Below are 49,799 nucleotides of genomic sequence, written 5' to 3' on the forward strand. Positions count from 1 at the left end.
GCCACAATAACAATTTCCCACGTCCGATGCCCACCCATAGGATCCATAGCGAGACCCCCACCATCGACCCCAGCCCAAAGTGTTCCAGCCTCCCCAGCCCCAGTTATTCCAGCCGCCACCATAAACATTTATAGTGATATCATCTGCGGTTTCACCCCAAGGAGAGTAGCTTTCTGAGTATCCAATTGCGTCAACATTTGTTTCTGTCTGTGGTTCAACATTACCTTGACTAGAATACGATTCTACGTCTGTAAAAACATCGCCATAACGATCATCAGCTTCGTATGATTTTTGCTCAAAATAATTTTGATATGCGTTGTTGGTACCATTATTGTTGTTAACAACTTCTACTGTTTCGCTTCTTTGTTCACCAGAACTATAAATTCCATCATCATACGTAGCTTGCTGGTATGTGCCACAAGATGTTAATGTCAAAAAAGTTATCGCTAAAATATGTATAGCCTTTATGTAGTTTAGTGAATAGTAAATTACTCGCATATCTCCTAAAATTAATTGTTGAACAATACAAAAATAGTTAGTTTTGTCGAAACTATTTTTTATTTAACATATTCACAATATTTGTGCCAAACTACTAAGAATGAGCAAGAAATTAACAAAGAGATCTGAGGATTATTCAAAATGGTATAACGAATTGGTTGTAAAGGCTGATTTAGCTGAAAACTCAGCTGTAAGAGGATGTATGGTAATTAAGCCATACGGGTATGCCATTTGGGAAAAAATGCAAGCTCAATTAGATAAAATGTTTAAAGAAACTGGACATGAAAATGCATATTTTCCACTATTTGTGCCTAAAAGTCTCTTTGAAGCCGAAGAAAAAAATGCAGAAGGCTTTGCAAAAGAGTGTGCAGTAGTTACTCATTACAGATTAAAAACTGACCCTGACAAAGACGGAAAACTCATTGTAGATCCTAATGCGAAATTAGAAGAAGAACTTATTGTACGTCCAACTAGTGAAGCAATTATTTGGAACACCTATAAAAATTGGATTCAATCGTACAGAGATTTGCCTATTTTGATAAATCAGTGGGCAAATGTAGTTCGTTGGGAAATGCGTACGCGCTTATTTTTGAGAACAGCTGAATTTTTATGGCAAGAAGGACATACTGCGCATGCAACAAAAGATGAAGCAGTTGCAGAATCGTTGCAAATGCAAAAAGTATATGCAGAATTTGCAGAAGATTTTATGGCAATGCCTGTTGTTAAAGGGGCAAAAACAGAAAGTGAACGCTTTGCAGGAGCATTAGATACGTACACAATTGAAGCCTTAATGCAAGATGGAAAAGCATTGCAAGCTGGGACTTCACACTTTTTAGGTCAAAACTTTGCGGAAGCATTTGATGTGAAATATGTAACAAAAGAAGGAAAACAAGAATTAGTTTGGGCTACTTCTTGGGGAGTTTCTACACGATTAATGGGAGGGTTGATTATGACACATAGCGATGATGCAGGATTAGTATTGCCTCCAAAATTAGCGCCAATTCAAGTGGTTTTTGTTCCTATATACAAGAATGAAGAACAATTTGAAGCAATTGCAGCGAAAGTCGTTGAAATTTCAGGTGAATTAAAAGCTAAAGGAGTCTCTATCAAATTTGATAAAAGAGATACCTTACGCCCAGGAGCTAAGTTTGCAGAGTGGGAATTAAAAGGAGTACCATTACGTATTGCTGTGGGAGCACGTGATTTAGAAAACGGAACCTTAGAAATTGCACGTAGAGATACTTTTGAAAAGCAATCTGTTGCTCAAGAAGATGCCGTAGCAACTGTTTTGAGTCTCTTAGATGCAATTCAAGAGGATTTATTTACAAAAGCTAAAAATTACAGGGAAGAAAACACAACAGAGGTTGATACTTTTGAAGAATTTAAAAATGTTATAAAAAATAAAGGAGGATTTGTTTCGGCGCATTGGGATGGTACTCAGGTAACTGAGAGCAAAATAAAAGAATTAACCAAAGCAACAATCAGATGTATTCCATTAGATGCTTTGGAAGAAGAAGGAAAATGTGTATATTCGGGTCAGAAATCGACTAAAAGAGTTCTATTTGCCAAAGCTTATTAAAAAAAATAAAAAAAACTTTTAAAAATAGTTGGAGCATATAAAAATAGTTGTATTTTTGCATCCGCTAACAGAAATAATGGCCCGTTCGTCTAGGGGTTAGGACGCCAGGTTTTCATCCTGGTAACAGGGGTTCGAATCCCCTACGGGCTACTAAACATAAAGTTTTAAAAAAAGATAATTAAGAAGAGAGATGGCAAATCATAAGTCAGCATTAAAAAGAATTAGAAGTAACGAGACGAAGCGTCTAAGAAATAGATATCAGCACAAAACGACTCGTAACGCTATTAAGAAATTAAGATCTGTTACTGATAAGAAAGAAGCTGAAGCTTTATTATCTAGCGTAACTTCTATGATTGATAAATTAGCTAAGCGCAATATTATTCACAATAATAAAGCGGCTAATTTAAAATCAAAATTAGCTAAACATGTAAGTGCACTTTAATAAAAAGTACATACTTAAGATATAACAATAGACTCCAATTTTTTAATTGGAGTTTTTTTATGTCTTATAGTTTGCTAAAACCTCTAGAAGTAAATTTCTTTAGAGATAAAATTATAAGGTGTTTTAAAGGCTCGTTTTTTAGTCTTGTAAAAATTGTATGGAATAAAAAAGAGCTGCTCAATGTCATCTATTGAGCAGCTTTTAGTTTATGTTTTGGTTTTTAATTATCCATTCATGGAAATTAAAAACTCTTCATTGTTTCGAGTTTGTTTTATGCGTTGGTTGATGAATTCCATAGCTTCTACAGGGTTCATGTCTGCTAAATATTTACGCATTACCCACATGCGTTGTATTGTGCTTTCATCAAGTAATAAGTCATCTCTACGTGTACTGGAAGAAGTAAGATCGATTGCAGGGAAAATTCTTCTATTAGAAATCTTACGATCTAATTGAAGCTCCATGTTTCCAGTACCTTTAAATTCTTCAAAGATTACTTCATCCATTTTAGATCCAGTTTCTGTCAATGCAGTTGCAATGATTGATAACGATCCGCCGCCTTCAATATTACGAGCAGCTCCAAAGAAACGTTTTGGTTTATGAAGTGCATTTGCATCTACACCACCACTTAATATTTTACCAGAAGCAGGTTGTACTGTATTGTAAGCTCTGGCCAATCTAGTAATAGAATCCAATAAGATAACTACATCGTGTCCGCATTCTACCAAGCGTTTTGCTTTTTCTAAAACAATATTGGCAACTTTTACATGGTCAGAAGCTTCTTTGTCAAATGTAGAAGCGATTACTTCACCTTTTACATTACGTTGCATATCGGTAACTTCTTCAGGACGTTCATCAATCAGTAAGATGATTTGGTATACTTCAGGGTGATTAGCAGCAATTGCATTTGCAACGTCTTTCAAGAGCATTGTCTTTCCTGTTTTTGGTTGAGAAACAATCATTCCTCTTTGTCCTTTACCAATAGGAGAGAATAAGTCAATAATTCTGGTTGAAATGGTACTTTGACGTTCTGCTACTTTAAACTTTTCATCTGGGAATAATGGAGTTAAATGTTCAAAAGCAACACGATCACGTACTACTTGTGGATCTAAACCGTTAATCTTACTCACTTTAATTAAAGGAAAATACTTTTCGCCTTCTTTTGGTGGGCGAACAATTCCTAAAACTGTATCTCCAGTTTTTAATCCGAATAAGCGAATTTGTGATTGAGATACATAAATATCGTCAGGAGATGATAAATAATTATAGTCAGATGAACGTAAGAAACCGTAACCATCTTGCATGATGTCTAAAACACCTTCACTTTCAATAATTCCATCGAATTCAAAGTCAGGCTCGCGATAGCGATTACGCTGATCTTTGTTTCCGTTATTTTTATGCGAATTATCTTTCTTATTGTTGTGTTTGTTTTGTTGTAAATGATCTTTCTTGTTGTTGTGTTTATTGTTATTATTTTGTTGCTTCTTATTATTGTTGTTGTTAGAAGTATCTGAATTATCGTTTTCAGATTTCTTTGAATCTTCTTTTTTTGCTTGAGGAGCAGTATTTTTTTGATTCTTATCTAATGGTTTATTCTTATCTACGGTCTTACGAGTAGGTTTGTTTTGTTTTGGTGTCTGTTGTGTATTAGATTTTTCAGAAGGATTTGGAGTCGATTTTTTTTGTGAAGAAGCTGCTTGTGGGGAAGAAGGTTTTTTATCAGCTCGTTGACTAGGCTCTCTTTTAATTCTTTTTCGCTTTGGAGCAGGTTCTTCTGACTTGGATTCTGTTTTAGTAATTGGTGCAACTGACTCAGGATTACTAGCCTGTAGGTCTAATATTTTATAAATTAAATCTAATTTCTTTAAGGTCCTATATTTTGGAACAGCTAAAGCTTTGGCTATTTCTTGTAATTCAGGGAGTTTTTTACTTTTTAATTCTGAAATTTCTAACATGTAATGGCTTGTAATGAATTGTTTTTTGAAAAATGAGTAGTAATGGTTACTCGTAAGAAGTATGTAAATCTATTAGTAACAATAGATTATGAATTATCTATGCAATAATACAAATTTATTTTAATAAACAAAATAGTATTTTATGAAAAGAACTATTATTTTTGTGATCCAATTTTAAGATATGATCCAAAGGATACAAAGTTTATATATGTTATTAGTCGCAGCAGTTGCGGGTGGTTTGTCATTTGTATTCAATCTATATACTTTAGAAAATGAAGTAGAAGTTTTTGCTAAAGACGATCTTTCCTATTTTGGATTGTTTATGGCGTCAGCAGCGCTTGCTTTGATCACGATCTTTTTATTTAAAAATAGAAAATTACAATTTGTGTTGAATCGTTTCAACATCTTATTTCACCTTATTTTATTAGGGATATTTGTATATCGAATGCTAAATTTATCTGGAGGGATTGATAAAATCTCTGAGAAAGGTATTGGGGTTGTTCTTCCTCTTATTTCTATCGTTTTATTAGTGCTCGCAAACCGAGCAATTAAAAAGGATGAAGACCTTGTAAAATCTGTAGATCGATTGCGATAAACCTAACATCTTAGTAATCTTAGTGCGTAAAAACTCCAAAGTGTCAAAACTTTGGAGTTTTTTTATGAAAAATGCTTAAATCATTTAATGATTTAATTACTACAAATATCAAGTAAAAATACGTACATCTAAAAATCAACAAAAACACGTTAAAATATCCATTGAATCAATTGTAAGTTTATGCAACTTTTTAACCTAACATAAAAAATATTAACTATGGGACTTACAGCATCAATTTACGGAGGTGGACCTTTTTATCCAGGATCAGATTCTGCCTTACCAACAATTAAAGAATCAGGATTTACAACAGTAGTTTGTTGGGCACTTCATGTGCGTCCAAATGGTGATTTAGCATATAATGATACACTTATTATATCAAATGGTCAATATGTAGGAGATCCATCTTGGGGAGAAGAATTGGAACAAGTAAAAGAAGGAGGAAGTGTCAATAGAATATTATTCTCAATAGGTGGATGGGAAACAAATGATTTTTACCACATTATGAGTTTGTTAAATACACAAGGTGATGGACCTTCTAGTATTTTATATAAAAACTTTGAAACATTGCGTCATGTGATTCCAGCAATTGATGGAATTGATTATGATGATGAAGGAAATTACAATATCAATACAATTACTAGATTTAGTCGTATGTTAGCAACTATTGGATTTGAAGAAATTACTTTTTGTCCATATACAAATAGTCCATTTTGGATAAATTGTTTAAAGTGTTTAGAACAAACGAACCCTGGACTAGTAACCAGATTCAATTTGCAATGTTATGCAGGAGGAGCTTATAATATTGGTAGAGTTAAAAAAGATTGGATCGATCCTTTACAGGTAGCTATGGGTAGAGGTTTTGATGCTGCAGGTTTCGTAGATCCAGGTTTATGGTGCAAGCATGGAGATGAGTGTATGCAAGGAATGGATCCAAAACAAATAAAAATTCAATTCACAAAGTGGAAAAAAGATAAAATCACAGGAGGATTCATCTGGCTGTATGATGATATCCAAAAATGTGGAAACGATCCACAAGTATATGCAGATGCTATTTTAAGTGGATTAAGTTAAAATACACTATATTTAATAATATATAAACCTCAGTAAAATACTGAGGTTTTTTGTTTTAATACCTATTCGCCAACTCAATAATCTCCAAATCTTTGATTTTGTCTTTATCAATCACAAAACGAAGCATGGTACGTACTTTATGAAAGCCATGTTTTCCGCATGCGCCTGGATTCATATGAAGTAAATTCAACTTTTTATGAAACATTACCTTTAAAATATGGGAATGCCCGCAAATAAAAAGCTGTGGTGGATTTTGACGAATTTCATCACGCACACGCAGGTTGTATTTATTTGGGTAACCGCCAATATGTGTTATCCATACATCAACATCTTCACACATAAAACGATTGTGTTCTGGAAATTCCATACGTGCTTTATCGTTGTCAATATTTCCGTATACACCACGCAAAGGTTTTAATTTTTGTATTGTATCTGTTACTGACAAATCACCAATATCGCCTGCATGCCACACTTCATCAGCATAGTCTACATGTTTTAAAATTTGATCGTCAATATGACTATGTGTGTCAGATAGGAGTAAAATTTTCTTCATAAAATCATTTTAATAAATTATCCACGAGCAACCGTAAGATATTTACAAGGAATTTTCTTTTAAAAAGGTAAAACCAAATACTGGCGTAATTAATCTCGATTACCGACTAAAAGTTTGCTAAATAATTCTTAATTAGCTTAACCTAATGAATTAAAACTTATCTTTGTCAGTCTGAAACAAAAGTAGCAAATATTACTTTGAGATACTTCATTGAACTTTCGTATAATGGCAAAAATTATCACGGTTGGCAAAATCAACCGAATGCCATTTCTGTGCAAGAGGTTATTGAAAAATCCTTGTCTACTTTGTTGCGATCAACCACAGCAATTGTTGGTGCAGGAAGAACAGATGCTGGCGTACATGCCAAACAAATGTATGCGCATTTTGATACCGACATATCATTTGATCCGTCAGAAATAACATATAAGTTGAATTCGTTTTTACCAAAAGATGTGGCAATTCAACACATTCATCCCGTTCATGCCGATGCACATGCACGATTTGATGCCACTGGAAGAACCTATGAATACTGGATAGTTTCAAAAAAAAATCCATTTCATAATCAATCAGCGCATACCGTTTTTAAACAACTGAATGTGGCTATAATGAATGAAGCGGCAAAAGAGTTGTTTAACTACGATGATTTTAAGTGCTTTTCCAAAACACATACAGATGTAAAAACCTACATCTGTAAAATTGAAAAAGCAGTTTGGGAACAAAAAAATGAATTGCTAGTATTTACCATTCGTGCTGATCGCTTTCTTAGAAACATGGTTCGCGCCATTGTTGGAACGCTATTGGAAGTCGGATTGGGAAAATTATCCATAGCTGAATTTAAACAAATAATAGAATCGAGAGATCGAAATAAAGCAGGAACATCGGTACCAGGAAAAGCTTTATATTTAACTGAGGTAACATACCCAACAGAAACCTTTACAACCAATGGCTAAAGTAACCGGAAAAGTATTTGATTTTGGTCTTTTTAAAAGATTATTGACCTATACAAATCCCTATAAAATCACCTTATATTTTGTAGCAGTTGCAGCAATATTATTGTCTGTGTTTGCGGTGGGACGTCCTTTTTTATTGAGAATTACTGTAGATGATTACATTTTGACCAAAGATAAAGAAGGTTTACTGATTTATATCTTGTTGATGTTAAGTGTATTGTTGATGGAAGTTATTTTTCAGTTTTTATTTGTGTTCTATGCCAATTGGTTAGGGCAAACCATTATTAAAGACATTCGTCAGAAGTTATTCCATCACATGCTTCAATTTAAAATGGCGTATTACGATACATCTTCGGTAGGACGCTTGGTAACAAGAGCGGTAAGTGATATTGAAACTATTGCCAGTATTTTTAGTCAAGGATTATTTGTCATTATTGCTGACTTATTGAAAATGTTGGTTGTAATGGGCGTTATGTTATGGATAAGTTGGAAATTGGCATTAACTGTATTTGCGATTCTTCCTTTGATTATTTATGCTACACGTGTATTTCAAAAAGCGATGAAATCTGCCTTTGAAGAAGTACGTGCACAAATATCAAATCTGAATTCTTTTGTGCAGGAACGAGTGACGGGAATGAAAATCGTTCAATTATTTTCAAGAGAAGAAACAGAATACAAGAACTTTAAAGCAATTAACGAAAAGCATAAAAAAGGCTGGTTAAAAACCATTTGGTATAACTCTATATTTTTCCCAATTCCGGATTTAGCAAATTCTATTGCTGTAGGTTTAGTAGTTTGGTATGGAGGTCTAATGACTGCCGAAATTGTTACGACAGAATTAGCAACAGATGGATCTGAACAATTAGGAAATGTATTTGCATTTATCATGATGATCGGAATGCTATTTAGACCATTACGACAAATTGCAGACAAATTCAATACCTTGCAAATGGGAATGGTAGCAGCAGGAAGAATTTTTGAAATTTTAGATACAGATAGTAAAATTGAAGACAATGGCAACATTACTTCTTTAGATATTAAAGGCGACTTGACTTTTAAAGATGTTCGTTTTTCATATATACAAGATGAAGAGGTATTGCATGGAATTTCATTTGATGTTCAACAAGGACAAACCGTGGCAATTGTTGGAGCTACTGGAGCTGGAAAATCCACGATTATCAATTTGTTGAATCGTTTTTACGAGATTGATTCTGGATCAATTTCGATTGATGGAACAAACATCAATGATGTAAAATTAGCAGCGCTACGCGCAAAAATTGCAGTTGTATTGCAAGATGTTTTCTTGTTTGCAGATACCATTCTAAATAATATCACGCTCAAAAATCCAGCAATTACAAGGGAAACAGTGGAAGCCGCTGCAAAACAAATAGGTGTTCACGATTTTATCATGAGCTTGCCAAATAACTACGAATACAATGTAAAAGAGCGTGGAAGCATGTTATCTTCTGGGCAGCGACAATTGATTTCATTTTTACGTGCGTATGTTACAAACCCTAGAATTTTAATCTTAGATGAAGCAACCTCATCAGTTGATTCGTATTCAGAACAGCTCATTCAAAACGCTACAGATACTATTACAAAAGGAAGAACTTCTATCGTCATTGCACACAGATTGGCAACCATCAAAAAGGCTGACAAAATCATTGTGATGGATGCTGGAGAAATTGTAGAACAAGGTTCTCACGAACAATTGCTACAAATCGATAACGGTTATTACAAAAACTTATACGAAGTGCAGTTTATTCAGCAGGAAGCGGTTTAATTTTGTATGTAAAAATCTTAATTTACAACAATCGAAAAATATTTTTAGTGGAGATACTTCATTTGAATTTTTACAACGTACACTGGACTTGTTTCATTAGAATTATATAAGAATGATTTACTATTTACTCCGTTCGAGTTTTTGATGGTTGTGATGTTTTATTTTTTTGTGAAAAGTTGTTTAGATGAAATAATGAGAAGAAAGTACTCATATGTACTTTTTATTCCTTTCTTTTTAGCAATATCATATCAGGTATTGACGGAATTATTTAAGATAGATTATGAATTTGTGATATATTAGAATTGGACTGCAGAATATTCTTCACTGCTTTTCTCTGTAATAATTATTATACTGGTGTATACAACCATAACTATTTATGATAAAAAAATAAAACCTAAAGATTTTAAAAGAATTCCAAAAACCACTTTATGGTTGAAAAAAATGCTAATATTTGGTTTATTGTTGTGTGTTTTGTGGTTTATATCAATTGTTTTCTTAAGACCCATCTTAGGAAAAGGATATTATAAATATTATCCGTTGTGGATTGATATTTCTATTTTAATTTATTAGATGTGTTGTACATCTATCATTCAAAATCTTTTGTATAGAGATAGGCAAAAAATAAGAGAAAAATCGAAAAGAGTAGGCACTAAAAAAGAATTTAGTAACACTGAACAAAGAAAGAATAAATTTGACAAAATTCATCAATTCGTGTTACAAAATGAACTGTATCTAGAGCCTGAAATGACTCTTTTTAGGTTATCTGAAAAATTAGAAATTAATGAAGGATATCTTTCTCAGATTATTAATAAGCAGCCCTAAGAATATAACTAGCTGTCAGCTAACTAGTATTGTAAACTATAGTATAAATTTTCCACCTACATACAATACAAATAATTATGCATGTGCAGATTTTGGAATAAATATTGGTAACTTAGGCGGAATGAATTTACCATCAACAACTGTAAGTTCTTTACTTTTTAATGGAAGAAGTCCTGCAATTTTAGGTCAAGAAGTTAGAGCTCGAGATTCAGATTCTACTACCACGATAACAAAAACGAGTAATAACTCGCCATTGCGTCAAGGTGGGTGTTTGAGTTCAAACTAAAAAATAAATATTAAGATGAAAATCAAAAAACAAAAAAAGTCAACATCTAAAAATGTAATGCATTTATTTTTGAATTTAATTTTCAAAAATTCCAAAAAGAAATTAATAATAACTTTCTTCTGTATGCTCTTTTTTTCTAGCTGCTATAGTCAAAAGAAATATAATAAACTTCCAAAAACAAACAATAGCAGTCTTATAGTTATTATTAATGATTCTATAATTTCAAGCGAGAGTTCTATCAGCAATCACAAAGAAACGATTGAGAAGATGTACGTCATGAAAGAAAAACCAAATCGCAAAGAGCATAAATTTTATAACCTAAGTGAAAATGGTATTGTATTAGTTGATATGAATAAAAAAGTAAAAACTATAAGTCAACAAGAATTAAATAGTTTTTTTAAGATCAATCCTTTGAATGAAATTTATGTTAATGGATATTTGATTGAGCACCGAGATTACGAAATTGCGACTGAAAGCATTGTAAAAATAGAATTCATACAACCCAATACGAAAAATGATCTAAAAAATAAAACAATCAATATATGGATGACATCTAACTAATAAAACATAACATGACTACAAAAAGTCACATGAATAACATATGACTTTTTTGCTTACAGCAAATCACAAAAGCAAAAAAAATCCTAACTCAAATCATTCTCTAACATTTCTTGAAGTACTTCGATGCCTTTATAAAATACAAACTCTCCATCACGGATATACGAAACTTGTCCAGTTTCTTCAGAAACCACCAATACTAAAGCATCCGTTTTTTCAGTGATTCCTACGGCTGCTCTATGGCGCAATCCAAAACGTTGTGGAATTATAGTAGATTTTGAAACTGGTAAAATAACGCGTGTTGCTGTCACACGATTTCCTTCAATAATAATGGCGCCATCGTGCAACGGACTATTTTTAAAGAAGATTGTTTCCAGCGTTGGGACATTTACATCCATGCCCATCGTATCGCCAGAATCTTTGACAAATTCTAACGAATTATTACGCTCAATGACAATAATAGCACCTGTTTTGGTTGCAGACATTTTGGTACAGGCTTCCAAAATAGCTTCAACATCTGTATCAGTATTAATTTCTTGTTTTAAAAACTTAAAATGCTTTACAAAACTACGTTTCGTAGCAAAATTAGTGGAGCCAATCATCAATAAAAACTTTCGAATTTCTTGTTGGAATACAATGAATAAAGCTAAAATTCCAACGTCTATAAAGGCACCAAAAATAGTGCTCAATACTTTCATGTCTAGTGCTTTGGTAATCTGCCAAATCACAAAAATGATAACAATTCCAATAAAAATATTAATAGCAGCAGTTCCTTTAACAAGCTTGTATACATAGTACAACAACACTGCAACGAGAATAATTTCGATGAAGTCTAACAGTCCAAAATTTAAAAAACCAAAGAAGTCCAAAGTGAGTTTTTGCTATACGAATAAGTAAAAATAACAAATATTATGCAATAGCAAATAAACTGTAGCATAAAACGAATTATTTGTGTAACGATCTTAAAAATATTAAAACAAACTTGCCAATTGAAAACACAATGATTTTAGTGTGAAAATTTTTGTTTTGAACCATCATTCAGTCAAAAAAACAAACTACATTATGTTACACAAAATTTTAAAAATTGACGGTGTTTTAGAGCTCGAGAAATCACAACAGCACAAAATTAACTGTATTCGTGTCTAATCCTTCAGCAATGGAGTTTATTTTGATTGCGGACATCATTGTGCTGAAATACAATGTTGTCTGTGCGATCCAGATCTTTAAAATGTAAGAAACACATGAAATCGACTACCTAGAAGTAATTTTAGGTAGTTTTTTTATAACATTCCAACCAACTTAATACATTCTACTGCTTCTTTTACATCATGGACACGCAAGATAGAAGCGCCATTTTGCAAAGCAATCGTATGCAAGACAGAAGTTCCGTTCAAAGCTTCTTGTGGAGAAACATCTAACACTTTATAAATCATAGACTTTCTAGAAACTCCGGCTAATATTGGACAATCTAATATTTCAAACAAACGTAACTCTTTTAAAATGGTATAATTATGAGCAATTGTTTTTCCAAAACCAAAACCTGGATCAACAATAATATCCTTGATTTTACATGAGCGTGCGAGCGCAATCTTCTCGGAAAGTTCATGGAAAATATCTTTCAAAACATCTTCATAGCTAGGATTTTGCTGCATCGTTTTTGGAGTTCCCTGCATGTGCATCATAATATAAGGAACACCAAGATCGCCCACAACGTTCATCATATTGTTATCTAAATTTCCAGCAGAAATATCATTCACAATAGCAGCACCTAAATCGATAGCGGCCTTAGCAACTTCGCTGCGAAAAGTATCAATGGAAAGAATTGTTTCAGGAAATTTATGTAAAATCAATTTCAAAATAGGCAATAAGCGTTGTTTTTCCTCTTCTAAAGAAACATGAGGTGCATTTGGACGCGAACTATATGCGCCAACATCAATAAAAGTAGCGCCATCAGTTAGCATTTTTTCTACTTGTGTTAATATAGTAGAAGCATCTTTGTACATTCCGCCATCATAAAAAGAATCGGGAGTTACATTCAAAATCCCCATGACTTTTGGCGTTTCCAGAGACACTAATTTTCCATTACAGTTTATACTTTGCATACATAAATACCTTTAAAACTAACTTATGTCCTTTTCTTTTTTTAAATTGGTAATTTTGGACGAAATTTACATAAAATCTTGCGTATCGCATAACAAATAGATGGTTTGCTCAAGAACTATCATAAAAAAATTACAATGGAAAATACAGGAGAAGTGAAAAACTCAAAAGCAAAGCAACTTTGGCTACAAATTGTTAAATATAAAGTAGCTTTTTTTAATACAGTTTACGGAAAAATACTCACGATCATTTGTCAAATTTTTGTAGGTGGATTATTTATTTTTTCAGGTTTTATAAAGCTCAATGATCCTGTAGGATTTTCGTTTAAATTGACAGATTACTTTGCAGAAGATGTATTAAATATGGAGTTTCTCTCACCGTATGCCTTGTGGATGGCAGTCTTTTTAGTGATTCTGGAAGTCATTCTTGGAGTCATGATTTTACTGAGTTTGTTAAAAAAACCTGTATTGTGGAGTTTGCTAGGATTAATCGTTTTCTTTACCTTCCTGACATTCTATTCAGCATATTTCAATAAAGTAACGGATTGTGGGTGTTTTGGTGATTTTTGGAAATTAACTCCTTGGGAAAGTTTCTGGAAAGATATCATTTTACTAGTGGCAATTTTGATTCTTTTTATGGGAATTAAAAACATCAAACCAATTTTACCTCAAAAAGCAAATATTGCAATTACTACAGTAAGTTTATTGGTATGTATTTTCTTTGGAAGACACGTACTAAACCACTTACCAGTATTTGATTTTAGAGCGTATAAAATCGGTACAAATATTATGGACGGAATGACAATTCCACCAGATGCACCACGACCAGTTTTTGAATATGTATGGATTTTTGATGTCAATGGTGAAGATTTAGAAATAACAACACAAGATGCAAATTATCCTGAAGTAGAAGGTGGAACTTACAAGAGTGTAACTAGTAAGATTATAGAAGAAGGTTACGAACCACCAATTCACGATTTCTCTATTGAAAGCTTAGATGGAGAGGATGTCATGGAAATGATGATGGAAGAAGAAAAACTCATCATGGTTATTATATATAGCTTGGATAAAGTAGAAGAGGAAGGTCTATTAAAAGTCAAATCATTTACAGATAAAGCTATTGACGCGGGTTACAAAGTGATTGGTTTGTCATCCTCTGATCCGCAAGATTTAAAAGACTTATCCGCGGTTATGGAATTCAATTTTGACTTTTACCTAACAGATGAAACAGCATTAAAAACGACGTTACGATCCAATCCTGGAGTGATGAAAGTTGAAAAAGGAACCATTACAGATAAAAAACATTACAACGATTTTGACACCATAAAACTGTAAAAACAATTCTTGGGAAGATACATACTACATAAAATCGGTTATGCATTTCTAACACTTTTCGGAGTCGTTACTGTGATTTTTTTCTTGTTTAATATATTAACGGGCGATCCTGCAAAAATGATGCGTGGGCAAAATCAAACAGAAGAGCAAATTGCCGTAGTCAAAAAAAAATATGGCTTTGATCAACCGATATTGACACAATATGCATACTATCTTAATGATTTGTTGCCAGTGTCTTTTCATTCTACCCAAGAAGATGATTATACCTATTTGTCTGATAAAAAATACAGCGCAGCCAAACTCTTTACCATTGGAAACACGACAACAGTGATAAAACTTCCGTATTTGCGAGAATCCTTTCAAAAATCGGGCAAAAGTGTAGCACAAGTCATCAAAGAAACATTGCCTAATACGATAGTGCTAGCAGTAGCTGCGATAAGTATTGCGATGTTGCTTGGAATCATATTTGGAATTATCTCTGCGTTGTATAAAGACACATTTTTAGACAAGATGATTCAAATCATAAGTACGTTAGGAATGAGTGTACCTTCTTTCTTTAGTGCCATATTATTTGCATGGATTTTTGGTTTTCTATTGCATGAATTTACAGGCTTGAATATGACAGGTAGTCTCTATGAAGTAGACGATTTTGGAGAATCGATTAGTATTCGTTGGAAAAATCTCATCTTGCCAGCTATTGTCTTAGGAATCCGTCCGTTGGCTGTTGTTATTCAACTCATGCGAAATTCGTTACTAGAAGTCTTCAATCAAGACTACATTCGTACGGCAAGAGCCAAAGGTTTGAGTGAATTTCAAATCATACGAAAGCATGCTGTGAAAAATGCGTTAAATCCTGTAATTACTGCTATTTCGGGTTGGTTTGCTTCCATGTTAGCAGGAGCTGTATTTGTAGAATACATCTTTGGTTGGAACGGACTTGGAAAAGAGATTGTTGATGCTTTAAATAGTCAAGACTTACCCATTATTATGGGAGCTGTTCTAATAATTGCGTCTATGTTTGTAATTATCAATATTTTAGTCGATATTACGTATAGTTACCTCGATCCCAAGATACGTCTAAAATAAAACAACCTTTTCAATGAAGAAAATTACACTATTTATAGTGCTGTTTCTTAGTGTCTATAATTTGCGTGCACAATGTCCAACAGAAGACATTGTTTTATCAACGCAAGAGGAAGTAGATACTTTTGTGACTGCCTATTCCACTACTTGTACAAATATTCCAGTAAGTATAACAGTATCTGATAATGTTGCAGATATAAGTGGTTTGAATTTTATCACTTCTATTGATGGATCATTTGAAATTTTGAATACCGCCCACAGCACCAATATTGATTTTAGCAACTTAGTTTCAGTAAGTGGAGACCTAAAGTTTGAATACAATCATGGAGTAGAAACTATTTCAGGTTTTAATAGTCTTACAACTATCGGCGGTACATTATCATTTCTAACCAATGAAGATTTAGAAGAAGTCTCAGGTTTTAATAATTTAATAACTGTTGGAGGATCTGTTCTCTTTAGTCATTTTTATGACCAAGATGTATCTCCAATCGTTCCAAGTATGAATTTGATAAATGGCTTCAATAATGTTGAAACTATTGGAGGAAGTCTATACATGGGACTTTACAGAAGAATAACTTTTAATGCTTTTAACAACCTAGAAACTATAGGAGGAGGTTTAAGTTTCAGCAGAACATATTTTCATGATTTTATAGGACTTACACTTTTGGAACGAATAGAAGGTGGTATTGGCTTTTTTTGTGACAATTGGGATGATGATGATGTGAATGCAATAAACGACTTTACGTCGTTAGAATCCATAGGAGGTAGTATTGGTTTGACAGGAATTTTTGATGAATGCACTACAAGTGTGGGACTAAGCTTTTTAAACAATCTCAGAACGGTAGAAGGAGATATCAATTTGAATTTTGCAGGAATACGTTATGGATTGACAGGACTCGAGTTTGTTGGAGGAAATTTAGATTTTAATGGCGGAAGAGCTTTTCCTAGTAGTTTACCTCAACTTCAAACCATCAATGGAAACATTACTTTTGGACTAGACGCACAATCTTTCACAGGAACTAATGCCTCTTTAAATTTTCCAAATCTAGAAACTTTAGGTGGAGGAATTAACATAACAGAAGAATCTTCAGTAGGAACGATTAATTTAAATAGTTTAACATTTATTGGAGGAGATATTGTTTTTTCTGGATATGAGGTAAGTGTAGGCGCCATTAGTGCAAACGCACTCACACACATGGATGGGTCTATTTTATTTCAAAATATTTTAGACTTATCATCTCCCATTTCTATGAATTCATTACAAACTATAGGTGGCAGTCTTTCCTTTTTAGGCACTTGGGGAAATACAGGGAATGTAAGCTTTCAGAGTTTATATGCGATCAATCAGAATTACAGAATTACGAATACCGAAGAATTTACAACCTTAAATATGGCTCCAATACTGCATACTGTTGGAGGCAATGTTACTGTGCAAGGCAACTGGCAATTAGTAAGTCTAGGTGGTTTAGAAACAATACAAAACATTGGGGGAAATCTAATAATTCAGGATAATTATGTTTTAACCGACTGTTCCGCAATTTGTGAATATGTTTCCAATAACACAAATTATACTGTTGGTAATAATACCTTAGAATGTATTACTTCTCAAACTTGCACGAGTAATACAATTGAAGGAACCATTTTGCAAGATTTTGATCTAGATGGTTGCTCTGCTACAGATTTTCCTTTAGAAAATATTTCTGTTATCGCCTATGATGGAACTGACTATTTTACCACATTTACCAATGAAAATGGTGAATATTCTATAACAGTTCCTGAAGGTTCGTATTCAGTATATCCAAATTCAGATAGCGCAATTGATATGACACCTGCATCCCAAAATGTAACTTTTACGGGAAGTGACAACACAGAAGTAGTTGATTTTTGTGCTACGTTTAATACATTAGTAGATGATGTATCCTTAACTATTTCACCAATCTATATCGCTGTGCCAGGTTTTGAAGCACGATATAGTATTGTCATAGAAAATCAAGGAACAACTATTCAAAATGGAACAGTTAATTTTACGTTTAGCGATGCAAATTTAGATTTTACCTCAGCCACAATTCCTCCAACAACTCAGGCTACTAATTTACTAACATGGGATTATACGAATTTAATTGCAGGTGAAACAAGAAGTATCATAGCCTATTTTGACGTATTGCCACCACCAACAAACAATATTGGTGATATTCTTACCTTTTCAGGAAATGCGCCATTAGCATCAGATGCCAATCCAAATGACAATCAAGACAATATATTTCAAGTAGTACTTTCGTCCTATGATCCAAATGACAAAACAGTTTTGGAAGGCGAGCATCTATTAATTGAAGATATTGATGAATATTTACATTATGTAATTCGATTTAAAATGAAGGAACGTCTCCGGCTGTAAACATTCGTATTGTAGATTTTATGAGCAATTTGATCGATTGGGAAACCTTTGAACCTGTAGATGCGAGTCACGATTATGCAGTCTGTTTAGTTACTGGAGAGAATCCGTCATTGGAGTTTTTATTTAATGATATTTATTTACCAGATAGTACAAATGATGAACCAAATAGTCATGGTTATATTGCATTTAGAGTGAAACCAAAAAGTACTGTACAAGTTGGAGATATAATTGATAATAGAGCAGGAATTTATTTTGATTTTAATGCACCAATCATCACCAATAAAACAGAGACACGTATCGTAGAAGATACGGATAGCGATGGAATCTATAATTATCAAGATAACTGCCCAAATATTCCAAATGCAGATCAAGCTGACCAAGATGGAGATGGAATAGGCGATGTGTGTGACAATGATACAGATGGTGATGGTATTCTAAATGTAGATGATAATTGTTCAACAATTACAAACCCAAATCAAGAAGACTTTGATGAAGACGGAATTGGCGACTTATGTGACGACGATGATGATAATGATGGAATTCTTGATGTAGATGATGATTGTCCATACTACAATGGAACAACAACAGATGGTTGCCCGTTTATTTTACCAATCGATAATTATTTAATCCTAACAGAAAGTGAAACCTGTGCAAGTTTAGATAATGCTAAAATTGACATCAAAGCGACCGAAAATCATAACTACGAAGTAGACTTAAAACGAAATGGAACTCCAATAAACTTACCAGTAAATACATTCACGGAAGATTTACTGATTGAAAACTTGGATGCAGGAACCTACGAATTGTGCTTCAGCATTACCGCAGAAAACTACGAACAATGCTTTACAGTAATTATAGGTGATCCAGCAGAGTTACATGCAAATTCAGCACTCTCAAGAAGTAATGAATATACGCTAGATTTAACAGGTGCAATCAACTACAGTATTTTTATCAATGGAGAAGAATTTACAGTAATTGCGCCAGATGAAAATACGGAAGTAACCTTCACCAAACAATTAAACAAGCCAATAAACACTGTTGAGGTATATACAGAAAAGGCTTGCCAAGAAAAGTTTACAGAAACAGTAAAAACGATTTCGAATGCTAACTTTGTTATGGTCCCAAATCCAAGCAGTAATAATGTGTTTCTAAGTTTGCTAAATGCGGGAGACATTAAAAATGCAAGTGTAAGTATATATGATGTATCAGGAAGATTGATAGTTACAAAAACGATCAAAACTCCAATAAACAATCAAAAAATAGAAATCAAAGAATTAAAAACAGGTGTCTATTTTGTTCAGTTAGCAACAAGCGAAAATACATTCACTCAAAAACTAATTAAAAAATAAAAAGATGAAGAAATTTTTAGGACTTTTTGCAAGGATAGTGTTAGTAAGTTGTAGTTCTGGAGATTCTGATCCTGCTCCAGAACCAGAAAATAATACTCCTTCTGAAAGTAGTTATATAGAACCAAACAATAACGCAGTATGTACAGGAGAAGAAATCTCAGATACTGAAATTAGCGTTAACTTTCAATGGAATGCTTTTCAAGATGTTGAAGATACCAATCTGCAATATACATTTACAATCAGAAACGTAACAACAAATTTGATAGTTGCTACAGAGAATCTAACAGGAACTTCAACAAGTATTACTTTAGAAAAAGGAACTTCATATTCTTGGAATGTAACCGCAACTGATAGTGAAAATGCCTCTGTTACGGGAGCAACATGGCAATTTCAAACGCCTTTTAATACAATCACAAACTATTTGCCTTTTCCAGCTACATTAACAAGTCCTGACAATGGAGCAACAGTCACAGTAACAGATGTAGTACTCACTTGGGAAGGAAATGATCCAGATGAAGGAGAAACCGAATTATTGGAATATAATGTGTATGTTGATTCAGTAAATCCACCAGTTGCAGAAGTAGCTACAATGCTATCAGCAGAAACGCATACGGAAATATTAACAGCAGGAGTATATTATTGGAAAATAGAATCTAAAGACCCAAGTGGAAATATCTCTAATTCTGAAATACGACAATTCATTGTAGAATAAACTAACTAAGGTAAATATGAAAGTTTTTAATTATTTTTTCGCCTGTATTGCTATCATAGTATGTGTATGGTCTTGTAAAAACAGAACGGCAACAGAACAACCAAAAGCCACTGAAACACCCATAAAAAAACTGCTTTCAGATGGAACTCCAATACGTATTCTAATTGATAAAAGCGATTATAAGCTGTCCATATTTGCAGCCGATACCTTAGTAAAAGAATATCATGTTGTTTTTGGTGGAAATCCGGTGGACGACAAAGAAAAGGAAGGAGATCAACGAACGCCTGAAGGAGTATTTGGCGTACGAGATAAATATCCTCATAAAAAATGGTCAAAATTTATTTGGATCGACTATCCTAATGCCGAATCGTGGAAAAAGTTCAATCAGCGTAAAGCAGATGGTGTCATAAAAGAAGGAGAAACCATTGGTGGCGAAGTAGGAATTCACGGAGTACCAGATGGTATGGATGCTATGATTGATGAAAAACGAAATTGGACCTTAGGGTGCATTTCTATGAAAAACAAAGACGTCGATGAAATTTATCCCTACATTACCAAAAACACAAAAATTACCATTCAAAAATAGCATGAATTCCATACTGCGAATATTAGCACTTGCCCTTTTATAAACGAGTTGTCAAAAAGAAATACTAAAAGGATTTCCTCCAGAAGCATTACAAGAAACAATGCGTTCTTCAACAAGAGAAATCATTACTTTTGAAAACATATTAGCAAAATACCAAGGAAAAACTATTTTTGTGGATATATGGGCTTCATGGTGTAGCGATTGTTTGATTGGAATTCCCGGAATCAAAGAAATTCAAAAAAATAATCCGCAATTAACATACCTATTTATATCTTTAGACCGAAATGTACAAAGCTGGAAAGCAGGAATTGAAAAATATGGACTCAAAGGAGAATATTACTTTCTAAAGTCAGGAATGAAAGGTACATTTGGAAAAGCAATAGATGTCGATTGGATTCCCAGATACATGATCGTCAATCCCGATGGTAGTATCAAACTCTTTGAAGCCATAAAAACAAATGATGAAGCATTGCTAAATGCATTAAAATAACAATAAATAGGTTAATAAAAAACAATAAAATGAGACGTAAAATAGTTGCAGGAAACTGGAAAATGAACAATGATCTTTCAGAAACGGAAGCATTATTAAATGATTTAATTGCACAAGTACCGAATACGGATGTAAATGTCATGGTAGCACCAACTTATGTAAATCTTTTTCAGGCGTTTAACGTATTAAAAGAACATAACATAGAAGTAATTGCTCAAAACATGCATCAAGAAGCTAAAGGAGCATATACTGGTGAAATTTCAGCAAACATGCTAAAAAGTGTTGGTATAAATACTGCAATTTTAGGACATAGCGAACGTAGAGCATACTTCGGAGAAACAGATGAATTACTAGCTAAAAAAGCAGATGCTGCTTTAGCAAATGACATACAAGTAGTATTCTGTTTTGGAGAAGAATTAGAAGATCGCAAAGCTGGAAATCATTTTTCAGTAGTAGAAAGCCAATTAAAAAATGCACTATTTCACTTAGATGCTTCTGCTTGGAAAAATATCATTCTTGCATACGAACCAGTTTGGGCTATTGGAACCGGAGAAACGGCTTCTCCAGAACAAGCGCAAGAAATGCACGCTTTTATTCGTAAAACCATCTCTGAAAAATTTGGAAGCGAAATAGCAGATGAACTTTCTATTTTATATGGAGGAAGTGTAAAACCTGCCAATGCCGCCGAAATCTTTGCCAAAGAAGATGTAGATGGAGGATTGATAGGTGGCGCTTCCTTAAAAGCAGCTGATTTTGTAGCAATCATTAACGCATTCTAATCATGTCTACAACATATATTGGATATACCTTCAAAGTATCACCAGTACAACCAGCTACTGAAATATTAATAGCTGAGTTAGGTTTTGCAGGATTTGAAAGCTTTGTGGAAAATGAAGAAGGTGTCAACGCCTACATTCAAAAAGACGATTGGCACGATGCTATTTTGGACGATATTCAAATACTGAAAAATACAGAATTCAGTATCAGTTATCAACAAGAAGAAATTGCGCAAGTCAACTGGAATGAAGAATGGGAAAAGAATTTTGAACCTATTGAAGTAGATGGAAAGTGTGTAGTTAGAGCGCCTTTTCATGAGCAACCATCCGTAGAATATGACATTGTAATTGAACCAAAAATGAGTTTTGGAACTGGTCATCATGAAACTACACACATGATGTTACAACATATATTAAACACAGATGTTACCGGCAAAAAAGTATTAGATATGGGGTGCGGAACTGGTGTTTTAGCTATTCTGGCAGAAATGAAAGGAGCCCAACCACTTGATGCTATTGACATTGATAATTGGTGCTATTTAAATTCGCTAGAAAATGTAGAACGCAATAACTGTAAGCATATCGCTGTATATGAAGGAGATGTTTCTTTGTTAGAGGGAAAAAACTATGATATCATCATAGCTAACATCAACAGAAACATCTTATTAAACGATATTCATCAATATGCTGCTTGTTTAAATGAGAATGGAATCCTCTTCTTAAGTGGCTTTTATAGTGAAGACATTCCTATGATTACAGATGAATGTGAAAAAAACAAGTTAAAATTTGCAGACAAACTCGAAAAAAACAATTGGGTTTCATTAAAATTTGTAAATTCGTAGTAAAATATTGAATATGAGTATACAAGAACAAATTAAAGAAGACTTACTGACCTTAGAAGATATACAAAAGAACAATGAAATTGTGTTGTATAACGATGATGTAAACACTTTTGATCATGTTATTCAAACACTCATATATGCATGTGATCATACTGCTGAGCAAGCAGAACAGTGTTCCATAATTGTTCATTACAAAGGAAAATGCACGGTAAAGACAGGAGAGTATAAAGACTTAAAACCTAGATGCAGTAAACTGTTAGAAGCAGGACTTTCTGCAGAAATAATCTAGCTAACATAAAGAATTTTAGTACATTATAAATCAATAGGCGCTTTTAGTAAAGCGCCTATTTTTTTGATGAATATCTAACAAAACACATTAAATCTGTTAATTTTTTAGAAAAATGTAATCTTTTTAACACTTTATTAGGAATTATTTAACTGAATTTATAATTTTATTGTGTGTTAAAAATCGCTCCAAACAATTATTAACATTAACCGAAAAAACTTCTAAAATGAAAAAAATTAAAAACTTAGCAATGCTAATTGCATTGGCTATGGGGCTATCTTTAACATCTTGTAGCAAAGAAAATGACACAGTAAGCAATGATCAAGATTCTGCAATCGGAATTTCTCAAGAAGTGCTGCAAAAAGCGCAAGATCTTCACTTCAATACCTTTGACATGCAAGAAGTCTCAATGGAAAAGCCAGGAGGTAAAATTGAGCAAGGATTTATGCTTGAAGGTGATATCTTTATGACTCGCGACCAATTAATGAATATGGTGCTTGGCGGAGATATTACAAGCAAACAATATCGTACAAACAATCTTGTAAATGACGGTGTAATTACAATCATTGGGTATACAGGAAATAATTCTAATGGAATTACACAAAAAATGCGTACAGGTCTTCAGTGGGCTGTAAATAACTATAATAGATTAAACTTAGATATTAGTTTCCAATTAACTTTTGGTACTGATTACCAAAACAAAGATATGGTAGTGTATCAAGTAGCTGGTGGAGCTGGTGGATCTGCAGGTTTCCCTTCAGGAGGAAATCCAAACAAATGGGTTCGTATTAATTCAGGGTTAGCTCCTTACAGCAACAATGTACATGAGCACGTAATCGGACACGAAATTGGACACTCTATCGGATTCCGTCACTCAGATTATTTCAGCAGACAAAGTTGTGGACAAAATACAAACGAAGGAAGTGCAGGAGTTGGAGCAATTCACATCCCAGGAACACCTACAGGATGGGATCCAACATCATTAATGAATGCTTGCTTTAGCTCTAGCGAAGATGGAGAATTCAACAATAATGATATTACAGCATTAAGATTCCTTTACTAAAAACCTATTTATTACAAGCGTAATAATTAATACTTTAAAATAAAAAATCGAGAGTGATTTTTAACACAGAAAAGGCGCATGACCAAGCGCCTTTTCGTTATTTATAGCCGTATGTTTTATGAATGTATAAACGAAATCAATCAATAAAAAGAAGTGTATACATAAATAAAATACATTTGTGTAAATGATGTACTTACTCCAAAATAAAAAAGATAAAAAAATAATAAAAGTACAAATTATCGCAAGTGAATCATTTTCATCTCTCTTTAAAAATCCAAACTTTTACGGTGTATTCTTCTTCCATAATGGCGAATGTATCTTAACTTTTGAAGGGAAAGAAAAAACGATTTCTAATCAAAATGTGCTGTTTTATTATCCGTATCAACAACTGCATATAACAGGAAGTTTTGAAGGTGTATGTATTCAATTTCATCCCGATTTTTTCTGTATTGACATTCATGCAAAAGACATAGGCTGCCAAGGATTATTATTTAATAACTTTATGAATGACCAAATATTAGCGTGTTCAAAAGAGGAATATGCTGATGTATTAGACTATTATTCAAAAAGAATTGTCTCAAAAAGAAATTGGACAATTAGATATGATATCTAGTCAATTAAAAATGCTGCTCATACAAGCAGTTCGTTATAAAAAAAAGAAACAAGAAATTGCATCTGCTCGAAAAGAAAACCTTCACTATCAAATAGAAAAGTTGATAGATGCGCATTTTAAAAATAATCATCTGTAGCTTTTTATGCAAATAAAGTTGAAGTGTCGGTATCTACTTTTAGCAGACTTTATAAAAAATATTTTCAAAATAGTTTCATCACACTTCTCAATCTAAAACGCATTGCAAGCGCAAAAAATAAATTGTTTTTGACAAATACACCAATCAAAGATATTGCTTATAAAGTGGGTTACAAGGATCCATCATACTTTAGTAGAATTTTTAAAAAAACACACCAAAATTTCGCCAAAAGAGTTCTGAAAACAACTGAAAACTAACAGATTGATTTAATTGTCCATCTGTTGGTTCAATCGTCCTTAAATATAGTATTGTAACATGTTAGTTTTGTTTAAAACTAAAAATTTACACAATGGGACAAAATGGCATATGGTTGCTTACTATGCAAACCTCAACACCACAAGAAGGATATGAACTTGCCATAAAATTATCCAGAATGGGCGTAAAATCCACACAGCCAGATGTAGAAGTATTAAAAAAAATACATCCAGAATATGCGAACAATCCAACAGATCTTACAAGAGCTTCACATGTAATTGCTGTTAATTTTCAAACAATTGCTGTAGCAAATGATTATTGGAAATCATAACTTTTGAATAGATATTGAAAAATTCACTTCATACCTAAATTCATAGACATATATACATGCCGCAAATCTACAATGAAGTGAATTTATTAGATTTTTGGAAATAAGATAAGCTTACATACTTCTTAAAGATCGATGTAGCATATACAAATTTGCCATCCATTGAACGATTCAGGATCATAGGAAACTCCTTGTGAACCATTGCAACAACCAGTTCCTCCTTGACAAGGACATTCACAGGTCTCTGCCGGGACTGCTCCACCGATTTTAGACTGTTCTAACTTGGAAATTGATTCTTTGCTGAGTTTTAGTTTTTTGAATTTACTTTTTTTTTCATAATGTGCAGAATATTAGGTTTATCGCATTAAATATAATGTTTGTAAAACCGTATCTAATCTTACATTTTGTAGTATTTATGAAGGAAAAATCAATAAAATGTATGTTGGACATACGTTAAATGACTTCATTTCTATAGCTAGTAGGAGCATGTCCTACATGTCTTTTAAAATATTTGACAAAATAAGAAGGATCGTCAAAACCTACTTTAAAAGCTATTTCACCTATTTGTAAAGAAGTGAATTTCAGCAAACGTTTTGCTTGTAAAATAATGCGATTTGCAATAATTTCAGAAGCAGATTTTTTGGCAATTTCTTTGGTAATGGTATTCAATGTTTTAGAAGAAATATATAAGAGTTGGGCATAATCAGCTACCGATAATCCTTTTGCATAATTATCTTCCACAAGTTCTTTATACTTAGCGAATTGTAATTCGTAATGATTCTTAAATGTCAATTGTCGATGCTGTTCTTTTTGATGTACACGCTCCAAATTAATCAACAAAGCTTTTAACGAAAATCGAATACTATCTTCATAACCAAATTGTGTTCGGTTTGAAAGTTCTCGTGAAATCAGTTTGGTATGTAAATGTGCCGTTTCAGCAGTATCATCATCAATAATATATTGCGGATTTTCTTGAGAATTGAAAATGTGATACTTTAAAAAAATATCTACATCATTATGCATAAAAAAGCTTTCATTAAAATGAATTAACAAACCTTGTATATCCAAGTTATCATCAAAAGCATGCACACGATCCTTTGCTATAAAAAAAATCATGTTTTTTCGGATTTCATAAGATTCAAAATCGACAACATGGCTACCTCCATCTTCAAAAAACCAAATAACTTGATAATAACTGTGTGAATGTGGAATTGCAGCTTTTTCAACACTTCGCTTTCGATATGCATTCAAATCATACATTTCAAATTGAAGCATCTCTGGATGTGCTTTATGCAGATGATACTGTGCGATATGTTTGGTAGAATCTTTCAAAAGTCAATTTAAAAATACAATAAGTTTCCAAGAATCAGGCTATGGATATAATTTTCTCTGCAGCATTCAAACCACTTAGCACAGCGCCATCCATATAACCACCATGAATAGCAGCGGTTTCAGCTCCTGAAAATAGTAGCTTTCCGTCGAAATACATTTCCTGAAACTTCGGATTACCATAGCGTGGACTCATATAAATAGATTTAATGTCATTAGAAGCCGTAAAATGATACTGTGACCAATCTTTCTCTTGGTAAGTCACATAGTCTAAAACTTCCTTTCCTAAATATTTTTGTATATAGTCTAAGATTTTAGTCTTCCGTTCTTCTTTAGAAACATCACGCAATGCTTCATTTACAAAACCCATCAGGCTAAAATTGTTGTTATTTACGCAGCAATGATCGTAAAGCTCCGTTACACAACCAATCTGTCCAATAATAGTTCCCGAAAAGCCTTTAGCCTTCCAAAAAGGTTCTTTAAAAGTCAAACCTACTTTCATAGCATTGCTCATCCACGTATGTGTATTTTTCATGTCTTGCACTAAATCTGCTGGCAATTCAGGAGAAAACTTGATGTTGGAGGCAATTCTTGGGGGAATGGTAATAATAACTTTGTTTGCAATGTAATTACTTGTATTTGTGGTGATAACGAATTTGTTTTCTAATTCTACAACCTTTGAAACAATAGTGTTGGTATGAATTTTATCTCTATAAAATGACGCTAACTTTTCAATCAACGCAATAGATCCACCAGCAATTCGAAACGCTGATGGATAACTTGGATCGTTTTCAAAATAATGGGCAGGAGCCATGGAATTGTAGACCAACACACTTTTTCCATGACTAAATTGATGAAACTTCTTTATAGCGACTTCATCAATAAGTGCAGACAAATGTTCATGATGGTTTTGGAACCAAGTAGCACCAAAATCTATATGTTGCTCAGTCATAATACGACCGCCAATACGATCTCTAGCTTCTAAAACCAACAGATCAGTTTCACCTTTTTGGTATAATTTAAAAGCAGTCGTTAAGCCAGACAAGCCTGCGCCAATAATTATGTATTTAACTTTCTTTTGTGTCACAATCGCTTCTTTTAATTTCTTCCTGACATTACGCCTCCATCAGTATCCCAAATAGCGCCAGTTACCCATGATGCTTTATCTGAAAGCAAATATGAAATGGTGTCTGCTACATCTTGTGCTTTTCCATTGCGTCCAATTGGATGGAATCCATGGAAACTTTGTAAGGCATCATGCGCTTCTTGTTTTCCTCCAAAAACACTTTCATACACAGGAGTTTCAACAACCGCAGGAGAAACAGCATTTACACGAATCTTATGATCTGCCAATTCCATAGCCAAATGTTGTGTCAATGAATGCAATCCAGCTTTCTGCATAGAATACGCTGAAGAAGGTGTTGCTTTTATGGCTTGTTTTGCCCACATAGAACCCACATTTACAATAGCGCCACCATTGGTTAAGCTCATCTTTTTAGCTGCTGCTTGCGTAATAAAGAAAAAACCTCTATTTAAATCTTGATACGAATCGTAATCCGCTATAGTATGATCTAAAAAAGCTTTCGGCCCAAAAATTCCAGAAGCGTTTACGAGATAATCTAAATTATCTAATCCATTGATCTTTTCGTTCAAAGTATCAACCTCTGCCGCATTGGTAATATCTACTTGATGTGTATGTAAATTTTTGCCAGCTACATTTTTAAACGCTTCCAGTTTTGTAGTATTTGTGCCGACTACGTGTACCTCAACACCTTCGTTTAATAAATTTTGTGCAGTGGCTCTTCCAATTCCACTACTTCCGCCTATAATTAATGCTCTTTTACTCATGTTGTATATTTTTTTATGATTTATATTTTTTACAAGACAAAAGTAATTTGCTATCAAAAGAAGAAATAGTGCATATTAGACAATGAATGGTAATTTTGGGAAAATGATTTTCTAAAAAGAAAAATCCTTCTCAAAAATAGGAGAAGGATTCTATAATATTTGTATTTTATGTTCTTTATAATGTAGACGGACATACAAATTCTGTCAACGGAATATTGGTCTTTTCAATGGCAGCAAATCCTCCAGCAACATCAATTACCTTGTGAAAACCGCGTGCTTTTAAAATAGAAGCCGCTATCACAGAACGATATCCACCAGCACAATGAATATGATATTCTGTTGTCGAATCAATTTCGCTCATATTGTTATTGATATAATCTAAGGCAAAATGTTGCGCGCCCTCAATATGTTTTGCTTTGTATTCGCCATCTTTACGAACATCCAATACATTAAGTTTGTTTTCTAACAATCGTTTTTCAAACTCATCTGCAGGAATAGATTCAATGCTAGCAGTTTCTCGTCCGCTAGCTTTCCATGCTTCAATACCACCTTCTAAGTATCCTAAAGTATTATCGAATCCAACTCTAGAAAGACGTGTAATGGCTTCTCCAGATTTTCCTTCTGGTACAATTAATACAATTGGTTGTTGCAAATCTTTAATCAATGCACCAACCCAAGGAGCAAAGCTACCGTCAAGTCCAATAAAAATACTATTTGGAATGTGTTCAGTTGTAAAATCTTCTCGGTTACGAACATCCAAAACTAAAGTATCTTCTTCGTTGGCTAAGGCTTCAAGTCGTTCAGGACTAAGAGGAATGTTTCCTTTTTCCAAAACGGTTTCAAAAGAAGTATATCCAACTTTATTTAACAAAGCATTTTTAGCAAAATACTGTGGAGGTGGAGCAATTCCATCCAACACTTCTTTTACAAATTCTTCTTTGGTCATATCAGCACGCAACGCGTAATTTGTTTGCTTTTGTTCTCCTAAAACACCTACAGTTTCTTTGCTCAAGTTTTTTCCGCAAGCAGAACCAGCACCATGTGCAGGATACACGATAATATCATCAGCTAAAGGCATAATCTTTGTACGAAGCGAATCGTAAAGCATTCCAGCCAAATCTTCTTTGGTCAAATCTGATTTAATGGCCAAATCTGGTCGTCCAACATCACCTAAAAAGAGCGTGTCACCAGAAAAAATAGCATGTTCTTTTCCGTTTTCATCAATCAATAAATACGTAGTAGATTCTAAGGTGTGCCCTGGTGTATGTAAAACTTTTATTTTGAGGTTTCCTAAAGTGAATACTTCATTATCTGCTGCGCTGTACATTTCGTAATCAGTCTTTGCATTAGGACCAAAAACGATTGTTGCACCAGTTGCTTTAGCCAAATCTAAATGACCTGACACAAAGTCTGCATGAAAATGTGTTTCAAAAACATACTTGATTTTCACGCTGTTAGCTTTTGCTTTGTCAATATATGTCTGCGTTTCTCGTAATGGATCAATTATTGCAGCTTCACCATTAGATTCTATATAATACGCACCTTGCGCTAAGCAACCTGTATATATTTGTTCAATCTTCATTCTTATGATTTTACAGTTACAAATATAACAAACATTATGATTGTAAGTGTTGTACAGCGTTGGTATTAATTTGTTAAAAATTATATACCGTTTATGAGAATATTGCAATAAAAAGCATGTTAAAATGCTATATTTATCCAGAAATTACTATGAAAATGCCTACAAAAAAGTTTAAAATATGTATCACTATGGCTGGTGCTGTTTCAGCAGGAGCCTATACCGCAGGAGTTATTGATTATTTGTTAGAATCTTTGTACCTATGGGAAAAAGCCAAAGAACGCAATAGAAATTTAGGAAAAGATCATCCAGAATATGATGAATCGATTCCTATGCATGATGTAGAATTGGAAGTATTGAGTGGTGCTTCTGCAGGAGGAATTACGGGAACATTGACTGTATTAAGCTTACTAGACAAAGATCATCGGTTTGTGAATAAGGACAACCCTACAGGAGAAAACAATGTTTTTTATCAGTCTTGGGTAAAAATGGCAGATACCGATACAGAAACGTCTTTGATGCAATTGCTGCATGTAGATGATTTGAAAGTTGACGAATATCCAGAGTCGTTGCTCAATGTGGCGCCCATCGAATCCATTGCCGATAATGCTTTAAAAACGAATGATCATGTAGCATTTCCTAGTTATGTTTCCAAAAGCTTAGACTTAGTTTTGACAACAACGAACTTACGAGGCTTAAATTTTAATATAGATTTTAAGGATAGTGAAAGTGTTATTACGAATCATGGAGGCTTTTTTCGATACAAAATAGCAAATGACCAACATAAGTCAGGAATTCCTGAGCATGAAGACTCTTTATATTTTGTGTTAGATTTAAAAGATCCAGAACATATAAACTATCTGAAAAATGCTACTTTAAGTACTTCTGCTTTTCCTATTGGATTAAAATCCCGAGAAATTACCATTGCGAATGAATATGTAGCGCGCTATCCAAAATATTTATTTGATAGGAGTGAAGGCATTCGTGTGGATTTTAAGAAAGATGATATATATAGGTTTAATTCGGTAGATGGTGGATTAATCAACAATGAACCTTTTGGTATATGCATGAAAGTACTTATTGAGAAGAATGAAACCATCCGTGAAGACGATAACTATGCTATTGTCATGGTTGATCCTTTTCCAAATCAAGATCATGATTTGGATCCGTACGATAGCAAACGTGATATTATTACTACAGCCAAAGGAATGTTTAAAGCACTGCGAAATCAAGTAATGTTTAATCAAGATGGAATTTTAGAAGCATTGTCTTTAAGCAATAGAACCAAATTTTTGGTAGAACCTAAGCGTAAGCATAAAACTATTAAAGGATGGATACGTTCTAAAAAAGATTTGGCTTCAGCACCTTTAAGTGGTTTTGGTGGGTTTTTAGATGAATCGTTTCGTGCACATGATTTTCACTTAGGAAGAAAAAACTGCCAATCATTTTTACGTTATTATTTTGCAGTAGAAAACAAAAATATAGTCAAGCGTTTTGGTGCGCAAGTGACAGCTGCTGCTAAAAATCGTTTTTCATACAGTGATAAAGACGATTTGAATAAAGTACCAAAATACTTTCCTATTATTCCTGATATGCGCGCCTTGCAGGTAATCAATAAAAAATTTGATACTGAAACGTATGGAGTAGATGCAAGTTTAGAATATCCAGAGTATCCAAAATATAATATGGAAACTTTTGATAAGGTATATAAGAAACCAATTCAAAAACGAATTCGTGCCATCATAAAATCATTTACTAAAAGTGGTTTTTACACCTTTGCTTTTCGACTTCTTGGACAACGAAAAGCCTATAAAGTTGTTCGTAAAACAATCAAAGATAGTTTGGACGAGAGTGGACTTTTATAGAAATGTCTTTTAAAAAACTAACAAATTTTAGGAATATGAATCGTTTTAAATTGGCTTAAATCCAAATTTTAGACTCTATTCTTATCCACAAATTTATAAAACTGTAGGTTTCAAAAGGACTCAGCTTTTTTTAAAAAACTTCCACGCTAGATAGTTTTTATGTGTTGATAATCAGTATTTTAAACACTTATGTATTTGCCCGTAATTTATAAATTACGTGTGCATTTTCTTTTATCATACGACTAGTTTGTCTAAGTTTACCATAGGTTTTTTAGGTTATTTATTCTTCAAAAGAAAAATTTACATACTAAATGTAAGTCCGCTTAAAGAAGAATATATTTCTTATGCAAAAAGGAGTGTTGGGGGACGCTCCTTTTTTGTTTTTCTACACAAAATCTAACGCTTATTTTTATTTTTCAACGCCTATAAAATAATTTACCACTTCTACCAAACCTTTTTACTACATTAGATCAAGTTTCAATGAGTATTTTATTGAGGTTTATTATTCTACAAACAGAAAGGAACGTTGGGGAACGTTCCTTTCGCTTTATATAAAATGCTTCTTTTAGAAGCTAATACTTTTTTTTATAATTTATATTGTTATTCTAATATATGTTGTTTTGACCATTGATAAGTTTTCTAATTAGCATTTCTGTCTTAATAAGTAGACATGTGGAACTGATACTGATTTATATATAAATCATAGCTAACTGTCTGATTGTCTGTAGAAAACATTTTATTTTGAACACTTATCGTTAAAATACTGTCATTCGTCTATACTATGTTGCTGATTTATCGACTTTAGGGAGTATATATTATTCATCCCTTTATATTTGTTATATACATTTAGTATTACGATAATTACAATCTGGTAAATTGTAAAATATAAAGAACTTTTAATGCCCCAAAAGTTCTTTTTTTCTTTTCTGAACTATTGCATTCTCCTAAATCTTTTCTTTTTTTGTTAGTTTAACGATCTATTACGACCACTCATCTATATATAATTGTATTTTCATCGACTTTGTATGAGGTAGAGTAAATACTAGAGTATATTTACACTGTTACTATTTAGTATTGAAGTGACAATCTGATAAATTGTTTAAAAAATAAAAAAAGAATCCTTTGCCCTGAGGATTCTTTTTTTTTGGAGCATTTCTAAAAATTAAAAACTGATATATTTATCTTCTTTTCAGAAAGTTTTTTCTACGTAATTATTTCTTTTTTTTTATGAAAGCATCTTGAAATTCTCTTACTTTCATAGCGTGAATTTCGCTCTTAGACTTCCCTTTTTGTTGTTCTAAATAACCATTAAAAGCATGACTTAGATATAAAGGTGACGATGGATTACCGCTACTGAAACTTTTAGCACTGTGACATGATAAGCAGTTTGTTAAGTTTTCTGCATCAATACTACTTAAACTAGATTCAAATGTTTGTGTATACGTTTCCATAGAAATATTTGCTGAGTTTAAAGAACCTCTCGCTACTGATCCTGGTGTTGCACTTCCTAAGCCATATCCTTCTTTGATTAATAAAGCAACTTGTTCTTCTGGTGTTAAACCATCTGTATTAATCCATATAGAACCTGTATATGCATAATTATTCCAAACATCTGTTAGATTTTTAGCAACACAAGCATCAATAGTCCCAATATTGTTGAAGTTTTCAGGTTCTGATTGACTCGTTTTCATAAAGTTTGTTGTAGGATCACTTCCTTCAACTCTAGGAACACCATATTGGAAAAGCGTATATGCTTCATCTTCTGCTTTTGGTGCTGATCCGCCCCATGTAATTCCATCAATGTTAGAAACACTTCCTTTTTTGAATAATAATTTTTCAACATCGGCACTTGCAGTTCCTTTTGTCCAATCAAAAATTGGTGCTAAACTATTATGCTCAAATGTTGCCCAAATAAATTCTGGATGATTTTCCACTACGCCAACAACATGCATTCCTAAAAGAGCTACTTCTGTCATAGTACCGTCAATACTTGCATTTGTTGTAAAATAGTTAGCTACATCCGATTGAGGAATGGCTGAAGTAGCAACCCACGATGTTTTTAGTTCAAAAGATCCTACAGGGAACACTTTTGAGTTATTAGGGTCTAGCGTTCCGTCAATTATTTGTGTGCCGTAAGTGGTTCCAGTTTCATACATGGTATCATTCATGAAAATAGCATAATATACGGTTGCAGAACTACCATTGTTAAAGTTTGGATTTGATGTTAAAATTCCTGCCGAACCCGCTTGTTTTTCTTCTGATGCAGAAAGTGTTAAAGAAGCGCCACTAGGAATGGTTAAAGGATTCATATACGGATCAACCTGTGAAATACTTCCATCTCTTAAGAATAAAGGTGTTTTATTGCTGTCAGGAACTGTTAACCATAAGAATTTTTGCCATGACCATTGGTGGAATATACAGTTTGTAGTTTCACTGGCTGCAAATGGACTATCAGCTCCTTCTGCAGGCGCCGGTGTTTGTGTATGTGGAAACCAATCTGTTTCACATTCGCAAGGACTTGTTGAGGTATCTGCCTCTGCTAAGTTGTAATCTGCTTGCGCTTTGGCTTTAGAAGCATCAGTTGTAGTTTCGGTGTCTTTTTGCTTATCATCTTTCTTCTTTTCTTCGCAAGAATTTAAAAATAATAAAGCAATGCATAGGAATGCAGTAGTTTTTAATAAGGTTTTCATTTTTGTTATGGTGTTAATATGGTTAGTTTATGGTGTATTTAGATATCTCAAATTTCACAAAAAAAATATATAATACATAGCGTATAAATACTTGATTTTAGCATCAAATCTTGAATTATCAATAAAAAGGTAAGAAAAAGGAAGTTAAGAAGGAATATAAATAGTTTGTGTTACTATTTTATATGTAGTTTTTAATGCGATTTAAGAGTGTTTTATTTACGTGCGAGAAATTGAATCGACTAGTTTTAAAATAGTGGGCATTCTATGTGGACCGTGGAGTAGTTGAATCTTTTCTAAAACAGTTTCTTTGTCAATGCCAATACAGGATACAAACAATGGACTTTCGCTCGTACCGCGTTTGATTGGTGTAGCTACTTTTTCAGTATGAATAAATGATTTTTTTGCAATACCAATAATCGGGATTTTTTTATCGAGAGCTTCCCAAACATAACCGCCTAAACCATATTTATGGTCATTATGTACAAAAACATGTCCATCAAGAATAATCGCCTCTAGTGTATCCAATGATACTTGCTCAAGTACTTTTAAAATACACGGCAATTCTCTTCTATAAAACTCTCCAGAAATATAAGGTTCTACTTCTGTAATAATTTCTGTATAAATATGTTGAGGAGTTTCATCTTCCCAATTAAATACCACACAAACAGCTTTTGCATAAGTTTCTTTATAATGGATATCAATAGCAGCAATCATGGCGTAAAGCTATTAAAATTATAAAAAGAAAGCACTACATTTTAGCAGTGCTTTTTAATATTATTTTTTCTTTCTAGGATAGCGTAAATCTTTGGCTTTGATTTCATAATCAAAAGCTTTGTTTCCATCAGAATCATAAATGGTGAGCACCAGTATACGATCTCTACGTTTTCCTGTGATTTCCATAATTCCAAAATTACGATTGTAGAATGTTTTTCCTTTTACTTGGCGTGTATTACCTTCATCTCTTGGTGAATGCACTCCTGAAGTTAAAGGAGAACAGGTGATATCAATTAAAGGATAAGCATCTTTACGTTCTAGTCTTGAAATTTCAGTATGATGTCTATCTCCACTAATAAAAAGTACACCTTCAATTTTAGCATCATCTAAGCGTTTTAGCAACGCTGCATGTTCTGTTGGATAAGTTATATAGTTTTCAAACTTAGCTACATCACTAATCACTTGTCCACCGTTTACAACAATTTTGAAAGTCGCTCTACTTTTGGTCAATGCATCAATCAGCCAATTAAGTTGTTGTTTTCCAAGGTAGTCTTTATCTGGATTGGGATCTCTATTTGGAGCTTTATGATAACGATCGTCAAGCATAAAGAATTCAACATCATTCCAAGCAAAATGTTGCGTTACACCACCATTTCCAGCAGCATTTGTGTTCAAATTTCCCCAATAGTCGTTAAAAGTCTGTTCAGCAATTCGTTTATTTACATAGCTACGATCTGAGTCATTTGGACCATAATCGTGGTCGTCCCATGTAGCATAATTATGAACGCTACCTAGCAAGGCCTGTAGTTCTTTTGTAGCACGAGTATGTCTGTAACGATGACGAATACCTGTAATTGTCATGAAGTCAGGTGTACGCAAATAGACATTATCTCCAACCCAAATCATTAAATCTGGATCTTTTTGAAGGATAGAATTAAAAATTTGATACTTATCTCCGTATGGTTTTGGACGATCGTCTTTCTTTTCATTTATAAAACTACAGGAACCTAGTGCAATTTTAAAATTTGGTGGATCGGTTCGGTATTGCCATAAAGTTTGTGTTTGAAACTCTAGCTTGTAATTTCTTGGAACATATACATCATTGATGTACAGTTTGTAAGTATAGTTTTTTCCATAATCAACTTCATTTGGGGTCAATTTCGCAATAAAATCGCCTGCTTTAGTTGTTTGAACGGATTCTGTAAACTTTTCGGCTTCGTTTTCAGTAAAATATCCAATTTTTACCTCAGCAGGTTTCGTTGTTTGTACCCAAATCAACGCTTCTCTAAAATCAGAATAACCTACCATTGGACCTGATTGCAATAGGTTTTTTTGAGCAATAGCAATAGTTACACATAAAAAACAGAGAAGTACACTAAAAATCTTTTTCATAAATCGATATTCTATTAGGCTGTAAATTTCGGTATAAAGTTACATAACAAGTTTAAATCTAAGTTATCAATTGCATGAATACTTTCTTATGAATTGTAAACTAGAATATCTTTTGATTCCTAAATAATACATACTTTTAGCACTTAAATAATTATCGAAGTATTTTTTAAGAATGGAAACACCGTTACTTTTTTATAGAACACGAAAACGAAGAAGAAGAACATTATTTTCTTCAATGTTTATCATTTTTATTTCCATGTTAGCGATACTCTTTTTGCCTTCCATAATGACTTATATCTTTTTTGGATTGTTCATTTTTATGGGATGTTATCTGATGAATACATATTTGAAGAATGAACCTTCTGTTATTGTAAGTAAATCTGGAATAAGGAGTTCAGTGAATGGAGTAGGGACAATTTCTTGGAAATTTATAGCCGGATTTGATATTGTATCGGGTATTAACTTTGAAGCTTTGGTTATATTATTAAAAGATCAGGAAACCTTTTTTCAAGATAAAAATAGCATAGTGAAAAATTTGATGAAGTCAAATACAAGACGTTTTGGAAGTCCAGCTGTAATTCCAGAAACTGAGTTTCATGTGTCTTTGCCAGAAGCTATAGAAATGATTGAGAAGTATAGAAACTTAAATTAGCTTTTCAAATAAAACAGACTAATCATTACAAAAATGATGATTCCTGCAATAGCGCTGAAAAAACCAGCGATAAATACTTTTAAACACAATAACTTTTTCTTGTTCATAATTTTTAGATGACAGGTATACGTATGTTTAAAAAAAGACAAAGTGGCGGAGAATATCCAAGCCACTTTGCCAGCCTAAAAATAATGATAGGTTCCCCTAAACCTAAAAAAATAGAGAGATAACACATTTTGCGTTTGCCTAGTATTCCCAGTAAACTAGACAATGAAAAATTAAAAACTTAATGAAAAAAATTAGTGCAACCTGTGTTGATCTCTCATCCCCATTTTTATTTGTGTATACTAACTACGTATACAACTTTCTTTTTCACGATATATAATTTATTGTTTCCGGTGTTTTCAGTATTTTTTTCCAAAAATCACTGTAAAAATTTGGTGTTTTTAATAATGTTTTATGATTACCATGTACTTTTGTTTCTCCTTCTTGCATGACATAAATTTCATCAGCAATTTGTTTTAAATAGTGTAAGTGATGTGAAATGAAAATGATGGTAATTTTTGACTTAAATTGTTTTAATAATTCAAAGACAAATAATTCTGTTTTTCTATCCATGGAAGCTGTAAATTCATCTAAAACCAATAGCTGAGGTTTTTTGTACAATACACGAATTAGTGCTAATATTAGCTTTTGTCCGCTTGATAAGTTTACGCCGCCTTTGCCTAACATAGTAGCATACCCTTTTGGCAAACGTTGAATAAAATCTTCGAAACCGTATTCTGTGATAAATGCATCTACATTTTGTAAGGTATCATCTTCACCAAGTACAATATTGTCAAATACAGTATTTGGGAAAATTGGAATTTCTTGTGGAATAACTCCGATAATATTTAGCCAATCTTTTGTTAATACCTGATGAAGCGGAATTTCTTTATTTACTATAATTTCTCCGTTAGTGTGTGTGTAGAACTTTTGAATAATTTGTCCTAAAGTACTTTTTCCACAACCGCTTTCACCAACAATGGCAATACATTGTTTTTGGGAAATTTTAATATTAACATTATTGAGTACTTGTTTTTTATCTTCAAAACCAAAAGACACATTTTTGATTTCGAGTGATTTAAACTTTTTTACAGGAGTTTTTCCAGTATCTTCTTCTTGCAACGCTGTAAACTCATGTACTCTATCAAATGCAACTTTTGCTTCGTTTATTGGAATGGCAACTAAGGCTAAACTTGCGACCGAAGGTAATAATGAACTTGCAATACACAAAACTGCTGTTAATTCACCAATGAGCATGGTACCGCCATACACTTGAAATGAGGTGTATATTAAAACGCTCATCAAAAATAAAACGCCAAATACACTTGAAAATAGCGACAATCGAACATTTATTTTTCCAAGTTGAAATACTTTATCTTGAAAATCGCCATAAACACGTTGATTCAACTTTTGAAAAACACCTTGTCTGTTGGTATTTTTAATAATAGATATATTTTGCAATGAACTGATATAATTACTTTCATTATCGGTACAGCTTTGCATCACTTCTTTTTGGGCTTTGATGATTTTTGTGTTAAAACCATACATCAATAAGAAATAAAACGGTAAGCTAATGGCGGCAATCAACCCAATATGCCAAGAATAGTAAAACAAAAAGCCTAGGGATACTATCGAAATAAGGGTATGAATCACTACGTTTCCAATGACAACTTTAATAACATTTTGAATGCGTTGTGTATCGTTGAATCTCGCTACCAATTCGCCAATCTTACGAGTATCAAAGAACGGTTTAGGTAAACTTAGCAACGAAGTATAAAATCGATCAATAATACGATTGTTTACGTTTTTACTCTGTGAAATTAAGAATTGATTACGCAAAGTAGTAAAATATGCTCTAATCAATAATAACACCGTTACAACACTCATGCTAATAATGAGCATTTTGGTATTTTTTGATGGTAAAATAACATCAATAAGCTGTTGAGCAAATACCGCAATGCTCATCCCTAAAATAGCAATGCAAAGGCCTAAAATAATACTGTAACCTATAGTTTTTTGGTCGGGTTTTATAATATTTAAAAACCACTGTTTACGTAATTCGTAGCGTTTGTTAAATTTTTCTGAGTTTTCATCGATATTCATCGATTGAATGATTTGGTATACAATGCCAAAAGCTAAAATCAAGATCGCTAGGATCAAGAAATAGATAATATTATCATTAGTTAGTTTCATCTTTTGGTGATTAGGGTTTCAATAATTCATCGTTGTACCGTAAATTGTTGCTGATTTTGGAAAGTTTGTTGATTCGCTACTAGTCGTTGGTAAGACAACTAGTAGCACGTTAATCAACAACCATACTTTAAGAAAGTATTCGTCGATCTAAATATTTACGAACTGAACATTGCGATAAAGAAATCGGCTAAACTTTATTTTCATGTTTTTCAGAAGCAAATAATTTAGATCTTCATTTGAAGTTTTTGTTATGAGAAAACTTCATTGCTTTTGAATCGCTTATCGTTTATTGTTACGGTAAATGTAAGATGAAAATTCCCCTAAAAACAAGAGAAGCTATTCACGATTTATAAATCTTTCATAAATTTTTATAAAAAAAATGTACCTTTGGTTTGATTGAAAACTTACCCGAACTTAGTATATATAGTTTACAGCCACCACCGATGATCTCTAAAAAAAGACCAATTAAAAACTCAGTATTTACAGTAGTGTTACTGCTTTTTAATATTGTTTTAGTTGCTCAAAACAATGTTATAAAAGCCAAGGATAATACTTCCAAAGTAACCAAGGCAAAGTCAAAAATAAACGCGCAAAAACGCAGCGAATTAGAAATGGCTTTACAGAAGGCAAAACAGACTGAAAACACCTCAGAAATAGCAAAAGCATACTACGAATATTCAAATTTTTATCTGAGATACTTGGATGAGTTATGTGTACGATATAGTGACAGTATTATATATTTAACGAAAGATTTAAAAAATAATAAAAGGTTTCCAGCAGATGGATATAATCAAAAAGGAAGGTATTATTATCGACTTGGAAAATACAAACTCGCACTTGATAATTTTACAACCGCATTAGATCGTGCTCCTGAAAATACAATACTACATGAAACAATCAATTTCAATATAGGTTTAATAAAAAATACGATCAAACGACATGATGAGTCTAAAAAAATATTTAAACAATATGTTCGTTTTTTAGAATCAAATGAAGATCAAATTAAAACCAAAAGCTATAACAGAGCTTTGTTTGCGCTTTCGCACTCATTTACCTACACAGGTGAATTTGATTCTGCTAGATATTATATTGATAAAGGAATGAAAAATAGCATGGCTATTAATGATCAAGATAGTTATAATTATTTTGTGTTAAATTCTGGAATTAACTCTTACTTTAAAAAGGATTATAAAGCTGCGCAAGATAGTTTGATAAAAGCGAAGAATACGTTTGCTAATGATAAAAATCAAATACTATCCCTAGCTTTTGCGTATTTATTTTTAGGAAAAACGAATAAGGCTTTAAATGAAGATAGTATTCAACACTTTATAAAAGTCGATTCTATTTTGGAAATAACCAAAGATGTAATGCCCGAATTATTAGAAGCTTATCCATATATTAAAGAATACTACAAGTCTAAAGGCGATCGGGAAAACTTAAATCATTATATGACTCAAGAATTAAGCTTTCGAGATATTTCTACAGCAAATTATGAGGATCTAGTTAAAAATATTGTTACAAATTATGATAATAAAATTCTAGAAAAAGAAAGAAACAAAATTATCAAGGAAATAAAAGAAAAGGATAATGTTATTATCATTGTATTGTTATCTCTGTTATTAGCTTTTGCAGGAGCAATTTATTATTTCTTTAGAAAACAAGTCATTCACAAAAAGCGTTTTCATAAATTACTAGCAGAACAACAAAAGAAAAAGGAACGCATAGCCCAAGAGACAAAAAAAGAACAAATAGTAGAAAAAAAGCCTTCAACTACTATTGAAAATACGATAAAAGAATTGCCAGAAGATTTGGTAAATGACATTTTAACCAAACTTGAAAAGTTTGAAGCAACAGATAAGTTTGTAAAGAAAAAATATACCTTGCCTCAACTGGCAAAAGAGTTAAGTACGAACGGGACTTACTTATCAAAAGTAATTAATGAAGTGAAGCAAGTAAACTTTTCTAATTACCTAAATCAACTAAGAATTGAATATGCTATTGAGCAAATCACAAATAATTCTCGTTTTAGAGAGTATACAATAAAAGCCATTGCTGAAGAATGTGGATTTAAAACGCAACAGTCATTTTCAGCTGCTTTTTATAAAAAAACAGGAATAAAACCGTCATTTTTTATACGACAATTAAAAAACAAGATAAAAAATATAAACAACTGATTTTCATTGCTTTGAAATTGTGTTTTTAACTTAAAATTTATAAATATTGTGTAGTTTCATTTGTTTTTATCCTAATAAAGGTCATACATTTGAGTATAACATTAAAACGAAAAAGAATGAGAAACCAAACTACATCCCTAAACAAATTGCTATTATCAAAAGTGAAAATAGCTACTGTAAGTGAGCAAGAAATGATTTTAGGTGGTGACCGCAAAAAAAGAGGTACCAACTCAAAAACAGGAGATAATGGTAACACAATGTTTGGCTACGTTGGTCCAGTAGATGAACTAGCATTCATGTGAAGTCATTTTAAAGTGCTAAAAGTGTGCAAGTCCTTTACCAAGATTTGTACACTTATTAATTTTCAGATTTTATGAGTAGAAAATTGCTATGTATTATTTTAATAATTCTCGTAAGTTGTTCAAAAGAACATTCGTTTCAACGAACGCTTCCTGATACTATTAAAGATAATACTACTGAAACATATCATGGGAAAGTAATTGCAGATCAATTTAGACCGTTGGAAAACATAAAAGATTCTATGGTTTTGGACTGGTATGAAAAAGAAGCTAATTATGCAAACAATATACTCAATAATATCACAAGTCGTGAGTTATTTCAAGCTCAAAAGAATGCTTCTAGCGTTCAAATTTCTGAGCTAACTTTTACGAACGACGACCATTATTATTACTTAAAAAAAGAAGCCAAAGAAATTACCGCAAAACTATACTGTAGGTATCAATTAAAAGGTGAGGAGATACTAATTTTTGATCCTAAAAACTATCAAACAATTTCAAGTGATACCTACTATATTAATTATTTTAACCCAAGTTGGGATAATAGTAAAATCGTGATTAGTCTTTCCAAAGATGATGAGGAAATTTCCAATATGATCATCTTAGACACAAAAACAAAAAAACAATATCCGCAAGTAATACAAAATGCCTGGCCAGTTGCGTTAGGCGGCGTACGTTGGTTGTCTGACGATAGCGGTTTTTTTTATGAATATGTCCCTGAGACTAATAGTGATGCTGAAGATTATTTGAAAAACGTAGAAACCGTTTTATATAAAATTGGAAGCAATCCAAAAAGGAGAAACGTATACTTTTCTAAAAAGAACAACCCAGAAATTAAAATGAATTCAGGAGATTTTCCTGAGATAATTCTACAAAATCCAAATGACAAGTATTTGTTCAGTAATGTTTCTGGTGCAAGTGCATATTATGAGTATTACTATACAGAATATGCTAATTTGTACAATACTAAAATAGCATGGCAACCTTTATTTAAGCAGGAAGATAAAGTGCCATTTTTTTATGTGATGGAAGATGATTTGTATTTTGTAACAGCTCGAAACGCTTCTAATTTCAAAATATGTAAAACATCATTGAAAAATCCAGATGTTCGCAATGCTGAAGTCGTAGTAGCAGAAGATCCAAGAGCAACTATTTCTGATTTTGTACTTACCAAACAAGGATTATTCTTTGTGAAAACAAAAAACGGAGTGTCTTCAAAACTTTATAAATTAGAAGATAGGGAAGTAGTAGAAATTCCAATTCCGAAACCAGCAGGAGCCATTTATTTGATTTCTAAAGGAACGAATTATGATGATTTATGGATTGAAGTTAGCGGCTGGACGACCAATGAAGTACGATACAAATACAATTCAGAGGATAGTACATTTATGGAGGAAAGTATCTATCCAAAAAAGAGCACTAAAAATTACGATGATATTGTTGTAGAAGAAGTAGAAGTACCTTCGCATGACGGAGTATTGATTCCACTTTCGTTAATTTATCATAAAGACACACAAAAAGATGGAAACAATCATGTAATGATGAGTGGTTATGGAACGTACGCTTTTTCCATGACACCAGAAGTAAATCCATTGATGATGCAATGGATTGATAAAGGAGGAATTTATGCTGTAACTCATGTGCGTGGAGGAGGAGAAAAAGGAGATACTTGGCACAAAGCAGGATTTAAAAAGACCAAACCCAATACATGGAAAGATTTTATTGCTTGTACAGAATATTTAATCGAAAAAAAATATACCAATCCTAAAAAAATTGCAGCCTGGAGTTCAAGTGCTGGAGGAATTTTAATTGGACGTGCTATTACAGAACGCCCAGATTTATATGCAGCAGCCATTGTGCGTGTGGGTAAACTAAATACCTTGCGCTCTGAAAATACACCAAACGGACTCAATGGTGTCAAAGAGTACGGAACTGTAAAAGCCCCGAACGAGTTTACATATTTATTAGAAATGGATGCATATCACCATATAAAAAAAGGAGAAAAATATCCTGCATTATTATTGACAGCAGGAATGAATGATACTAGAGTTCCGATGTGGCAACCTGGAAAGTTTGCCGCAAAAATGATTCAAGCCAATGCAGCCAATACTCCCATTGTATTCAATATCGATTTTAAAAGCGGACATGGATTTGATGCAAGTGCCGAAAAACGGAGTCGAGAATTACAAGACATGTTGTCTTTTGCATTTTGGCAAACTGGGCACAAAGATTTTACACTAAAAGAAAATTCATTTACAAATTAAAGATTGCTATTTTTTATTTTTCGAAATTAAGAATACGCATATTTTTACTAACTCAATCCAATAGAAAAGCCAGACCGAAACGTCTGGCTTTTCGCTTTGTTTTATTTTTAAATTGATTAGTAATTCATAGAATAGGTCAATGTATTGCTTCGGTTACAATTTTCACATTATCATCAATAACACGTTCTATCAGTAAACGTTTGGGGTCAATGGCAGCTTTTGCAGGAACTGTATCGACTTCAAATGTAAAGTTCATTTGCTTATCAGTAATTAATACACGTTTTACAACTAGCAATTCTTTTTCTTCATCGTCAGCATATAAACCAATTTCTACCCAATCATTTTGTGTGTAAAGAAGATACTGTTGCCATCGCAAGTGAAGTAGCATACTTAGAAAATTTTATTGCATTGCAAAAGATGCGACATCACAATCGTGGTCAAATTAGCTTTGAAAAAGATATTACTATTAATAGATTGCAAATAACGCCTATGATTTTGATTGTATTTTTAGAAAATGCTTTTAAACATGGTTTTGATTTGCTTGAAAAAGATGCTTTTTTAAAAATAGAACTTACCGTAAAAGAAAATTTACTTCATTTTTTTATTGAGAATAATTTTAATGAAGCTGATCAAAATAAATCAATAGGTATAGGACTTGAAAATGTAAAAAGAAGATTATCTTTAATTTATCCCAATACTCATGAATTGACTATTGTCAAAGAAAACACGTTGTTTCGCGTGGATTTAAAATTACATATCGAATGAATTGTATTACTGTAGATGATGAACCATTAGCACACAAAAATTATACAGAATTATTGTGTCAATCTTTCGTTTTTAACCATTGAAAGCGAATGCCATTCTGCTTTTGAAGCAATCAATTATTTACATGGACACGAAGTAGATTTGATTTTTTTAGATATCAATATGCCAAAGTTAAAAGGATTGGATTTTTTACGCACAATCAAAAATCCTCCATTGGTTATTATTACAACGGCTTATCAAGAATATGCGATGGAAGGTTATGAGTTGAATGTGATAGATTATTTATTGAAGCCCTTTAGTTTTGAGCGTTTTTTAAAAGCGATACAAAAAGCGAAAGATCACAAAAAGTTATTGGATTTATCAGTAACAGGAAGTTCCAAACCAAAAGCAATACAGTCTTCAACTCAAAAAACTACTGTGGAGCGTATCTTCATTAAGGGCGATAAAAAAATCCACCAAATACAATAAGATGATATTCTCTACCTAGAAAGTTTGGGGAGTTATGTAAAGATTCATTTAGAAAATGAAACCATTACAACACTAGATCGCTTAACTAATTTTGAAAAGACATTTCCTATAAATCAGTTTCTTCGCGTGCATAAATCTTTTATCATTGCTATAAAAAAAATCCTAACCATTGAAGGAAATCGATTAAAAATTGGGGAAGCTACCATTCCAATCGGGAATGTGTACAAACAAAATTTGACCAAAATCATAAAGTGATTGAATCATAAATTAATCCTCTATTTTACGTTTAATTTTTTCAATTCGAGTTTTATAATAATCAATAGGATTTATACTAAATGCTTTTTTTATGTGTATTAAAGCATTTTGATAATCGTTTTGTAATACATAATATTCTGCTATGGAGTCGTAAGCATTTGCGCTTTTAGGATAGTATTCAATGGCTTTTTCAAAGTACATTTTCGCTTTTTCCAATTGTTTCATTTCCATACTCATATAGCCTAACATATTAAAAAGCTCTTCAGGATAAGGCGGAACTTTATATCCAAAATGTTTTTGAAGTTTCTGAGCTCTATGGTTGATGATGCTCAGTAGTTCTCCTTTTGAAGTTCCTGGAGAATTTATTTTATCTGTTTCTTCCATTTGAAACCATTCAAAAATAAATAACAAACCGTCTCTAATTGAAGGTAGCGGTACTGTGCCATGTATATCTTTGGGATAAAACTTCCATGCAAAGCGCAAATCGGTGGGTTTATTTTTTTCTATAAACCTGGAAAACTCAATGATTGAACGTGGAAATAACGAGAATTCTGTTGTATCCTGCATTACATTATTAATATTGATTTTACTATTCTGTCTATGCAATTGACCACTTAATGAGATAAAAAGAGATTTTCCTGTAAACTTTTTCTTGGCTAATACTTTTTTAGCCTCTTTTAATAATTTTTGATGATCCCAATCTAGGCTTGGATCAATCGCTAAATAATTGTCAAATAAATCAGTGTGATGAATTAGTGTATTTATGGTAAACAAACCTGCATACGAATGTCCAATCAGTGTTCTATATGGTGTTGCTGGATACTTACTCTCAATATAAGGAATTAACTCATCTCTAATAAATTGTGTAAAGTTTTCGGCGCCTCCACTTTCTTGATTGAAGGAAATTCCTCTTCTTCTACTTATTTTTGAGGTGGTTAAATCTCGTGTTCTTTGCCTTCTGTTGGAAATTCCAACAATGATCATTTCAGAAGTAAAACCACTGCTATAATAGTTATACACTGCAAAAACAGCCCCTAAATGTACACCTCCGTCTAAAACATATGTAACAGGGTATTTTCGGCTACTATTTGGATCAAAACTTTCAGGGAGTTGCACCCAAAATTCACGATTTTCCTTTAAGTGATTTGAATACAAACTATCCAGTTTTCCTAACTCTATTAAATATTTTGATTGTCCAGATACCTTTGTAATTGCAAAACAAACGATTGCAATTAATAGAATTGAAGTGTTTTTTCTCATGTCAATGTAAATCTTATAATCTAAATCTACATGAATTATAAATACACAAATGATTTAATAGACTAATTTGGAGAATCTGCAAACATATAACTGATAAGCGTCTATGATTGCTTAAATTTTCAATAAGAAGACTTTTTTAAGGTAAGAAATACGCTATCTTTTAATTTTTTTTATCACTTTTTCCTTATAAGAATCACTAATAGGAATTTCAATTTCTCCAATTTCTATGTCGTTTTTAGTATAGGCAGAAATCTTGTTAATATTTACTATATATGAGCGATGGACACGTAAAAAATGATTGTTAAGCTCTTTTTCAAAAGCAGAAATTCCTCCTTTAAAAAGTATTTTTTTGTTCTCTAAATGAATTTGGAGATAGTCTTTTAAGCTTTCTATGTATAATACATCATCAAGTATAATCTTGATGTTTTTTTTATTGCTTTGAATATAAATGTGCTTATTGACTGAATCATTAATCCCAGTTTTAACACTCTCTAAAAATTTATGTATTGCTTTTAAAAATCGGGTGAAAATTATGGGTTTTAAAAGATAATCCACAACATTTAATTCATATCCCTCTAGTGCATATTCTCTAAACGCAGTTGTAAAAATAACCTTAGATGATATGTTTAGATTCTTGAGAAAGTCAGTTCCTTTAAGTAATGGCATTTCTATATCTAAAAAAATTAAATCAACTTTTTCTTCTTTAAGGACTTTAAAGGCTTCAATTGCAGATGCACAGGAAGCTACTAACTTAAAATTTTCTAGTTGTGACAAATGCCTTTCCATAAGCTCTCTCGCTAATTCTTCATCGTCAACGATTATACATGTATACATTAGTTAGTAATTAGATTTAAGGTTGCGCTAAAATTCTTTTCATTGTCATTTAGAGTTAAAACATGGTTATTTCCATATAAAATATCCAACTGTTTCTTAACATTCTGTAATCCTAATGACTGTCTATTTTTAGTCTCATTTTCGGTATTAATTATTGAGGGTTTGGTATTTTCTATTTTAAAAAAAATAGCACTACCATCTACCTTTAACGTGATAGTAATTCTTGCTTCATTAATTTCTTCACTTACTCCGTGTTTAAAAGCATTTTCTACGAAAGTAAGCAATAATAATGGCGCAATCTTCGCACCCGTTTCTACATCGTGCTCAAAATTTATTTTTAATCTTTTTCCATATCGTATTTTTTCTAATGCTATATAATTATCTAAAAGCTTTATTTCGTTGGTTAAAGGAACAAATTTGTCATTACATCTAAATAAAATATAATCTAATATTTCTGAAAGTTTATGAATGATCTCAGGCGCATCATCAGATTTCTTTAAAGTCAATAAATAAAGATTATTAAGAGTATTAAATAGGAAATGAGGGTTCAATTGATTCTTTAAAGCTTCTAACTCTGATGATTTTTTTTGCTCTTTTAAAGTCAATATCTCTTTTTGATTGCGATAGTATTCAAAGGCAGTTAAAATGGCTGTGGGTAAAATTAATGCCGTAAAATCGTGAAAAAACGGAAATAAATCTGTGATCTGTTCTAAAAATGTACTTTGGTGTCTAGTTAGGTAAACTTCTGGATATTTGGGAATTAAATAATAACTTTTAATAAAATTATATATTACATATGTTAAATAAGCCGCGATGATAATACTAATGACGAACAAGCCTCTTTTCTTATTGTTCAATAACTTTGGAATCAAAATAAAAAGCACAAGATATGTGAGACCTACTTGAACCAATAACGAAAAAAACATATTTTCAAATAAGAACATTTTGTTTGTATCAAAAGGCCATCTAGCTCCAATATAATAAGCAAGCAATAGTATCCAAAACAGCAAATGGAAAAGTGTTTTTTTGTGAAAGATTTTGTTTTTGATAGTTCTCATTTGCGTAAAGGTTAACAATACATAATTTTTAAGCAATTAATATAGTTCTAAATTTTAAGAGAATTAGAAAAATTGACGAATAGAAAGAAACTGCAAACATATAGCCAATAAGTGACTATGTTTTTTATTTACCATACTTGGTGTTTAAAAAGAGCAACATTTAGATTGCAGAAAAAGTATGATGAATTGATAGAGAGTGTAAAGAAAGTTATTTAAAACTAAAAAGCAAGCTATTTAGCTTGCTTTCCATTTATTTGTGACCTCGAACCTTTAAAGTACGAACTTTTTATTGGAGGGTTTGAGACCTATTAGTATGTTTATGAAAGAATACAATTCCTTATTGATAGCATTTTAAATTATTAATAATGAAACACAATTCAAACAAACATCGTCAACCTATAATTGGTAGTATAAACCACATCGTAAGCGTTTTTCAAAACCTTATTGAGAACGCTCAAGTATTTAACAAGTTTATCAACAAACAAAGTTTAAACTTAAAAAACTTATCAAATATTCAATTTCTTTGTTGAATGCTGTCTTATTATTAAAAAAAAACTACAACTTCCCATTATGATCATTATTAAATAATAAAATCATAATTCAATTTTATCTAACACGAGATCCTAGTTAAAAAAATAGTATTTTTAAGGAATTAGTGATCATTCCCCCATTTAGAGGACA

At 32.5% G+C, this 49,799-nt stretch carries 45 protein-coding genes, 1 tRNA gene and 3 pseudogenes; 32 read left to right on the forward strand and 17 right to left on the reverse strand.

Annotation, left to right across the window (positions count from 1 at the left end; all coding sequences use genetic code 11):
- Nucleotides 1-435, reverse strand: a pseudogene (locus tag MK119_RS20390) (hypothetical protein); the annotation flags it as partial.
- Between the two features lie 163 nt (nucleotides 436-598).
- Here MK119_RS20390 and proS point away from each other — a divergent pair.
- The 3 genes from proS (at nucleotide 599) to rpsT (ending at nucleotide 2,519) form a co-directional block, all read left to right on the forward strand.
- On the forward strand, nucleotides 599-2,077 hold the full coding sequence (gene proS, locus MK119_RS20395) for a proline--tRNA ligase (RefSeq protein ID WP_290682831.1): 1,479 nt from the start codon (nucleotides 599-601) through the stop codon (nucleotides 2,075-2,077).
- Between the two features lie 78 nt (nucleotides 2,078-2,155).
- Nucleotides 2,156-2,227: transfer RNA gene (locus MK119_RS20400), tRNA-Glu, on the forward strand.
- Between the two features lie 40 nt (nucleotides 2,228-2,267).
- Nucleotides 2,268-2,519 carry a 30S ribosomal protein S20 gene (gene rpsT, locus MK119_RS20405; protein WP_290682833.1) on the forward strand — a complete coding sequence of 84 codons (252 nt, stop codon included), beginning with the start codon at nucleotides 2,268-2,270 and terminating at the stop codon, nucleotides 2,517-2,519.
- A gap of 224 nt (nucleotides 2,520-2,743) precedes the next feature.
- Here the strand turns inward: rpsT and rho are convergent, their stop codons facing one another.
- A complete protein-coding gene (rho, locus tag MK119_RS20410; protein WP_290682835.1) occupies nucleotides 2,744-4,471 on the reverse strand; it encodes a transcription termination factor Rho in 1,728 nt (575 codons plus the stop codon).
- 181 nt (nucleotides 4,472-4,652) lie between these two features.
- Here rho and MK119_RS20415 point away from each other — a divergent pair, with 181 nt between their 5' ends.
- Both MK119_RS20415 and MK119_RS20420 read left to right on the forward strand, forming a co-directional pair.
- Nucleotides 4,653-5,066: a DUF4293 domain-containing protein gene (locus MK119_RS20415; protein WP_290682837.1), complete on the forward strand. Its 414-nt coding sequence runs from the start codon at nucleotides 4,653-4,655 to the stop codon at nucleotides 5,064-5,066.
- A 216-nt stretch (nucleotides 5,067-5,282) separates the two neighbouring features.
- Nucleotides 5,283-6,137, forward strand: a complete 855-nt coding sequence (locus MK119_RS20420; protein ID WP_290682839.1) for a hypothetical protein — start codon at nucleotides 5,283-5,285, stop codon at nucleotides 6,135-6,137.
- Between the two features lie 55 nt (nucleotides 6,138-6,192).
- Here the strand turns inward: MK119_RS20420 and MK119_RS20425 are convergent, their stop codons facing one another.
- Nucleotides 6,193-6,690 (reverse strand): metallophosphoesterase family protein, encoded by a 498-nt coding sequence (locus MK119_RS20425; protein WP_290682841.1) that lies wholly within the window; start codon nucleotides 6,688-6,690, stop codon nucleotides 6,193-6,195.
- Between the two features lie 197 nt (nucleotides 6,691-6,887).
- Between MK119_RS20425 and truA the strand changes: the two genes are divergently transcribed.
- The 4 genes from truA to MK119_RS20445 all read left to right on the forward strand — a co-directional run bounded on the left by truA (nucleotide 6,888) and on the right by MK119_RS20445 (nucleotide 11,092).
- Entirely contained in the window at nucleotides 6,888-7,640 is a 753-nt protein-coding gene (truA, locus tag MK119_RS20430; protein ID WP_290682843.1) for a tRNA pseudouridine(38-40) synthase TruA, read from the forward strand.
- A complete protein-coding gene (locus tag MK119_RS20435; protein WP_290682845.1) occupies nucleotides 7,633-9,423 on the forward strand; it encodes an ABC transporter ATP-binding protein in 1,791 nt (596 codons plus the stop codon). The genes truA and MK119_RS20435 overlap by 8 nt, the downstream gene beginning before the upstream one ends.
- 943 nt (nucleotides 9,424-10,366) lie before the next feature.
- Nucleotides 10,367-10,531: a hypothetical protein gene (locus tag MK119_RS20440; protein WP_290682847.1), complete on the forward strand. Its 165-nt coding sequence runs from the start codon at nucleotides 10,367-10,369 to the stop codon at nucleotides 10,529-10,531.
- 15 nt (nucleotides 10,532-10,546) lie between these two features.
- Nucleotides 10,547-11,092, forward strand: a complete 546-nt coding sequence (locus tag MK119_RS20445) for a hypothetical protein (RefSeq protein ID WP_290682849.1) — start codon at nucleotides 10,547-10,549, stop codon at nucleotides 11,090-11,092.
- Nucleotides 11,093-11,175: 83 nt separating this feature from the next.
- Here the strand turns inward: MK119_RS20445 and cdaA are convergent, their stop codons facing one another.
- Together cdaA and folP are read right to left on the reverse strand one after the other, a co-directional pair.
- Nucleotides 11,176-11,958 (reverse strand): diadenylate cyclase CdaA, encoded by a 783-nt coding sequence (cdaA, locus tag MK119_RS20450; RefSeq protein WP_290682851.1) that lies wholly within the window; start codon nucleotides 11,956-11,958, stop codon nucleotides 11,176-11,178.
- Between the two features lie 411 nt (nucleotides 11,959-12,369).
- Entirely contained in the window at nucleotides 12,370-13,191 is an 822-nt protein-coding gene (folP, locus tag MK119_RS20455) for a dihydropteroate synthase (protein ID WP_290682853.1), read from the reverse strand.
- 135 nt (nucleotides 13,192-13,326) lie between these two features.
- On the opposite strand from folP, the gene MK119_RS20460 reads away from it, so the two are divergent.
- The 15 genes and pseudogenes from MK119_RS20460 (at nucleotide 13,327) to MK119_RS20525 (ending at nucleotide 25,440) form a co-directional block, all read left to right on the forward strand.
- Nucleotides 13,327-14,523 (forward strand): BT_3928 family protein, encoded by a 1,197-nt coding sequence (locus tag MK119_RS20460; protein ID WP_290682855.1) that lies wholly within the window; start codon nucleotides 13,327-13,329, stop codon nucleotides 14,521-14,523.
- Nucleotides 14,524-14,532: 9 nt separating this feature from the next.
- The gene (locus MK119_RS20465; RefSeq protein ID WP_290682857.1) at nucleotides 14,533-15,609 is read left to right on the forward strand and encodes an ABC transporter permease; all 1,077 of its coding nucleotides are present in this window, start codon (nucleotides 14,533-14,535) and stop codon (nucleotides 15,607-15,609) included.
- Nucleotides 15,610-15,622: 13 nt separating this feature from the next.
- The gene (locus MK119_RS20470; protein ID WP_290682859.1) at nucleotides 15,623-18,001 is read left to right on the forward strand and encodes a hypothetical protein; all 2,379 of its coding nucleotides are present in this window, start codon (nucleotides 15,623-15,625) and stop codon (nucleotides 17,999-18,001) included.
- Nucleotides 18,002-18,303: 302 nt separating this feature from the next.
- Nucleotides 18,304-18,576: pseudogene (locus MK119_RS20475) on the forward strand (thrombospondin type 3 repeat-containing protein); the annotation flags it as partial.
- Nucleotides 18,577-18,627: 51 nt separating this feature from the next.
- Nucleotides 18,628-19,350, forward strand: a complete 723-nt coding sequence (locus MK119_RS24425; protein ID WP_366512849.1) for a T9SS type A sorting domain-containing protein — start codon at nucleotides 18,628-18,630, stop codon at nucleotides 19,348-19,350.
- Between the two features lie 4 nt (nucleotides 19,351-19,354).
- Nucleotides 19,355-20,062 (forward strand): hypothetical protein, encoded by a 708-nt coding sequence (locus MK119_RS20485; RefSeq protein ID WP_290682861.1) that lies wholly within the window; start codon nucleotides 19,355-19,357, stop codon nucleotides 20,060-20,062.
- A gap of 16 nt (nucleotides 20,063-20,078) precedes the next feature.
- Nucleotides 20,079-20,648, forward strand: coding sequence for a L,D-transpeptidase (locus tag MK119_RS20490; RefSeq protein WP_290682863.1), 570 nt, complete (start codon nucleotides 20,079-20,081; stop codon nucleotides 20,646-20,648).
- A 100-nt stretch (nucleotides 20,649-20,748) separates the two neighbouring features.
- A complete protein-coding gene (locus tag MK119_RS20495; protein WP_290682865.1) occupies nucleotides 20,749-21,138 on the forward strand; it encodes a TlpA disulfide reductase family protein in 390 nt (129 codons plus the stop codon).
- Between the two features lie 29 nt (nucleotides 21,139-21,167).
- Complete coding sequence (tpiA, locus tag MK119_RS20500; protein ID WP_290682867.1) at nucleotides 21,168-21,917, forward strand: triose-phosphate isomerase; 750 nt, start codon at nucleotides 21,168-21,170, stop codon at nucleotides 21,915-21,917.
- Between the two features lie 2 nt (nucleotides 21,918-21,919).
- Nucleotides 21,920-22,756: a 50S ribosomal protein L11 methyltransferase gene (gene prmA, locus MK119_RS20505; protein ID WP_290682869.1), complete on the forward strand. Its 837-nt coding sequence runs from the start codon at nucleotides 21,920-21,922 to the stop codon at nucleotides 22,754-22,756.
- Between the two features lie 13 nt (nucleotides 22,757-22,769).
- Nucleotides 22,770-23,045, forward strand: coding sequence for an ATP-dependent Clp protease adaptor ClpS (locus tag MK119_RS20510; protein WP_290682871.1), 276 nt, complete (start codon nucleotides 22,770-22,772; stop codon nucleotides 23,043-23,045).
- A 223-nt stretch (nucleotides 23,046-23,268) separates the two neighbouring features.
- Nucleotides 23,269-24,105, forward strand: a complete 837-nt coding sequence (locus MK119_RS20515) for a M57 family metalloprotease (RefSeq protein ID WP_290682873.1) — start codon at nucleotides 23,269-23,271, stop codon at nucleotides 24,103-24,105.
- A gap of 184 nt (nucleotides 24,106-24,289) precedes the next feature.
- Nucleotides 24,290-24,718 carry a hypothetical protein gene (locus tag MK119_RS20520; RefSeq protein ID WP_290682875.1) on the forward strand — a complete coding sequence of 143 codons (429 nt, stop codon included), beginning with the start codon at nucleotides 24,290-24,292 and terminating at the stop codon, nucleotides 24,716-24,718.
- 153 nt (nucleotides 24,719-24,871) lie between these two features.
- A pseudogene (locus MK119_RS24430) lies at nucleotides 24,872-25,111 on the forward strand (helix-turn-helix transcriptional regulator); the annotation flags it as partial.
- 92 nt (nucleotides 25,112-25,203) lie between these two features.
- Nucleotides 25,204-25,440, forward strand: a complete 237-nt coding sequence (locus MK119_RS20525; RefSeq protein WP_290682877.1) for a hexameric tyrosine-coordinated heme protein — start codon at nucleotides 25,204-25,206, stop codon at nucleotides 25,438-25,440.
- 450 nt (nucleotides 25,441-25,890) lie between these two features.
- Here MK119_RS20525 and MK119_RS20530 read toward each other — a convergent pair whose 3' ends face one another.
- The 4 genes from MK119_RS20530 to MK119_RS20545 all read right to left on the reverse strand — a co-directional run bounded on the left by MK119_RS20530 (nucleotide 25,891) and on the right by MK119_RS20545 (nucleotide 30,196).
- Nucleotides 25,891-26,769, reverse strand: a complete 879-nt coding sequence (locus MK119_RS20530; RefSeq protein ID WP_290682879.1) for an AraC family transcriptional regulator — start codon at nucleotides 26,767-26,769, stop codon at nucleotides 25,891-25,893.
- A 34-nt stretch (nucleotides 26,770-26,803) separates the two neighbouring features.
- A complete protein-coding gene (locus tag MK119_RS20535) occupies nucleotides 26,804-27,853 on the reverse strand; it encodes an NAD(P)/FAD-dependent oxidoreductase (RefSeq protein WP_290682880.1) in 1,050 nt (349 codons plus the stop codon).
- Nucleotides 27,854-27,864: 11 nt separating this feature from the next.
- Nucleotides 27,865-28,614, reverse strand: coding sequence for an SDR family oxidoreductase (locus MK119_RS20540; protein WP_290682883.1), 750 nt, complete (start codon nucleotides 28,612-28,614; stop codon nucleotides 27,865-27,867).
- Nucleotides 28,615-28,789: 175 nt separating this feature from the next.
- Complete coding sequence (locus MK119_RS20545) at nucleotides 28,790-30,196, reverse strand: MBL fold metallo-hydrolase (RefSeq protein WP_290682885.1); 1,407 nt, start codon at nucleotides 30,194-30,196, stop codon at nucleotides 28,790-28,792.
- A gap of 155 nt (nucleotides 30,197-30,351) precedes the next feature.
- Here MK119_RS20545 and MK119_RS20550 point away from each other — a divergent pair, with 155 nt between their 5' ends.
- Nucleotides 30,352-32,058, forward strand: coding sequence for a hypothetical protein (locus MK119_RS20550; protein WP_290682887.1), 1,707 nt, complete (start codon nucleotides 30,352-30,354; stop codon nucleotides 32,056-32,058).
- Nucleotides 32,059-33,269: 1,211 nt separating this feature from the next.
- On the opposite strand, the gene MK119_RS20555 is transcribed toward MK119_RS20550, so the two are convergent.
- The 3 genes from MK119_RS20555 to MK119_RS20565 form a co-directional block, all read right to left on the reverse strand.
- Complete coding sequence (locus MK119_RS20555; RefSeq protein WP_290682889.1) at nucleotides 33,270-34,748, reverse strand: hypothetical protein; 1,479 nt, start codon at nucleotides 34,746-34,748, stop codon at nucleotides 33,270-33,272.
- Nucleotides 34,749-34,964: 216 nt separating this feature from the next.
- On the reverse strand, nucleotides 34,965-35,462 hold the full coding sequence (locus tag MK119_RS20560; protein WP_290682891.1) for an endonuclease V: 498 nt from the start codon (nucleotides 35,460-35,462) through the stop codon (nucleotides 34,965-34,967).
- A gap of 60 nt (nucleotides 35,463-35,522) precedes the next feature.
- Nucleotides 35,523-36,854: an alkaline phosphatase D family protein gene (locus MK119_RS20565; protein WP_290682893.1), complete on the reverse strand. Its 1,332-nt coding sequence runs from the start codon at nucleotides 36,852-36,854 to the stop codon at nucleotides 35,523-35,525.
- A gap of 172 nt (nucleotides 36,855-37,026) precedes the next feature.
- Here MK119_RS20565 and MK119_RS20570 point away from each other — a divergent pair, with 172 nt between their 5' ends.
- Nucleotides 37,027-37,506: an STM3941 family protein gene (locus tag MK119_RS20570; protein ID WP_290682895.1), complete on the forward strand. Its 480-nt coding sequence runs from the start codon at nucleotides 37,027-37,029 to the stop codon at nucleotides 37,504-37,506.
- A gap of 372 nt (nucleotides 37,507-37,878) precedes the next feature.
- Here MK119_RS20570 and MK119_RS20575 read toward each other — a convergent pair whose 3' ends face one another.
- Nucleotides 37,879-39,744, reverse strand: coding sequence for an ABC transporter transmembrane domain-containing protein (locus tag MK119_RS20575; RefSeq protein ID WP_290682897.1), 1,866 nt, complete (start codon nucleotides 39,742-39,744; stop codon nucleotides 37,879-37,881).
- A gap of 392 nt (nucleotides 39,745-40,136) precedes the next feature.
- On the opposite strand from MK119_RS20575, the gene MK119_RS20580 reads away from it, so the two are divergent.
- From MK119_RS20580 to MK119_RS20590, 3 genes are all read left to right on the forward strand, one after another.
- A complete protein-coding gene (locus MK119_RS20580) occupies nucleotides 40,137-41,918 on the forward strand; it encodes a helix-turn-helix domain-containing protein (protein WP_290682899.1) in 1,782 nt (593 codons plus the stop codon).
- 116 nt (nucleotides 41,919-42,034) lie between these two features.
- Complete coding sequence (locus MK119_RS20585; RefSeq protein WP_290682901.1) at nucleotides 42,035-42,220, forward strand: hypothetical protein; 186 nt, start codon at nucleotides 42,035-42,037, stop codon at nucleotides 42,218-42,220.
- Between the two features lie 71 nt (nucleotides 42,221-42,291).
- Nucleotides 42,292-44,478, forward strand: coding sequence for a prolyl oligopeptidase family serine peptidase (locus tag MK119_RS20590; protein ID WP_290682903.1), 2,187 nt, complete (start codon nucleotides 42,292-42,294; stop codon nucleotides 44,476-44,478).
- Nucleotides 44,479-44,614: 136 nt separating this feature from the next.
- Here MK119_RS20590 and MK119_RS20595 read toward each other — a convergent pair whose 3' ends face one another.
- Nucleotides 44,615-44,866 (reverse strand): hypothetical protein, encoded by a 252-nt coding sequence (locus MK119_RS20595; protein WP_290682905.1) that lies wholly within the window; start codon nucleotides 44,864-44,866, stop codon nucleotides 44,615-44,617.
- A gap of 29 nt (nucleotides 44,867-44,895) precedes the next feature.
- Here MK119_RS20595 and MK119_RS20600 point away from each other — a divergent pair, with 29 nt between their 5' ends.
- The 3 genes from MK119_RS20600 to MK119_RS20610 all read left to right on the forward strand — a co-directional run bounded on the left by MK119_RS20600 (nucleotide 44,896) and on the right by MK119_RS20610 (nucleotide 45,966).
- The gene (locus tag MK119_RS20600; RefSeq protein WP_290682906.1) at nucleotides 44,896-45,243 is read left to right on the forward strand and encodes a hypothetical protein; all 348 of its coding nucleotides are present in this window, start codon (nucleotides 44,896-44,898) and stop codon (nucleotides 45,241-45,243) included.
- A 78-nt stretch (nucleotides 45,244-45,321) separates the two neighbouring features.
- On the forward strand, nucleotides 45,322-45,711 hold the full coding sequence (locus MK119_RS20605) for a response regulator (RefSeq protein ID WP_366512850.1): 390 nt from the start codon (nucleotides 45,322-45,324) through the stop codon (nucleotides 45,709-45,711).
- A 24-nt stretch (nucleotides 45,712-45,735) separates the two neighbouring features.
- Nucleotides 45,736-45,966: a LytTR family DNA-binding domain-containing protein gene (locus MK119_RS20610; RefSeq protein ID WP_290682908.1), complete on the forward strand. Its 231-nt coding sequence runs from the start codon at nucleotides 45,736-45,738 to the stop codon at nucleotides 45,964-45,966.
- A 12-nt stretch (nucleotides 45,967-45,978) separates the two neighbouring features.
- Here the strand turns inward: MK119_RS20610 and MK119_RS20615 are convergent, their stop codons facing one another.
- From MK119_RS20615 to MK119_RS20625, 3 genes are all read right to left on the reverse strand, one after another.
- Entirely contained in the window at nucleotides 45,979-47,226 is a 1,248-nt protein-coding gene (locus tag MK119_RS20615) for an alpha/beta hydrolase-fold protein (protein ID WP_290682910.1), read from the reverse strand.
- Between the two features lie 153 nt (nucleotides 47,227-47,379).
- The gene (locus MK119_RS20620) at nucleotides 47,380-48,060 is read right to left on the reverse strand and encodes a response regulator transcription factor (protein WP_290682912.1); all 681 of its coding nucleotides are present in this window, start codon (nucleotides 48,058-48,060) and stop codon (nucleotides 47,380-47,382) included.
- Nucleotides 48,060-49,118 carry a histidine kinase gene (locus MK119_RS20625; protein ID WP_290682914.1) on the reverse strand — a complete coding sequence of 353 codons (1,059 nt, stop codon included), beginning with the start codon at nucleotides 49,116-49,118 and terminating at the stop codon, nucleotides 48,060-48,062. The genes MK119_RS20620 and MK119_RS20625 overlap by 1 nt, the downstream gene beginning before the upstream one ends.
- Nucleotides 49,119-49,799 lie beyond the last annotated feature (681 nt).

This window comes from Kordia sp. (assembly GCF_022447245.1).
Lineage (GTDB): Bacteria > Bacteroidota > Bacteroidia > Flavobacteriales > Flavobacteriaceae > Kordia.

Bases quoted from the DNA above. Each gene is read 5' to 3' on its own strand.
- MK119_RS20595 (WP_290682905.1), bottom strand. From the start codon at position 44,866: ATGCTACTTCACTTGCGATGGCAACAGTATCTTCTTTACACACAAAAT.
- MK119_RS20615 (WP_290682910.1), bottom strand. From the start codon at position 47,226: ATGAGAAAAAACACTTCAATTCTATTAATTGCAATCGTTTGTTTTGCA.
- MK119_RS20495 (WP_290682865.1), top strand. From the start codon at position 20,749: ATGCGTTCTTCAACAAGAGAAATCATTACTTTTGAAAACATATTAGCA.
- MK119_RS20570 (WP_290682895.1), top strand. From the start codon at position 37,027: ATGGAAACACCGTTACTTTTTTATAGAACACGAAAACGAAGAAGAAGA.
- MK119_RS20415 (WP_290682837.1), top strand. From the start codon at position 4,653: ATGATCCAAAGGATACAAAGTTTATATATGTTATTAGTCGCAGCAGTT.
- MK119_RS20590 (WP_290682903.1), top strand. From the start codon at position 42,292: ATGAGTAGAAAATTGCTATGTATTATTTTAATAATTCTCGTAAGTTGT.
- MK119_RS20575 (WP_290682897.1), bottom strand. From the start codon at position 39,744: ATGAAACTAACTAATGATAATATTATCTATTTCTTGATCCTAGCGATC.
- MK119_RS20425 (WP_290682841.1), bottom strand. From the start codon at position 6,690: ATGAAGAAAATTTTACTCCTATCTGACACACATAGTCATATTGACGAT.
- MK119_RS20515 (WP_290682873.1), top strand. From the start codon at position 23,269: ATGAAAAAAATTAAAAACTTAGCAATGCTAATTGCATTGGCTATGGGG.
- proS (WP_290682831.1), top strand. From the start codon at position 599: ATGAGCAAGAAATTAACAAAGAGATCTGAGGATTATTCAAAATGGTAT.
- MK119_RS20520 (WP_290682875.1), top strand. From the start codon at position 24,290: ATGATGTACTTACTCCAAAATAAAAAAGATAAAAAAATAATAAAAGTA.
- MK119_RS20485 (WP_290682861.1), top strand. From the start codon at position 19,355: ATGAAGAAATTTTTAGGACTTTTTGCAAGGATAGTGTTAGTAAGTTGT.
- MK119_RS20585 (WP_290682901.1), top strand. From the start codon at position 42,035: ATGAGAAACCAAACTACATCCCTAAACAAATTGCTATTATCAAAAGTG.
- MK119_RS20600 (WP_290682906.1), top strand. From the start codon at position 44,896: ATGCGACATCACAATCGTGGTCAAATTAGCTTTGAAAAAGATATTACT.
- MK119_RS20490 (WP_290682863.1), top strand. From the start codon at position 20,079: ATGAAAGTTTTTAATTATTTTTTCGCCTGTATTGCTATCATAGTATGT.
- MK119_RS20440 (WP_290682847.1), top strand. From the start codon at position 10,367: ATGAATTTACCATCAACAACTGTAAGTTCTTTACTTTTTAATGGAAGA.
- MK119_RS20445 (WP_290682849.1), top strand. From the start codon at position 10,547: ATGAAAATCAAAAAACAAAAAAAGTCAACATCTAAAAATGTAATGCAT.
- rpsT (WP_290682833.1), top strand. From the start codon at position 2,268: ATGGCAAATCATAAGTCAGCATTAAAAAGAATTAGAAGTAACGAGACG.
- MK119_RS20470 (WP_290682859.1), top strand. From the start codon at position 15,623: ATGAAGAAAATTACACTATTTATAGTGCTGTTTCTTAGTGTCTATAAT.
- MK119_RS20565 (WP_290682893.1), bottom strand. From the start codon at position 36,854: ATGAAAAAGATTTTTAGTGTACTTCTCTGTTTTTTATGTGTAACTATT.
- folP (WP_290682853.1), bottom strand. From the start codon at position 13,191: ATGCAAAGTATAAACTGTAATGGAAAATTAGTGTCTCTGGAAACGCCA.
- MK119_RS20460 (WP_290682855.1), top strand. From the start codon at position 13,327: ATGGAAAATACAGGAGAAGTGAAAAACTCAAAAGCAAAGCAACTTTGG.
- MK119_RS20550 (WP_290682887.1), top strand. From the start codon at position 30,352: ATGCCTACAAAAAAGTTTAAAATATGTATCACTATGGCTGGTGCTGTT.
- MK119_RS20555 (WP_290682889.1), bottom strand. From the start codon at position 34,748: ATGAAAACCTTATTAAAAACTACTGCATTCCTATGCATTGCTTTATTA.
- rho (WP_290682835.1), bottom strand. From the start codon at position 4,471: ATGTTAGAAATTTCAGAATTAAAAAGTAAAAAACTCCCTGAATTACAA.
- MK119_RS20545 (WP_290682885.1), bottom strand. From the start codon at position 30,196: ATGAAGATTGAACAAATATATACAGGTTGCTTAGCGCAAGGTGCGTAT.
- MK119_RS20620 (WP_290682912.1), bottom strand. From the start codon at position 48,060: ATGTATACATGTATAATCGTTGACGATGAAGAATTAGCGAGAGAGCTT.
- tpiA (WP_290682867.1), top strand. From the start codon at position 21,168: ATGAGACGTAAAATAGTTGCAGGAAACTGGAAAATGAACAATGATCTT.
- MK119_RS20435 (WP_290682845.1), top strand. From the start codon at position 7,633: ATGGCTAAAGTAACCGGAAAAGTATTTGATTTTGGTCTTTTTAAAAGA.
- MK119_RS20510 (WP_290682871.1), top strand. From the start codon at position 22,770: ATGAGTATACAAGAACAAATTAAAGAAGACTTACTGACCTTAGAAGAT.
- prmA (WP_290682869.1), top strand. From the start codon at position 21,920: ATGTCTACAACATATATTGGATATACCTTCAAAGTATCACCAGTACAA.
- MK119_RS20525 (WP_290682877.1), top strand. From the start codon at position 25,204: ATGGGACAAAATGGCATATGGTTGCTTACTATGCAAACCTCAACACCA.
- MK119_RS20420 (WP_290682839.1), top strand. From the start codon at position 5,283: ATGGGACTTACAGCATCAATTTACGGAGGTGGACCTTTTTATCCAGGA.
- MK119_RS20625 (WP_290682914.1), bottom strand. From the start codon at position 49,118: ATGAGAACTATCAAAAACAAAATCTTTCACAAAAAAACACTTTTCCAT.
- MK119_RS20560 (WP_290682891.1), bottom strand. From the start codon at position 35,462: ATGATTGCTGCTATTGATATCCATTATAAAGAAACTTATGCAAAAGCT.
- MK119_RS20540 (WP_290682883.1), bottom strand. From the start codon at position 28,614: ATGAGTAAAAGAGCATTAATTATAGGCGGAAGTAGTGGAATTGGAAGA.